This window comes from Nostoc sp., assembly GCF_036916575.1.
Taxonomy (GTDB): Bacteria; Cyanobacteriota; Cyanobacteriia; order Cyanobacteriales; family Nostocaceae; genus Nostoc.
The window spans coordinates 1-57,671 of the sequence record NZ_JBALGC010000107.1 but is presented as its reverse complement, the minus strand read 5'-3'; the positions used below and the strand labels follow the sequence as shown (position 1 = coordinate 57,671).

At 41.2% G+C, this 57,671-nt stretch carries 50 protein-coding genes and 2 pseudogenes (1 of these 52 running past the window's edge); 20 read left to right on the top strand and 32 right to left on the bottom strand.

All coding sequences use genetic code 11. The features are described from left to right. Positions 1 to 1,783, bottom strand: partial view of a cobaltochelatase subunit CobN gene (gene cobN / locus V7L29_RS24025; protein ID WP_334737022.1) — the start only. 2,408 nt of this gene lie to the left of the window's left edge; 1,783 of the gene's 4,191 nt are visible here — the first part of the coding sequence; the start codon lies at positions 1,781 to 1,783; its stop codon lies beyond the left edge, outside the window. 93 nt (positions 1,784 to 1,876) lie between these two features. On the opposite strand from cobN, the gene V7L29_RS24020 reads away from it, so the two are divergent. Beyond that, positions 1,877 to 3,916, top strand: a complete 2,040-nt coding sequence (locus V7L29_RS24020) for a GAF domain-containing sensor histidine kinase (protein WP_334737021.1) — start codon at positions 1,877 to 1,879, stop codon at positions 3,914 to 3,916. 79 nt (positions 3,917 to 3,995) lie between these two features. On the opposite strand, the gene V7L29_RS24015 is transcribed toward V7L29_RS24020, so the two are convergent. Next, the gene (locus tag V7L29_RS24015) at positions 3,996 to 4,826 is read right to left on the bottom strand and encodes an ATP-grasp domain-containing protein (protein ID WP_334690144.1); all 831 of its coding nucleotides are present in this window, start codon (positions 4,824 to 4,826) and stop codon (positions 3,996 to 3,998) included. 293 nt (positions 4,827 to 5,119) lie between these two features. Continuing rightward, positions 5,120 to 6,016: a hypothetical protein gene (locus V7L29_RS24010; RefSeq protein WP_334737020.1), complete on the bottom strand. Its 897-nt coding sequence runs from the start codon at positions 6,014 to 6,016 to the stop codon at positions 5,120 to 5,122. 136 nt (positions 6,017 to 6,152) lie between these two features. Between V7L29_RS24010 and V7L29_RS24005 the strand changes: the two genes are divergently transcribed. The 4 genes from V7L29_RS24005 (at position 6,153) to V7L29_RS23990 (ending at position 9,505) form a co-directional block, all read left to right on the top strand. Continuing rightward, the gene (locus tag V7L29_RS24005; protein ID WP_334690142.1) at positions 6,153 to 7,070 is read left to right on the top strand and encodes a metallophosphoesterase family protein; all 918 of its coding nucleotides are present in this window, start codon (positions 6,153 to 6,155) and stop codon (positions 7,068 to 7,070) included. 5 nt (positions 7,071 to 7,075) lie between these two features. Next, a complete protein-coding gene (locus V7L29_RS24000; protein ID WP_334737019.1) occupies positions 7,076 to 8,479 on the top strand; it encodes an AAA family ATPase in 1,404 nt (467 codons plus the stop codon). Continuing rightward, on the top strand, positions 8,476 to 9,120 hold the full coding sequence (locus V7L29_RS23995) for a retron system putative HNH endonuclease (RefSeq protein WP_334737018.1): 645 nt from the start codon (positions 8,476 to 8,478) through the stop codon (positions 9,118 to 9,120). Before V7L29_RS24000 ends, V7L29_RS23995 begins: the two co-directional genes overlap by 4 nt. Positions 9,121 to 9,211: 91 nt before the next feature. Beyond that, positions 9,212 to 9,505, top strand: coding sequence for an antibiotic biosynthesis monooxygenase family protein (locus V7L29_RS23990; RefSeq protein ID WP_334690139.1), 294 nt, complete (start codon positions 9,212 to 9,214; stop codon positions 9,503 to 9,505). A 48-nt stretch (positions 9,506 to 9,553) separates the two neighbouring features. Here the strand turns inward: V7L29_RS23990 and pcrA are convergent, their stop codons facing one another. Beyond that, positions 9,554 to 11,878, bottom strand: a complete 2,325-nt coding sequence (pcrA, locus tag V7L29_RS23985) for a DNA helicase PcrA (protein ID WP_334737017.1) — start codon at positions 11,876 to 11,878, stop codon at positions 9,554 to 9,556. Positions 11,879 to 12,144: 266 nt separating this feature from the next. Between pcrA and V7L29_RS23980 the strand changes: the two genes are divergently transcribed. After that, the gene (locus V7L29_RS23980) at positions 12,145 to 12,279 is read left to right on the top strand and encodes a hypothetical protein (protein WP_334690137.1); all 135 of its coding nucleotides are present in this window, start codon (positions 12,145 to 12,147) and stop codon (positions 12,277 to 12,279) included. A gap of 92 nt (positions 12,280 to 12,371) precedes the next feature. On the opposite strand, the gene V7L29_RS23975 is transcribed toward V7L29_RS23980, so the two are convergent. Beyond that, positions 12,372 to 12,698, bottom strand: a complete 327-nt coding sequence (locus V7L29_RS23975; protein ID WP_334690136.1) for an acyl carrier protein — start codon at positions 12,696 to 12,698, stop codon at positions 12,372 to 12,374. 55 nt (positions 12,699 to 12,753) lie between these two features. Beyond that, a complete protein-coding gene (locus V7L29_RS23970) occupies positions 12,754 to 12,960 on the bottom strand; it encodes a hypothetical protein (protein ID WP_334690135.1) in 207 nt (68 codons plus the stop codon). A 383-nt stretch (positions 12,961 to 13,343) separates the two neighbouring features. Here V7L29_RS23970 and V7L29_RS23965 point away from each other — a divergent pair, with 383 nt between their 5' ends. The 3 genes from V7L29_RS23965 to V7L29_RS23955 are packed head-to-tail and all read left to right on the top strand — an operon-like array spanning position 13,344 to position 15,358. After that, entirely contained in the window at positions 13,344 to 14,312 is a 969-nt protein-coding gene (locus V7L29_RS23965) for a sodium-dependent bicarbonate transport family permease (protein ID WP_334690134.1), read from the top strand. 4 nt (positions 14,313 to 14,316) lie between these two features. Next, positions 14,317 to 14,628 (top strand): P-II family nitrogen regulator, encoded by a 312-nt coding sequence (locus V7L29_RS23960; protein WP_334690133.1) that lies wholly within the window; start codon positions 14,317 to 14,319, stop codon positions 14,626 to 14,628. 28 nt (positions 14,629 to 14,656) lie between these two features. Continuing rightward, the gene (locus V7L29_RS23955) at positions 14,657 to 15,358 is read left to right on the top strand and encodes a carbonic anhydrase (RefSeq protein ID WP_334737053.1); all 702 of its coding nucleotides are present in this window, start codon (positions 14,657 to 14,659) and stop codon (positions 15,356 to 15,358) included. 97 nt (positions 15,359 to 15,455) lie between these two features. On the opposite strand, the gene V7L29_RS23950 is transcribed toward V7L29_RS23955, so the two are convergent. Beyond that, positions 15,456 to 17,180, bottom strand: a complete 1,725-nt coding sequence (locus V7L29_RS23950) for a sensor histidine kinase (protein ID WP_334737016.1) — start codon at positions 17,178 to 17,180, stop codon at positions 15,456 to 15,458. A gap of 1,093 nt (positions 17,181 to 18,273) precedes the next feature. On the opposite strand from V7L29_RS23950, the gene V7L29_RS23945 reads away from it, so the two are divergent. After that, positions 18,274 to 18,711, top strand: a complete 438-nt coding sequence (locus V7L29_RS23945; RefSeq protein WP_334690131.1) for a CAAD domain-containing protein — start codon at positions 18,274 to 18,276, stop codon at positions 18,709 to 18,711. A 254-nt stretch (positions 18,712 to 18,965) separates the two neighbouring features. Here the strand turns inward: V7L29_RS23945 and V7L29_RS23940 are convergent, their stop codons facing one another. Beyond that, positions 18,966 to 20,126, bottom strand: coding sequence for an S-layer homology domain-containing protein (locus V7L29_RS23940; protein ID WP_334737015.1), 1,161 nt, complete (start codon positions 20,124 to 20,126; stop codon positions 18,966 to 18,968). Positions 20,127 to 20,433: 307 nt separating this feature from the next. On the opposite strand from V7L29_RS23940, the gene V7L29_RS23935 reads away from it, so the two are divergent. The 3 genes from V7L29_RS23935 (at position 20,434) to V7L29_RS23925 (ending at position 24,705) form a co-directional block, all read left to right on the top strand. Next, positions 20,434 to 21,792 (top strand): sensor histidine kinase, encoded by a 1,359-nt coding sequence (locus V7L29_RS23935; RefSeq protein WP_334737014.1) that lies wholly within the window; start codon positions 20,434 to 20,436, stop codon positions 21,790 to 21,792. 188 nt (positions 21,793 to 21,980) lie between these two features. Next, a complete protein-coding gene (locus tag V7L29_RS23930) occupies positions 21,981 to 23,981 on the top strand; it encodes a protein-disulfide reductase DsbD family protein (RefSeq protein ID WP_334737013.1) in 2,001 nt (666 codons plus the stop codon). A 52-nt stretch (positions 23,982 to 24,033) separates the two neighbouring features. Further along, complete coding sequence (locus V7L29_RS23925; protein ID WP_334737012.1) at positions 24,034 to 24,705, top strand: thioredoxin family protein; 672 nt, start codon at positions 24,034 to 24,036, stop codon at positions 24,703 to 24,705. 137 nt (positions 24,706 to 24,842) lie between these two features. Here V7L29_RS23925 and V7L29_RS23920 read toward each other — a convergent pair whose 3' ends face one another. Together V7L29_RS23920 and V7L29_RS23915 are read right to left on the bottom strand one after the other, a co-directional pair. Then, the gene (locus V7L29_RS23920; protein ID WP_334737011.1) at positions 24,843 to 25,154 is read right to left on the bottom strand and encodes a hypothetical protein; all 312 of its coding nucleotides are present in this window, start codon (positions 25,152 to 25,154) and stop codon (positions 24,843 to 24,845) included. 116 nt (positions 25,155 to 25,270) lie between these two features. After that, positions 25,271 to 26,770, bottom strand: a complete 1,500-nt coding sequence (locus V7L29_RS23915) for a glycosyl hydrolase family 57 (protein ID WP_334737010.1) — start codon at positions 26,768 to 26,770, stop codon at positions 25,271 to 25,273. Positions 26,771 to 27,349: 579 nt separating this feature from the next. On the opposite strand from V7L29_RS23915, the gene V7L29_RS23910 reads away from it, so the two are divergent. Then, complete coding sequence (locus V7L29_RS23910) at positions 27,350 to 28,591, top strand: ScyD/ScyE family protein (protein WP_334737009.1); 1,242 nt, start codon at positions 27,350 to 27,352, stop codon at positions 28,589 to 28,591. Between the two features lie 141 nt (positions 28,592 to 28,732). Here V7L29_RS23910 and V7L29_RS23905 read toward each other — a convergent pair whose 3' ends face one another. The 8 genes from V7L29_RS23905 to V7L29_RS23870 form a co-directional block, all read right to left on the bottom strand. Then, the gene (locus tag V7L29_RS23905; RefSeq protein WP_334737008.1) at positions 28,733 to 29,608 is read right to left on the bottom strand and encodes an SDR family NAD(P)-dependent oxidoreductase; all 876 of its coding nucleotides are present in this window, start codon (positions 29,606 to 29,608) and stop codon (positions 28,733 to 28,735) included. A gap of 879 nt (positions 29,609 to 30,487) precedes the next feature. After that, positions 30,488 to 32,635 carry a peptidase domain-containing ABC transporter gene (locus V7L29_RS23900; RefSeq protein ID WP_334690123.1) on the bottom strand — a complete coding sequence of 716 codons (2,148 nt, stop codon included), beginning with the start codon at positions 32,633 to 32,635 and terminating at the stop codon, positions 30,488 to 30,490. 111 nt (positions 32,636 to 32,746) lie between these two features. Then, positions 32,747 to 33,034, bottom strand: coding sequence for a hypothetical protein (locus V7L29_RS23895; RefSeq protein WP_334690122.1), 288 nt, complete (start codon positions 33,032 to 33,034; stop codon positions 32,747 to 32,749). An 892-nt stretch (positions 33,035 to 33,926) separates the two neighbouring features. Then, a complete protein-coding gene (locus V7L29_RS23890; protein ID WP_334737007.1) occupies positions 33,927 to 34,235 on the bottom strand; it encodes a hypothetical protein in 309 nt (102 codons plus the stop codon). Positions 34,236 to 34,310: 75 nt separating this feature from the next. Continuing rightward, positions 34,311 to 34,628 carry a hypothetical protein gene (locus V7L29_RS23885; protein WP_334737006.1) on the bottom strand — a complete coding sequence of 106 codons (318 nt, stop codon included), beginning with the start codon at positions 34,626 to 34,628 and terminating at the stop codon, positions 34,311 to 34,313. 75 nt (positions 34,629 to 34,703) lie between these two features. After that, complete coding sequence (locus V7L29_RS23880) at positions 34,704 to 35,021, bottom strand: hypothetical protein (protein ID WP_334737005.1); 318 nt, start codon at positions 35,019 to 35,021, stop codon at positions 34,704 to 34,706. 75 nt (positions 35,022 to 35,096) lie between these two features. Further along, a complete protein-coding gene (locus V7L29_RS23875) occupies positions 35,097 to 35,411 on the bottom strand; it encodes a hypothetical protein (RefSeq protein ID WP_334737004.1) in 315 nt (104 codons plus the stop codon). Between the two features lie 75 nt (positions 35,412 to 35,486). Then, on the bottom strand, positions 35,487 to 35,798 hold the full coding sequence (locus tag V7L29_RS23870) for a hypothetical protein (RefSeq protein ID WP_334690117.1): 312 nt from the start codon (positions 35,796 to 35,798) through the stop codon (positions 35,487 to 35,489). Positions 35,799 to 36,751: 953 nt separating this feature from the next. On the opposite strand from V7L29_RS23870, the gene V7L29_RS23865 reads away from it, so the two are divergent. Next, complete coding sequence (locus V7L29_RS23865; protein ID WP_334690116.1) at positions 36,752 to 38,086, top strand: HlyD family efflux transporter periplasmic adaptor subunit; 1,335 nt, start codon at positions 36,752 to 36,754, stop codon at positions 38,084 to 38,086. A gap of 116 nt (positions 38,087 to 38,202) precedes the next feature. On the opposite strand, the gene V7L29_RS23860 is transcribed toward V7L29_RS23865, so the two are convergent. The 4 genes from V7L29_RS23860 to V7L29_RS23845 all read right to left on the bottom strand — a co-directional run bounded on the left by V7L29_RS23860 (position 38,203) and on the right by V7L29_RS23845 (position 41,604). After that, a complete protein-coding gene (locus tag V7L29_RS23860; protein WP_334737003.1) occupies positions 38,203 to 38,952 on the bottom strand; it encodes a hypothetical protein in 750 nt (249 codons plus the stop codon). Positions 38,953 to 39,263: 311 nt separating this feature from the next. Then, positions 39,264 to 39,509, bottom strand: coding sequence for a hypothetical protein (locus tag V7L29_RS23855; protein ID WP_334690114.1), 246 nt, complete (start codon positions 39,507 to 39,509; stop codon positions 39,264 to 39,266). Between the two features lie 6 nt (positions 39,510 to 39,515). Further along, entirely contained in the window at positions 39,516 to 39,644 is a 129-nt protein-coding gene (locus tag V7L29_RS23850) for a hypothetical protein (RefSeq protein WP_334690113.1), read from the bottom strand. 262 nt (positions 39,645 to 39,906) lie between these two features. Then, positions 39,907 to 41,604, bottom strand: coding sequence for an alpha/beta hydrolase (locus tag V7L29_RS23845; RefSeq protein ID WP_334737002.1), 1,698 nt, complete (start codon positions 41,602 to 41,604; stop codon positions 39,907 to 39,909). Between the two features lie 291 nt (positions 41,605 to 41,895). Here V7L29_RS23845 and V7L29_RS23840 point away from each other — a divergent pair, with 291 nt between their 5' ends. Continuing rightward, a complete protein-coding gene (locus tag V7L29_RS23840) occupies positions 41,896 to 42,090 on the top strand; it encodes a hypothetical protein (RefSeq protein ID WP_334690111.1) in 195 nt (64 codons plus the stop codon). Between the two features lie 11 nt (positions 42,091 to 42,101). Here the strand turns inward: V7L29_RS23840 and V7L29_RS23835 are convergent, their stop codons facing one another. The 4 genes and pseudogenes from V7L29_RS23835 to V7L29_RS35600 all read right to left on the bottom strand — a co-directional run. Next, positions 42,102 to 43,025 (bottom strand): ion channel, encoded by a 924-nt coding sequence (locus V7L29_RS23835; protein WP_334690110.1) that lies wholly within the window; start codon positions 43,023 to 43,025, stop codon positions 42,102 to 42,104. After that, positions 43,025 to 43,360 carry a hypothetical protein gene (locus tag V7L29_RS23830; RefSeq protein WP_334737001.1) on the bottom strand — a complete coding sequence of 112 codons (336 nt, stop codon included), beginning with the start codon at positions 43,358 to 43,360 and terminating at the stop codon, positions 43,025 to 43,027. Before V7L29_RS23830 ends, V7L29_RS23835 begins: the two co-directional genes overlap by 1 nt. Then, the gene (locus tag V7L29_RS35605) at positions 43,275 to 43,616 is read right to left on the bottom strand and encodes a helix-turn-helix domain-containing protein (protein ID WP_442944247.1); all 342 of its coding nucleotides are present in this window, start codon (positions 43,614 to 43,616) and stop codon (positions 43,275 to 43,277) included. The genes V7L29_RS23830 and V7L29_RS35605 overlap by 86 nt, the downstream gene beginning before the upstream one ends. A gap of 286 nt (positions 43,617 to 43,902) precedes the next feature. Then, positions 43,903 to 44,007: pseudogene (locus V7L29_RS35600) on the bottom strand (IS982 family transposase); the annotation flags it as partial. 421 nt (positions 44,008 to 44,428) lie between these two features. Between V7L29_RS35600 and V7L29_RS23825 the strand changes: the two are divergent. Beyond that, entirely contained in the window at positions 44,429 to 45,442 is a 1,014-nt protein-coding gene (locus tag V7L29_RS23825) for an AraC family transcriptional regulator (protein ID WP_334737000.1), read from the top strand. Positions 45,443 to 46,308: 866 nt separating this feature from the next. Next, positions 46,309 to 46,854, top strand: a pseudogene (locus V7L29_RS23820) (TonB-dependent siderophore receptor); the annotation flags it as partial. A 384-nt stretch (positions 46,855 to 47,238) separates the two neighbouring features. On the opposite strand, the gene V7L29_RS23815 reads toward V7L29_RS23820, so the two are convergent. The 6 genes from V7L29_RS23815 to sat all read right to left on the bottom strand — a co-directional run bounded on the left by V7L29_RS23815 (position 47,239) and on the right by sat (position 55,094). After that, positions 47,239 to 48,132: a DUF2382 domain-containing protein gene (locus V7L29_RS23815; RefSeq protein WP_334736999.1), complete on the bottom strand. Its 894-nt coding sequence runs from the start codon at positions 48,130 to 48,132 to the stop codon at positions 47,239 to 47,241. Positions 48,133 to 48,400: 268 nt separating this feature from the next. Further along, positions 48,401 to 49,306, bottom strand: coding sequence for a DUF2382 domain-containing protein (locus V7L29_RS23810; protein WP_334736998.1), 906 nt, complete (start codon positions 49,304 to 49,306; stop codon positions 48,401 to 48,403). A gap of 712 nt (positions 49,307 to 50,018) precedes the next feature. Continuing rightward, positions 50,019 to 50,861, bottom strand: a complete 843-nt coding sequence (locus V7L29_RS23805; RefSeq protein WP_334736997.1) for a DUF2382 domain-containing protein — start codon at positions 50,859 to 50,861, stop codon at positions 50,019 to 50,021. A gap of 367 nt (positions 50,862 to 51,228) precedes the next feature. Beyond that, the gene (locus V7L29_RS23800) at positions 51,229 to 51,534 is read right to left on the bottom strand and encodes a hypothetical protein (RefSeq protein ID WP_334736996.1); all 306 of its coding nucleotides are present in this window, start codon (positions 51,532 to 51,534) and stop codon (positions 51,229 to 51,231) included. Between the two features lie 81 nt (positions 51,535 to 51,615). Then, the gene (locus V7L29_RS23795) at positions 51,616 to 53,721 is read right to left on the bottom strand and encodes a caspase family protein (protein ID WP_334736995.1); all 2,106 of its coding nucleotides are present in this window, start codon (positions 53,719 to 53,721) and stop codon (positions 51,616 to 51,618) included. Positions 53,722 to 53,915: 194 nt separating this feature from the next. Then, complete coding sequence (gene sat / locus V7L29_RS23790) at positions 53,916 to 55,094, bottom strand: sulfate adenylyltransferase (RefSeq protein ID WP_334736994.1); 1,179 nt, start codon at positions 55,092 to 55,094, stop codon at positions 53,916 to 53,918. A 325-nt stretch (positions 55,095 to 55,419) separates the two neighbouring features. On the opposite strand from sat, the gene V7L29_RS23785 reads away from it, so the two are divergent. Then, positions 55,420 to 55,869 carry a hypothetical protein gene (locus V7L29_RS23785; protein WP_334736993.1) on the top strand — a complete coding sequence of 150 codons (450 nt, stop codon included), beginning with the start codon at positions 55,420 to 55,422 and terminating at the stop codon, positions 55,867 to 55,869. A gap of 111 nt (positions 55,870 to 55,980) precedes the next feature. Further along, positions 55,981 to 57,671 (top strand): tetratricopeptide repeat protein (locus tag V7L29_RS23780; protein WP_334736992.1); only part of this gene is annotated, 1,691 nt, incomplete at its 3' end.

The following is a 57,671-nucleotide window of genomic DNA, read 5'->3' as shown; positions in this document are numbered from 1 at the left end:
CTTGATTGCTCCCCTGCTCTCCCACTCCCCAACGCTCACTAATACCCTGCTGCACTGCTGGCGGCAAGGAAGCAAAATACTGTTGATACTCTTCCCAAGAGACACTTTGCTGTACTGGAAGCCATTCTCGACCTTCCGGATCATTGGTTACGCCAGCTGTTAGCCATTGAATCAACTCATCTCCTTGAGCAGGTGGATTTTCTACTTCATACCCAGCCAGATGTAGAGCTTGTAGGATTTCTACACAACTAGCTGGGGTGTCTAGTCCCACACCATTGGCAAGGCGTCCATTCCGGTTGGGATAGTTTGCCAGAATTAGGGCAATTCGCCGTTCTTGGGGGGGTTTGTCACGCAGACGCGCCCAATTGGCTGCTAGTTTAGCAACGAACTCAATGCGATCGCTTACTGGTTCATAAATTACCACATCTGTCTCTAGATGGGGATTACGAGTTTGCACTGCTTTAAAAGACACAGCACGAGTAATAATCCGCCCATCTACTTCTGGTAGCGCTACATTCATCCCAATATCGCGGGGAGAAAGTCCTTGAAACTGTGACTCCCACTGCTCAATTGACCCGCCACTAAGGATTACCTGCAACACAGGTACATCTAATTTTTGCCACAGGTCGATTTGGGGTGTTTCGGTTTCCAAGCGTGCTAGAGAAAAACTGGTGGTATTCAGCAGCACAGCGATTGATTCGGCTTCTTTGGGTTGGAAAAATTCACTCAACTCAGTCTGAACATCGGGTTCACGCAATGAGGAAACAAATACTGGCACTGGTTGTAAATTTTTCTGTACCAAAGCTTCGCATAAAGCATCAATTACCTTAGTGTTTCCCGCTAAATAATGAGCGCGGTAGAAAAGAATGCCGACTTTGGGGATAGAGCATTGGAAGCTTTGAGGTTCTGAGATGGATGAACGAGTATCAAAGGTGGATGAACGAGTATCAAAGGTGGATGAATCCAGTTCTGAGGCAGATGAACGAGTATCAAAGGTGGATGAACGAGTATCAAAGGTAGATGAATCCAGTTCAAAGGTGGATGAACAAGTATCAAAGGTGGATGAACGAGTATCAAAGGTGGATGAATCCAGTTCAAAGGTGGATGAACGAGTATCAAAGGTGGATGAATCCAGTTCAAAGGTGGATGAATCAAGTTCTAACACTCCCCTGCTCCCCTGCTCCTCTGCTCCCCTGCTCCCCTGCTCCCCTGCTCCCTGCTCCCTGCTCCCTGCTCCCCATTCATACAATCCCACACGCGGAATTGGCCGGGGTAGCGGGGGATTGTATGCAGTTAACAGGCAACTGTCAGAGATAAATTGGAGAGCATTAACAAAATTTTCTACGCCGCCTTCGCTAAAATACTGCCATACCTGGTTAACAATACTCAAGGGCACGGTAGACTGGGAAATTAAATCGGGATCAAAAGCGTCGTCCCCTGGCATTACAATAAGGGTTCTACCATTACGTTGCACAATTTCCTGCACTACTTCTAAGCCATAACCCCAGTAGGAGCGTCCTCCTAACAGGCGCAAAATAATTACTTGGGCAAGTTCCAAAACTTGCTCTCCATAAGTATCTACACTTAATTGTTGCTGCAACTGCAACAGGTTTGCGACTCTTAATGCAGGAAAGCTTGCAGGTAATTTCCCAAGCGCAGCTGCCAAAGTTTGAATGTCGGTATCAGCAGCCGTAATCAACACGAAAGGCGCTGGAGTTTGTTCTAAAAAAATTAAACCCTCTGACTGATTCCATCCACCCGATGTGCTACTTATACGATGCATAATTCTGTTTTACCGTTTTAAACTGTTGGTTAGTACACAATCAAAACAAACTTTTTTCCCTGCATTCAGCCCCTCTTACCAAAATGATTGAAAATGCTTAGTTCTCCTGATTTGAGCTTTTCTCGAACCTTGCCTATTCTTGTATTTAATCAGCTTGGGGAATTGTTGGAGCAGATGGCTCAAAGGGTGGGAAGTGCCGCTCTAGTACTGACAGAAGCTGTGTTGGTGCGGATTTGCATACCTGTGGAGTGGCAAAGGCAAAGGTTTACACTAGTGGTTTCTGAGCAGTTTAGTGCGCTCTTGGTAGGGAACTTTGAGGAGGAGCAGGGGAGCAAGGGAGATGAGGGAGAACAACTACCCACTCAGGACTCAGGACTCAATGCTAGGTTGACATTTAATTTAGAGGCGATCGCTTCCTTTATCTACAAATTGAGAGACTTGTTTGAGTGCGATTCTTATACTCACCAAAATCTCGAACGCTATCGCCAAATTATTAGACCTAATGATGCCACTCTCCAAAGTCAATTCACGCTGTTGTTATTAGAATATCTTTTAACTCAGCCAAACCAAGAAATAATAGCACCTCCAAGCTCAATTGGACCGGCAGTTTATATCTGTCAACCCGTGGAAGATGCCTTGAAAAAACAGATTTCCCAAGAGCGGCTGTTGAATCAGGTAACAACGCAGATCCGCAAAAGCCTTGATTTGTCGGTTATTATGGCAACAGCAATTACACAGGTACGTGAGTTTCTGGAATTAGACAGATTAGTAATTTATAAATTTGAAGGCTCCAAAGTCAAGACTCAACAATACCAGCCTGACACTATTCCCCTGAATGAAACGGCACTGGCAACAGGCATGGAACTGTCGCTTAGGGAACCCTCTGGAATCTATTTTTCTATACACGATGATAACGGTAAACACTTGCCTTTTGTGTCAGTTAATAATCAACCCCTACTAGAAGACCAGCAAGAGTATGGTAGTTATATTATCTATGAAGTCCGGGCGACAGATGCTATTACATCGGTGTTGAATTACACGGATAAAAATTGCTTTATACGAACCTCTCAATGTTGGGAAAAGTATCGCCAAGGCTTTACCTTAGCTGTGGATGATGTTGAAAAAACTTATTCCCTGGAAGAGTGTTTATTGAATTTTTTAAGGGAAAGCCAAGTTCGGGCTAAGTTGGCGGCACCGATTATGTTTGAGGAAAAACTGTGGGGGTTACTGATTGCTCATCAGTGCGATAATCCCCGCCAGTGGACTGATAGTGAAAAAAACTTGCTGACTTCGATCGCAGAACAATTAGCGATCGCTATTCACCAAGCTGAGTTAATGCAAACGCTCACCCAAGAAAAACAAACTCTCGAACAACGAGTTATTGAGCGCACCAGGGCACTGCGTGATGCCCTCCTCGCTGCCGAAGCTGCTAACCGCCTCAAAAGTGAATTTCTCGCTACTATCAGTCACGAATTGCTTACGCCTTTAACTTATGTTATTGGGATGTCTTCTACATTGTTACGCTGGCCCTTAGGTGAATTGAGTCAACGACAACGGGATTATCTGCAAACAATCCACGATAGTGGAGAACATTTATTAAACATGATTAATGACATCCTCGATTTATCGCAAATCGAGGCTGGTAGAACAGCTTTAAATATTTCGGAATTTTCTTTAGCGAGTGTTGCCGAAAATGCTATAGAATCACTGCAAAAAAAAGCAACAAGTGAACAAATTAATCTCAAACTTGATTTGCAAATCGATCCCAGGCGCGATCGCTTTACCGCTGATGCCGAACGAGTAGAACAAATTCTCTGGAATCTGTTAACTAATGCTATTAAATTCACCCCTGAAAGTGGCAGCGTTACCTTACGTCTTTGGGTGGAAGATAATACTGCTATTTTTCAAGTGGAAGACACCGGAATCGGCATTCTTGAAGAACAATTACCATTACTGTTTGAGAAATTTCAGCAACTCGATACACCCTATCGCCGCCGCTACGAAGGCACTGGACTTGGACTGGCTTTAACTAAACAACTTATAGAACTTCATCGAGGTCGAATTGAAGTAGAATCAACTGTAAGTATTGGCTCAATTTTTACTGTATGGATACCAACTCAGGCAATGAGGTAATGAGTTATAAGTCATTCGACTTTAAATTTTAGATTTTTTCTTCAATCCAAAATCAAAAATTGTTCCCTAATCTGTTTCTTCAATTTGAGGCTAGGCTAATTAGCATTTTTTCAAAAATTTTCAACACATGATCCTCTCCATTGTCTCTAATAAAAATACTAAAGTTTGGATGAGAATTAATTTCAATTAACCAATATTGATTATCTTGATCTAATACAATATCAAAACCACCATAATCAAGGTCTAATTCTTTAAAAACTGGTTTAGCAAAATTAGCAATCTCTGACAATATTTGTGGATCATTGATATATTTGGCTTTCGCACCATCCCAGTGTAGAGGACTGAGATTACCGACAAATTTTGCATCAGTTATATCTTTTTCATAAAGCAAAACTAACTCTTTATTTAAGAAAACCGCTCTATATTCAGATTTGATATGAATAAATTCTTGAGCAAGAGCGACGTAATCAGACTTATTATTTATATTAAAAATTTCTTTTAAAGCAATTTCAATTTCATTTATATTCTCACATAAAAAGACATTATGACCGCTCGCACCAGAATTTCTTTTAATAATTACTGGTGCTTCAAAATTTTCTTTGATTTCTAATACAATCTCTTGAATAGTTGGAAATTTTAAGTAAATCTTATATTTGCTGTCACAAAAAGGCGAGAGAAAACCTACTGTCCGAGGAAGTTTAATTTTTTTATTTAAAACATGATATGTGTATTCTTTGTCTTTGACGAGGTGTGCTACTGCTTGATTAAGTAACGGAGTGCTATAGTTACAAAAATAATGCTGTTTACTATTCAATTTTATTTTAATTAAGTTTTCAGATGGATGAAGAATCTCATAGCTGATATTTAAGTTTTTACAAGCTTGGAGCAGTAGCGAGATGTTTTGTAACATAAATACCTGAAGTTAAAGGCCAAAATTAAGTGTTTACATAAATTATTACAGAATACATACTTTTGTTGAATTTATATCTATCAATTCAACGCGTTTTCTGATGTCTGAAATTATGTTCTGTTAATGCTTTTAAAAAAACCATTTGATAAAATACATCTATTTGCAAGATAACGAAACACTTTTTTGCTAATTTGATAGGAGCTAAAAAATGTTTTAGACACACATTTCGCGTTTATCGAAAAAAGTGTATGGTTTTTCTAAATCCCTATTACAAAACTTAATTACGAATTATTTTAACTTGCTGTTTGCCGTTTAAAAATCACTATCTGAGTACCGACAACTGGGTTACGCGCTATTAGCCTATTTTGGGAGTCGATAATTTCTAAATGGGTAAAATCAAGTTCTTGAGAGCGTTGTAATATCTCCGCAGCTAGTTTGTCCTGCTGAGATTCCTTGAGAGTGTACCAATCGTCACTAATTTTGACTGTAAGATTACTCGTGCGGAAGTTGGCTTGAATTGACTTTATCAGACCAGAGGCAATGCGATCGCTAATTTCCGCTACCTGATTTTCAATAGCCGCAATCAAGGCTTGTTCAGGTGTCAATTCTCTGGTTAGTGTCGGCGTTGATGTTGGGGTTGGCGTTGGCGTGGGAATTGGTTCTGGTTCCAGTTCCAGCGTTGGTGGGGTAGTTTGTACTTCTGGCGGCGGCGCAATTTCCTCTGGTGGCTGTAGCGGTTGTGGTTCTGTTACGACTGACTCCGGTGGAGTAGTTATCGTTGGTGTCGGTGCAGGAACCTCCTTAATCGGTGGAACTGTTGCTACTTCAGTAGGTTTACCAGTAAAGACAATCGCAGTTGTCCAAACAATAATTACAGCAATTCCAGTAACAATTCCTGTCAAAGCTGTATCTGATAACTTTGTTGACAAATTTGATGGTAAAAACAAGCGGATTGTCCTTAACAATCCCCCCCATCGCAACTGAAGCTGCTGGAAAAAATTGGGTGTTTCGTTAGCACCAGGTGGGGGTGCTGTCTCCAGTTTCTCCACCGTTACTTCTAAAACCCCAATCGTCCCTCGGAGAAGTTGGATAATTTTAGCCTTCCAAATTGGCTGAACACTCTGATAAGGTTTTTGGGGAGGTTGAGTTACCTGCTCATCTGTCGGTTTTGACTGATTGTCTTGTGACATGGAACTTTCACCAAAAGCAGCGAATCAAAGACAAACAACGTACATTATTAGTGGTGCTGCCTTCTTTTGCCTTAATGTATCACTTCATTGCTCATTGTTTCTGCCTACCTACTTATTTATTAAATTTGGTGAATATATGAACCTGAAACGCCGTCAATTTTTATTTTTAAGTAGCCTCAGCGCCATTGGTGCAGGATTTTTAGGCTGGATGTTAGCTGACCAAAATCATCAAAGTGCTGATATTACGGATTCAACAACAGCTATAGCCGCCAATCCACTCAAAAAAGACTTGTTATTACGTTTTGTGTCTGTAGCAGATACGGGGACTGGGGCTAAAGGACAGTATGCTGTAGCTGGGGCAATGAATGCGTATCACAAACAAAATCCTTATGATTTAGTCGTTTTAGCTGGAGACAACATTTACAATAACGGCGAAATTGAGAAAATTAGTGCAGTTTTTGAGCGTCCTTATAAGGCTTTGCTCAAACAAGGTGTGAAATTTCAGGCTTGTTTAGGTAATCACGATATTCGTACTGCTAATGGTGAACCACAAGTCAAGTATGTCGGCTTTAATATGAAGGGACGTTACTATACATTTAAACGGAATCAAGTACAATTTTTCGCTTTAGATACTAACATTAATACTGATTGGAAAAACCAGCTAAGTTGGTTAGAAAAAGAATTAAGTCTTAGTAATGCTCCTTGGAAAGTGGTGTTTGGACATCATCCAATTTATTCATCGGGTCAGTATGGGAGTAATCCAGATTTTATTAAAACTTTCACTCCTCTATTTCAAAAATACGGTGTTCAACTTTACATCAATGGTCACGAACATAATTATGAACGCACCCGTGCTATTGATGGGACAACTTATTTAATTTGTGGCGCGGGTGCTGGTAATCGTCCTGTAGGACGTTCCGAGTGGACAGAGTATTCCACCAGTGATTTAAGTTTTGCCTATTATGAGGTGTATAAAGATAGAATAGAAGTTGGTGCGATCGCTACTGATAATCGCGTTTTTGATAAAGGTATTATTCAATTAAAATCAGCGTAATTATTATGAAAGTCAAGCACTTGAAAATGCAATCCTTCCGTGGAATCGGTGATTTGATGCTTGAGTTTGATGAAACAGTCCCAACAGTACTTATTGGTATCAACGGTGTGGGAAAATCGAGTATTCTTGACTGTCTTGCTATTCTTCTAACACAGTTTACTGGACAGATCCAAGACTCACTCGAGTCTTTACGTTTTTTTATTACACAAGATGTTACAAACGGACGGGAAAGAACACATAACGAAATTACTGTATTTATAGAATTACAAGAATTAACTTGGTCAATATCTCAATATCAAGGTGTAAAAAATAATGATGGTAAGTACATTGATTTTCAAGCTCATATCAAAAGAATTTCCGATTTACAAAAAGAAATAAGAAAGAATCTACAAAATTATAAAGATGTTAAGTTTGAGACTTTTCTGATAGAAAGTGAAAATCTTCGTACAGAAATAGCAACTACAATACGTAGCGGATTAAGAGAAGATATCAAAACAGCTATTGAAAACTTAAACAATCAATTAGCAACTATTCCTGATGCTAATGTTCCTTTAGCAGTTTATTACCCCGTTAACCGTGCTGTTATTGATATGCCTCTAGAAATTTCAGAGGCATATTCTTTTAAACAAGTAGATGCTTATGAGCAGGCACTCACAGAAGGAAGAATAGACTTCAAAACATTTTTTGAATGGTTTAGAAATCGAGAAGACTTAGAGAATGAAAGACGAAGGGATAACCCTGATTATCGAGACAAACAATTAGAAGCAGTAAGACAAGCTATCTCTTCATTGATACCGGAATTCTTTAACTTGCGAGTTGAACGTTCACCTCTACGAATGACTGTCAGAAAAAAAGGTGAGGAACTTATAGTCAATCAGCTATCTGATGGAGAGAAATGTTTGCTGGCAATGGTGGGAGATTTAGCAAGACGATTGGCAATAGCCAACCCAGGTTTACCAGATCCCCTCCAAGGTAGTGGTATTGTTTTAATTGATGAAATTGAACTACATCTACACCCGAAATGGCAACGAGAAATTATTCCGGCTTTGACAAGAACATTTCCCAATTGCCAATTTATTGTCACCACCCATTCGCCTCAAGTAATTAGCCAAGTCAAGCCGGAAGGAATTTACATTTTAGAAAAAACAGACGAAGGTGTTGTTGCTAAAAGACCAGAAAGTTCCTTTGGGAGAGATAGCAATCGAATACTAGAAGACTTAATGGATGTTCCAGCTCGTCCACAGGAAATTAAGGAAAGTCTTTTAGAACTTTTTCGATTAATTGATGCAGGAAACCTGGAAGGTGCTAGGCAATTACGACAACAGTTAGCCAATGAAATTGGAGCAGATGAGCCGGAGTTTGTAAAGGCAGATGTACTCATCCGGCGCAAGGAAATTATCAATCGATGAAACACATAAAAAAGGGTGCAGAACCGATTAGCTTAACTAAATGGAATAAGAAGCTTGGCGGTAAGATACTTCCTTGGATAAAATTCAAACAATCAGTGAAAAATAACGTGTTCGAGGCATTGCTCTGTGAACAAGGTTATATCTGCTGCTACTGTGGTGCTTCGATCATGAGGAATGAATGCCATATTGAACACTTGAAACCCAAAAGTATTTATACACAATTGACTTATGAATATACAAATCTCATGGTGTCATGTCAAGGTGAAGATGAAAAGCAAACTCGAGTACCAGTACATTGTGGTCATAGAAAAGATAAGTGGTATGACAATCATCTGATGGTTTCACCTCTAGACATAACCTGCACTGATTTTTTTAAATATCTTCCTTCTGGTGAAATTCAATCAACAGATGAGCCAGCTAAAAAAGCTGCTGCTGAAACAACGATTGAGAAGCTTGGACTCAATATCAGCAAGCTGCAAAATATGCGTAGGCTAGCAATTGACGCTGCATTGCTTGCTACTGATGGTTTAACTGAAGCAGAAATACAGCTACTTGCTCAAGGTTATGAAAAACTAGATGCTAACGGTCAATATACTCCGTTTTGTGCTGCTATTAGCTATTTTTTTAATAATTATTTTTGATTTAATAAACTGTGCGTAGACATAGCCTGTCATAGACATCTCATTCACCTTATACTAAATAACATTAGCTTAATTATTACCGCAAAACTTTATGATTCTTGAGGCAGTTATGCTTCATGTTAAACCTGGTCTAGAATCTGATTTTGAGACTGCTTTCAAAAAAGCTTCTAAAATTATTTTCTCTATGAACGGATATTTATCCCATGAATTGCATAGATGTATAGAAGTCCAAGGTAAATACTTATTACTTGTCAGATGGGAAAGTTTAGAATCTCATACTGTGGGATTTAGAAGTTCTGCTAAGTATCAAGAGTGGAAAAAACTTCTGCATCATTTTTATGAACCATTTCCCACTGTTGAACACTTTGAAGAAATTGAAATATGAAAAACAAGATCCCCAATTTCTCAAAGAAGTCGGGGATCTGCGGCTGCATCACTCTACTCGTTGCAACTGCGCTACTCTTGGGTCAACAATTTTTTGTCCTAAGCTGGAAAATTTAATTGCCACAGACATCTTATTACCTGTTCCGAAAACATGGGTGATTTCACCAATTCCAAAAGTTTTATGTAATACTTGATCGCCTACTTGCCAATTCTGCTTTGTGTCTTGTTTTCCACTAGGAGTAGAGGCACTTTTAGTATAAGTTTGACGACTCAGGCGTTGAGTAGTTAATAATTCTTCTGGTAATTCGTCGAGAAATTGCGATCGCACAGCAGGTTCACGAGAACCATACAAACGGCGTTCACGCGCGTGTGATAAATACAGCCTTTCTTGAGCGCGAGTAATTCCCACATAACACAAGCGACGTTCCTCTTCCAAAGATGCGGGATCGCTTAGGGAACGAAAGCCGGGAAATAGCCCTTGTTCTAATCCCACTAGAAACACCACAGGAAATTCCAAACCTTTGGAAGCGTGCAAAGTCATTAAAGAAACGGCTGTTTGCCCTTCTTTTAAGTTATCCAAATCGGAACTGAGGGCAGCACTATTTAGAAAGTCTTGAAGGGAAACCTCTTCGTTTTCTTCTTGAAATTGCAGTGCAGCGTTGTAAAGTTCTTGGACGTTTTCTACTCGATCTGTGGCTTCATCTGTGCCTTGATTCATCAAGTCTTGAACGTAACCAGAATCTTCTAATATTCCTTGCAAAACCTCAGTTACCGAAAGCGTAGCAACTTGTCCTTGCCAACGGCTAATCATTTCGGCAAAGCTATTTACAGCTTTTGTCGCCCGTCCAGCTAATGTATTAACTGATGTTTCATCGCTGAGTATTTCCCACAGAGTTGTCCCTAGTTGCTGAGAGGCGTTTACCAAAGCGTCAATAGTGGTTTTGCCAATTCCCCGCCGGGGAGTATTGATGACTCGCAATAAACTGACTGTATCAGCTGGGTTAGCGATCGCTCTTAAATAAGCAATGACATCTTTAATTTCTTTGCGATCGTAAAATCTCATTCCCCCCACAACTGTATAAGGAATTTGATATTTCACCAACAATTCTTCAAAGGGGCGAGATTGGGCGTTTGTCCGATAAAGTATGGCAAAACTGCCCCAGCTTAATTCTGGATTTTGCTGTTCTAAAGTCCGAATTTGATTGATTACAAATGCGGCTTCTGCGAGTTCTTCATCCGCTTTGTAACAAGTAATCTGCTCACCCGGCCCCCGCGTTGGTTTGAGGACTTTATCAATCCGTTGGGTGTTATTTTCAATCAGTTCATTAGCCGCTTGCAGAATGTTTTCACAAGAACGATAGTTTTCTTCCAACTTAACCATCGTCCGAGTGTCATCATCTACCAAACCATCACCAAAGTCTTCCTGAAATCCCAACAAGATGGTGAAATCTGCCATCCGAAAGCTGTAAATTGATTGATCTGCATCGCCGACAACGAAAACTGAGCGATTTTGCCATTCCCATTCGCTCTTTCTGGTTTCGCCATTAGTAACTAATAAGTGGATTAGTTGATACTGAGTGCGGTTGGTATCTTGATATTCATCTACAAGAATATGGCGAAACTTCCGATGCCAGTAACCCAATACTTGCTCATTTTGCTGAAACAATCTAGTAGGTACAAGAATTAGATCATCAAAGTCGAGAGCGTTGTTTTCTGCTAACTTATCTTGATATAAATTGTAGACTTGGGCAATTACTCGTCCGCGATAATTGGGTTGTTCTTGCTCAAATCCTTGGGGTGATAAACCTTGGTTTTTAGCGTTACTAATAGCGTAGCGGACAGAGCGGGCGTCAAACTTCTTATCGTCTAAATTTAACTGTTTGTTGACGATTTCTTTGATCAGAGTCATTACATCTGATTCATCAAAGATAGAGAAATTGCGATTCCAACGGCGTCCTTTTTCGTCTACATATTTTTCAATATCAAAGCGGAGAATGCGAGAAAATAGACTGTGAAAAGTGCCACACCATAAGTCTTTGATCGTGTTTTTGTAAACTTGCGATCGCAATTGCGTTTGTTGGTATTCTGTTAACAAATCCAACCGCTGACCGTATTCTTTCATAGCCAGTTGTTCGGCAAACAGCCGTTGAATCCGCTCTTTCATCTCCCGTGCGGCTTTGTTGGTAAAAGTAACCGCCAGGATATTTTCTGGATCAACGCGGTGTTTCAAAATTAGATTGGCAATGCGATAAGTCAGCGCTCGTGTTTTACCGGAACCTGCGCCAGCAACAACTAGCAACGGGCCGCAGTAATGTTCGACAGCTTGACGTTGGCTAGGGTTAAGGTGACTGAGAACGTCGATGGTTGTTGTCATGGATGTGAAAAAGCGATGTCTACGACGGGCTACGCCTACGCCTGGTGTTACATCAATAGAGAGTCGCTATTGCCCAGGTTACAACATCCTAACGAAACTTGGTCAATAAAGATTGTGTGGCAATATTCTTAACCAGAATGGGACTCTATCATGATTTATGTAGAAGCAAGAAAAAGCTATATTGTCAGTCAAAGGCAGATTCCAAAACGGTGTGGTTCATCCTAACGAACCAATTTAAGGGCATGAGGGGCAGTCAGTTATAATCTGTGTTTGTTGAAGAAAACCGTACACCTGGGCCAGCAACGCCAGAAGACTCAGATTGGGATAAACTGAGGCAGTTGATTAAAAACTGTGCAGTTGATACAGATATTGGCGACTTGGCACACCAGCATGACCATTAGACATAAGAGTGAAATTAATTATTCGTTGCCTGAAACCCTCGTAGATAGGTAGTAGTGCTACGTCTCTACAATCATTTTCACTCTTATGTCTTCTATACAACAGCAGGTATTTTGGCGCTACTAATGCCACGAGGTGATGTAATAGCATCGGCAGGTTCAATTACCTCAGCTAAGGCGTCTAGTTGTTCTCCAAGATAATCAGAATTTTGCAAGATTTCTGGATTAACAAAATCATGTCTGAGCAGAGCATAAACACAAACCCTACCATCTGGGGATTGCCGATACCGCAAAGACGGGTTGTAGCCCATATCTTCCAATAACTTCAGGGTTTGTGCAAGAGTCATATTTTGCACAGCAGTCAGTTCTACTGCTAAAAATACTTCTCCAGGTTTCGGAATGACTGGAAGCTCAAGCGTCATAAATCTCTCCCTCAAATTGGCATTCGTAACGTTTTCCTTTACCTACTTTCTTGGGTTAGCCAATTAACTTCACGAGTGCTTTCCCTTCCACAGTCGCTTCTTGTGCTTTTATTTGGCATTTTTGCATAGCTTCTGCTTCAGTGTCAGCCCAAACATAATCAGTCCAGATTTCCTTTTGTTTTTCCGGGTCTTCTAGCATTTTATCAGTTTGAACTGTTCTGGCTTTGTTTGCACCCGGCTGCTCCGGCTCATGTCCCGACAATACGTTAACTTTTCTACGTAGATAGGTTAGCCACGAGTTATTCCTGCGCGTTCTGTCGTAAAATCAGCGACGGGGAATCAAACATCAAAACATGGTGGGCAAGCTCTCACTTGTTCTTTTGTCAACACCGCTTACAGCTATTTTCAGTTATTGAACTACAGATTTTCGTAGGGATACGGCAATGTTCCCCAGCCCGTGGTTTATTTGCTTGAAAAACGCTGTAATACCTAACGGAGAGTATTGTCACCAATAGGACTATTCACTCCTTGAGTACCAATTGACATTGGGTAGCAATACACGATACATCATGATTCAACCGTTAAATTTTTAAAGATGAAAAATTTCTTTAATTTCAGGTTTAACCAATACAAAGAGGGGTGGATATGGATTTTAGCTTAATTGTATCCAACATTTTAAATCCGCCAGTCTTGTTTTTCTTTTTAGGCATGAGTGCTGTTTTTGTCAAGTCCGATCTAGAAATTCCCGCACCAGTGCCCAAACTCTTTTCGTTGTATCTGCTGCTTGCGATTGGTTTTAAAGGAGGGGTAGAACTAATCAAAAGCGGTGTAAATCAAGAAGTAGTTCTAACACTCGCGGCAGCGATGATGATGGCTTGTGTTGTTCCAATTTACACCTTTTTTATCCTGAAGTTGAAATTGGATACTTACGATGCGGCTGCGATCGCAGCCACCTACGGTTCTATCAGTGCTGTTACATTCATTACAGCTAGCGCTTTTTTGACTGAGCTTGGCATTACTTTTGATGGTTACATGGTGGCAGCCCTTGCTCTGATGGAATCTCCAGCGATTATAGTTGGTTTAATTTTGGTGAATATATTCACCAACGATGGAAAGCGAGAGTTTTCATGGCCGGAAGTTTTGCAAGAAGCATTTCTTAATAGTTCAGTTTTTCTATTAGTCGGTAGTCTATTAATAGGTGTCTTGACAGGAGAACACGGTTGGCATGTATTAGAACCCTTTACTCAAGGGTTGTTTTATGGCGTTCTGACTTTCTTCTTACTGGACATGGGATTGGTCGCTGCTAGAAGAATTAAAGACTTGCAAAAAACCGGAGTTTTCCTGATTTTATTTGCCATACTAATTCCAATACTCAATGCAGGCATTGGGTTAGCGATTGCCAAATTCATCAGTATGCCTCGTGGAGATTCACTGTTGTTCGCTGTATTGTGTGCCAGTGCTTCTTACATTGCTGTCCCAGCGGCGATGCGGATGACTGTACCAGAAGCAAATCCCAGCCTGTATGTTTCTACTGCCCTAGCAGTGACATTCCCGTTCAATATTATTGTGGGAATTCCGTTATATCTCTACGGAATTAACCTATTTTGGAGGTAATAATATGCACATAGTTAAAAAGATAGAAATTATCGCCAACTCCTTTGAGCTGGGCAAAATTTTAGATAGTTTAAACAAGTCGGGTGTACATAACCATGCCGTGATTAGAGATGTTGCTGGTAAAGGATTACGAGGAACCACAGAAGATTTAGACATGACCATGCTTGATAATGTTTACATCCTCGCTTTTTGTATGCCAGAACAACTCAAGGGTGTTGTCGAAAATATCAGACCACTTCTGAATAAGTTCGGAGGTACTTGCTACGTTTCGGATGTGATGGAGATTCGCTCTGTCAGATGTGTCGCGTCGATTTAGGAGAGTTATAAATTCAATGAAGCATTTCATGGAACGTCGTGACTTTTTGAAGTTAGGAATGACCGGGGCGTTTGGGATGATGCTATCTACCAGCGATTTCCTCTGGCAGGTTGAACAGGCGAAAGCTGCCGAAATACCCTCAACCTCCCCTGAATCCCTTAATCCCGATGCAGCGTTGCAAAAGCTGATGGAGGGAAATCAGCGGTTTGTTCAGCATCAACCCCAATACCCCGATCAATCTGCGCTGCGGTTGCAGGAAGTTGCTCAAGCTCAACATCCATTTGCAACTATTCTTAGTTGTGCGGATTCACGAGTACCCGCAGAAATTGTTTTTGATCAGGGCATCGGAGACATCTTTGATGTTCGGATTGCCGGAAATATTGCCACGCCTGAAGCGATCGGCAGTATTGAATATGCGGTTGTCTTGTTAGGTTCTCCGCTGCTGATGGTAATGGGTCATGAGCGTTGTGGGGCAGTAACCGCAGCTGTACAAAACGAATCGTTACTCGGTGATATTGGTACTTTTGTTAAGGCAATTAAGCCGGTCGTAAAAAAGGTCGAGAGTCAACCGGGTGACGCGGTTGAAAATGCTGTGGTTGCAAATGTGCAATATCAAATTGAACGATTGAAGCGATCGCAGCTTTTAACTAAGCAAGTGGAATCGGGCAAATTGAAAATTGTCGGGGGTCGTTACGATTTGGATACAGGAAGAGTAAATATAATTACTTAATTTGCCAGAGGATTGCCAGATAAGGGGCACAGGGGCAGGGTAGAACTTGCAGTAAGTTTTTCTGCCTCTGCCCAATCCCCAATCCTCAATGCCCCATTCAATCCTGCACAGTCATTGGCAGACGAATGGTGAAAGTAGAGCCAACTCCTGGCTGACTTTTGACAATAATTTCACCACCCATCATCTGGCAAAAGTGGCGGCTAATTGCCAACCCTAGTCCCGTACCACCGTATTTTTTCGTAGTCGAAGTATCTCCTTGTGTAAAAGGTTGAAATAACTGCTGCTGTTGACGGTGAGACATACCTATACCTGTGTCAGTAACAGTAAAAGTAATGATGCCCAAAGGAGCCTCCGGTCGGAATTCATCCTTTTCTCTGTTGACTGTCAGCGTCACCTTACCGTTTGTAGTGAATTTACTGGCGTTGCTTAGTAAGTTTAACAACACCTGGCGCATCCTAGTCTGATCGGCGTACATGGTGCCAAGTTGCTGATCAAAATCCACTTCTAAAACATTGGCATTTTTTTCTATAGCTGATTTGACTGTGAGGACGACGTTATGAATCAGCGTCGCAATCTCGAATGTCTCTGGATACAGGGTCATTTTCCCCGCTTCAATTTTTGACAAGTCGAGGATTTCGTTAATCAAGTGCAGTAGATGCTTACCAGCAGAGTTAATTGTTTCTAAGTCTGTGATAAAGTCTGCCGATAAACCAAGATCGGTAGCGTCGTCTTCTAAAAGTTGGCTCAAGCCAATCACAGCATTTAATGGTGTACGTAATTCGTGGCTGACATTTGCCAAAAATTCGCTTTTTGCCTTGCTAGCAGCTTCAGCTAATTCTTTAGCTTGTTGTAGTTCTTTTGTTCGCTCAGATACTCGCTCAATCAGACGATTTAGAGATTTGGCGAGTAGGCCAATCTCATCTTCAGTGGTAACGGGAGCTCGCAAATCGAAATTAGATTTTCTTGCAACTTGTTCAGCTACTTGAGTAACAGTGATGACTGGTTCAGTGATCGCTCGACTGGTACGCCACGCTACAATAGCTGCGATCGCTACTGAAACCAGCATACTTATGATCACAATGAATCGCTCAACTACTTTTGCCTGCTGAACGGCTTTTTGCTTTTCTTGCTCTTGATCTTCAGCAGTTTGCAGGATGTTAGTCAAGCTTTGAGAAAGCTGGTCTAGCCGCATGGCTGTTTCACCACGCATAATTGTCAATAACTGCGATCGCGCAGAAGAAATTTGCTTTTGCTGCACTTGTTGGGAGTCAATTTTCTTTAAAACGACCTCGATTTGGTCAACGTAAGCTTTTAAATTAGTTTTGTAATCCAGCAATAACGTCTGTAAAGTCGAACTCGTTGCTGCTAATCTTTTAGGTTTACTATCTATAAATCCGGCAATTTTTGACTCTAGTTCCTTGGCTTTTTCAACATTCTTCAGAAAATCAGCTTTTTTGCTTTGTAGCTGTTGTGAATTTTCTAATACAGCAACTAGGTTAGAGCTATGTAATTGCGCCCCTACTACTGCATCTTTATAATTACTCAATAGTTGTCCTTGTTCATAGGCTTGATTGAATTGCCTGACTTCTCTTCCCCGGTAGTAGTTGGCGATCACTAACCCAGTCAGTGAGCCAAAAAAGCCAATTCCGATAGCTACAAAGTACCCATAGCCAATTTTTTGATGGATGCGCCAAGAACTGGCTTTGAGTTTCCCTCGTGAGGGAAATTCTATAGTCGGGAGTTCGTCTGTCGATGGCTCTTCGGCTGACACTTTTTTGCTTTCTGAACTGTTGTCGATAGGGATTGGCTTTTGAGGAGGCATTTCTCCAACCTCCTTGCCTTCCCACAAAAATAACTAAATCACTCTAGCTTGTGCAAACACTTTAATTGGTGATTAACATTTACATTGTCTTCTTTTATAGCAAGAGTAAATCATTGCTTACTAGATAATTAGCATAACCTTATATAGGATAAGTGGTTTTGATCGCAATGTTGCTAAGTACACTTACCAGGGCGAACATAATTCACTTTTTTCAGCAGTAACGAATAATTTCCTGCACTAAAGACCGATCTAAGACCGTCTTCTTTTTACCACACTACTTTCCTCAATATCTAGTTGATAGCAATGAGTTCTTGCTATCAGGTATGTCACTACTCTACCTTACTGCTTCCTTATAAAATTAATACAATCAGGAAAAAAAGAAAAGCTCTGACATTCGTTGGGCATTGGGGAGCCACTACGTTAGGGAGCCAGCGCCTAGAACAGGGGATTTCCATGCCACTTCCTTCAACGGGGGGAACCCCCGCAACGGAGTGGCTTCCCATGAGCGACTGGCGTCGGCTCTGCCGACTTAAAGCAAGTAGCGTCATTGGGCGTTGTTATTTCCCCCTTGCTCCCTGCTCCCTCATCTCCAGGCTCATATATCATAAAAAAGAGATAAAGTCTAGTCTATGTGAATACACAAAAACTTTTATTACGTATTAATATCAATACGAATGCGTTAATTGACGAAGGCGGCTTAAGATAGCTTTAATATCAGATAAAATCGGCTTTTAGGCTTATATAAGTGAGAGGTGAACTGATTTTTGCATGATTTGCACTTAGATTTAGTACGATTATGAGCAAATGACACAAAATGGGATAATCACAACCCAAGGATTGCAGTTGATTCAAAAAAACTCAGAAAGCTGATTATAATACATCCTGCTGCCTTCTGAGTTTTATCCTCCTACTGACTTTCTACCTTGTAGTTGATGCAGTAGATATTACGGGGCAATTATGGTTATGGAACACAAAACCCTTTTGTGCCCTTCACCCAATTGTACTGATGCACTTGTGCATTACCTAATCAACAGCCTTTTGGTTGTAATTATCAGATTAGAAAAACTCAACTGTCAAATTTATAGGACTGAAAATGCCAGAACAAGAATTTACGGATACCGCATCTAAAGAGACTACAGTGGCAGAGATCAACAGCCAAACGGGAACTATCACCAAACTCCAACCTCCCGCACAGTCTCAAGATGAATGGCTAAAATACGGTGAGCAAATTTCTAGCTTTTTAGCAACATTGCCAGACTATCTAGGAAGCTTCTTTAATCAATATAAGCAACCCCTGGTAACTGTTGGTTTAATTGTGGGATCAATTGTTGGGGTTAAAGTACTCTTGGCAATATTAGATGCTTTGAATGATATCCCCTTGGTAGCACCTACTTTTGAGTTGATTGGTATTGGTTACTCTGCTTGGTTTGTTTACCGCTATTTACTCAAAGCCTCAACCAGGAAAGAGTTAACTAGTGAAATCACCACTCTTAAATCACAAGTGGTGGGTAAAGAAATTCCAGAAGCTTAATATCTGACTATCCCTTCTCCTGCAAAGACGCTACGCGAATGCTTTAATTCAAAATCACGCCCTGTTCTGATCTAAGGCTTCCTTAGATCAGACTTTTCTCAAAATTAAGAATTTTTTTTTGAATTTCTAATTTTGCATAAAGTCTAAGGGCCGCTTCCGGCGATAGCGCAGCCTATTCTCTACTTGGGCTGCGCCAACAAGTTCCCGTACCTCTGCCTTTTTGTTGAACACTTTCCCTACCAAGCTCATTGAAACTAGCCTCCTGCGGACAAGTTACCTTTTAGGTTCTGCTTTGGAGTGCGCGAAAGTCCTGGAGACACCCTGCGCGATGCCTGCGGCAGGCTACGCCTACCCACAATGTTTTGAGATGGGATTCCCTCCAACTTGCCCCGTTTTACTAAAGCTTGATGAATCATCGCCGCTACTTCAGCCCGACTAGCTACTTTGTTGGGAGCAAGAATTTGTGGATTTGGATAGTTAACTACTAGACCATTGGCTGTAGCAGCGGCTATTTTGTTGCTAGCATAGGTTGGAATATCTTTAGCATCTTTATAAACACTTAATATCTGATTTGGGGAAGTGGGTGCTTTCAAATTCAACCCACTAACAAGGGCAACTAAAACTTGCACTCGCGAAATATTTTGTTGTGGTTTGAAGGTTTTTTTTGGGTAGCCTTTGAGAAATCCGGCACTGATGGCTTGGTCAATTGCTGGAGTTGCCCAGAATTTTGCTGGTACATCTTGAAATGCGATCGCAGTCTTAGACGGTTCTTGGTCAAAGGCTTTTTGCAATATAGCAGCAAATTCGGCGCGGTTTACAGGCTGATTTGGTCTAAAAGAATAATCAGGAAATCCCTTGAGAATACCACGGGAAGAAAGAACATCTATAAAATGCCGACCCCAGAAGTTATTGGGCACATCATTAAATGCAATTGGCGGCGGAATGATTGATTTTTGTTTTGCCGGAGTTACTAAAGGCAATGCTAATGATGTAATTGATGACTCAAGTCCTGCTGAAGAGGATACAGGCGTCTGTGGTTGTGGGGATTGAGTTGGGATTACCTGAGCAGATGGTAACACTGCGCGGGAAGGAGTTGCGCTAGTAGGGAATGAAGGTGTCTTAGGTTCAACAACAGCCTCAGGTGGAGATGACGGCAAAACGTTGAATCTAGGGACTGCATTTGGTTCTACCTTGGGAGTAGGGGAGGGCAATACTTGATTTGGTTGAACACTAAAAGACGGAGTGGAGGAAGGCGACAGTAGCCCGTTTAAGTTCCAGCTAGAATCCCTGCGGGACAATGACCAAAAAAGAATCGCTCCGATAGTGGTGAAGGCAACCAAAATGGCTATAAATTCATCAAAGCCAAGGGCAGTTCTTCGGGATGACTCTGGTTCGGAAGGAGGTCTATTTGTCATCGTGATTACCCTGGTAGCAGAAAAATTTGTGTCTAAACAAATTAAGCCACAGATGACTCTTTAACACCAGCCCTTTTCAATTCGTAATACTCGCCTCCGGCGAGAAGCAAGCTACGTAATTCGTAATTCAACGCCAGTTCCTTTACAGTGGGGGAACCCCACCAACGGACTGGCTCGACTTTGCGCTATTTACGCGCTCGCTGTACTAGTCTTAGTAGATACCCAAACCGAAACCGAATTTAAAGATTGGCAGAATGTAAAATATTAACTTATTGTTTACCTGTGTTTGTAAAAATCAGGGTATCTAGTGCCAGAAGAATTCAGTTACCAAATCTCACCGCCATTTTTGTCTGTTGGTAGCGATCGCGATCTTGATGTAGAGTCAACCCTCCAAGAACTACCAATGTACAACTTCCCAGTGGAAATCAACCGCACTGGTATAGAAGTGGCTAATTTTTTAGAAAAATACCCTCTGCTACCAGGAGTAATTTTGGTAGAACAGGGAAAATTCATTGGGATGATTTCGCGGCGACGACTGCTGGAATTTTTGATTCGCCCCTATGGACAAGAGTTACTTGTTCAGCAACCATTAGCCGTTCTCTACAGCTATGCGCGGATACCGATATTGCTGCTTGCTGATACAACATCGATTTTAACTGCGATGCAACTTAGCTTAAAGCGATCGCCAGAATTATTAGCAGAACCAATTGTAGTACAAACAGAATCTGGTGCTTATAGATTGTTAGATGTACAAGAATTGAATATTATTTCTTGGCAAATTCGGGGAATCGACACTCTGGTGCGGTATGAACGCAGCCAAGCCCAAATGATTCAAAATGATAAAATGGCAAATCTGGGAGGTTTGGTAGATGGAGTAGCACACGAAATTTTAGACCCAGTGGGTTTTATTTGGGGTAACATAACTTATGTCTCAACCTACAGCCAAGATTTACTTAAGCTGATAGCGGCTTACGACCGAGAGTTACCATCAGCTTCCCAGGCAATTAATCAGATTAAAGAAGATATTGAATTTGATTTTTTAGAACAAGATTTGTCGCGATCGCTTGCTAGTATCCGCACTGGAGCTGAAAGATTAAAAAAACTTGTCACCAGCTTACAAAACTTCTGTCATATCGATGAGCTTTATCCTAAACCAGTAGATTTAAACGCCTGCATAGATAGTATTATTTTACTAATTAATAGCCGTTTACAAGGAGAAATTGAAATTGTTAAGTACTACGGTCAATTGCCCCCAGTGTATTGCTTTATGGGGCAGTTAAACCAGGTTTTAATGAATATTTTCAGCGAAGTTGCCGATACTTTACTCAATGAAGGAGTGCGACAGCAATTACATCCAGAAGATACAAAGACTGTTCAAAGACCCCGAATTGAAATTACGACAAAAGTTATTTCGCAACAAGCAAGCAACCCAGATGCACCAGATTCTCGCTGGATCTTAATTCGCATTGCTGACAATGGTTATGGAATGTCTCCAGAATTGCAACAGCAAATTATGGAATCTTTTTCTCTTCAAACAAAGACTGGTAAAAATACTAGTTTAGCATTAAGTTATCGAATTATAACTGCTAAACATGGCGGAAAATTGAGTTTTCATTCACAGATTGGTATAGGTACAAAATTTGAAATTTTATTGCCTTTAGTTTGATTAAACTCTAGCTAATACACTGTGGTGGAAGTTTGCCTACCTTAAACAAGAGGCTTTGAGCTAAACATATGCATAAATTGACACAAATAGCCATTAAAATAATTACATTCATCCTCAGTTTTATCATTCTTTTCCCTCTTACTGCTTGGGCAAACCCAGTCAAGACTGAACACGTGCAAACATAATTGGTGAGTGAAGTCAGTAGTATTCAACCAGGGAAACCGTTTTGGGTCGGGTTACATTTCCAAATAAAACCAGGATGGCATACTTATTGGAAAAACCCTGGTGACTCTGGTATTGCTCCCAGTATTGCTTGGACGTTACCGCAGGGATTTTCGGCGGGAGAATTGGTGTATCCTTACCCTGAGAGACTACCTGCTAGTGGGTTGATGAATTTTGGCTACAAAAATCAGGTGATGCTATTGAGTCAAATTACGACTCCAGGAACTGTGAATACTAAGGAGCCTATTCAACTTACTGCTAAGGCTGATTGGCTGGTATGTGAGAAAGAGTGTATCCCAGAAAATGGTACTTTTAGTCTCAGCTTACCTGTTGCAACAGGTACGCCTACAGTTAACACGCGGTGGGCAAAGGAATTTGAGAAAACACGGGCTACTCTACCTCAAGATTCTCCTTGGCAAAGTACTGCTGATATTCAGGGAGAAAACTTGATATTAAAGGTTAATGCACCGCAATTACAAGCAAGTCAGATTAAAGAAGTTGCGTTTTTCCCTAATGAAGATGGTATTATCAATAACGCTGCACCCCAGAAAGCCAGCTTTGACAAAGATGGGTTAACTCTCCTACTAGAAAGAGGAAATCGCGGTGATGTTAACCAAGTCAGTGGTATACTCGCACTGCAAGAAGCCCTAGATGGGCAAACTCCAACTCAAGCATTTGTGATCAAAACTCAACTAGGAGCAGCAACAACGACACAACCTGGTACTATAGCTTCTTTAGGATTATGGCAGGTTTTAGGATTAGCATTACTGGGTGGAATTGTCCTCAACCTTATGCCTTGCGTTTTTCCCGTGTTATCTCTCAAGGCATTAAACATTCTTCAAAAATCAAACTTCAGCAAACAGGAAGTCCGTCAGAGAGGAATTGTCTTTACCGCAGGAGTATTAATAAGTTTCCTATTCCTAGCGGTGATACTTTTAATATTACGTAGTTTCGGACAGCAAATTGGTTGGGGGTTTCAGTTACAGTCGCCTGTATTTGTCAGTTTAATGGCGTATTTACTGTTTGCTGTTGGCTTAAGTTTGTCAGGCGTATTTATCTTTGGTGCTTCCTTAATGGGAATGGGACAAAGTTTAGCAGCACGTAACGGTTATGTGGGTGAATTTTTCACAGGGGTTTTTGCCACAGTCGTCGCTACACCTTGTACCGCACCATTTATGGCAACCGCTATTGGAGTTGCGCTCACACAAACACCGATAGTAGCCTTAGCTATTTTTCTAGTCTTAGGTTTTGGTCTAGCTTTACCTTATCTACTCATCAGTTTTCTTCCAGGTTTACAAAAAATCTTACCTAAATCGGGTGCATGGATGGAAACTTTTGCCCAACTTCTTGCTTTCCCAATGTATACAGCAACCGCTTGGTTAGTGTGGGTATTATCGCAGCAAGCAGGAAGCGATGGTGTAGCCGCAGTCTTATTTGGGTTGGTACTTATAGGTTTTGCCGTTTGGTTGCATCAAAAAACTCAAATCATTTCCGGTTGGGGACGGCGCTTTGGTAGTATTACTGCATTGGTAGTACTGGGATTTGCCTTAGCCTTAGCACAATTACCAGGTAGCATAGCTCTCAACGTTGCCAACTCTAACATTCAACAAGCAACTTCAACTTCTCTAAATTGGCAACCTTATACTCCTGAAAGATTAACTCAAGTACGCCAGTCTGGTAAACCTGTATTTGTCAACTTTTCTGCTGCTTGGTGTATTACTTGTCTAGTAAACGAACGCGTTGCTCTTAACCAACCTGAGACCGTAACTGCTTTCCAAGCAAAAGACGTAGCTCTCCTTAAAGCTGACTGGACAAGCCGAGACACTGCAATAACCCAAGCACTAGCAGCTTTCGGGCGCAGTGGCGTACCCTTGTACCTACTATACCCAGCTAATTCTGCTACACCGCAGATTTTACCTCAGATTCTTTCTCCCCAAGAGGTGCAACAAAAGGTAAAAAGTTTGTAAATAGCTATTAGCTATTAACTATTAATAATTCACAATTTAACTCAAAAAAACCATGAAAAATCAACTTATTGCAGCTACCTTCTTTGCTTTTAGCCTAACGCTGACTGCTTGCCAAAATCCCTCTACAGTGAGCCAGAATACTCCTAATGTTGCGAGGAATGCGGCTGAAGCTGCTACTCCTGTGCGCGTTGGTTCACCTGCGCCAGATTTTACTGCTACTGATAGTAATGGTAAAAGTCACAGACTTAGCGACTTTAAGGGTAAAGTTGTGGTGTTGGAATGGACAAATTATCAATGTCCTTTTGTCCGAAAGCATTACAACAGCAACAATATGCAAAAATTGCAAAAAGAAACTACTGCTAAAGGTGTAGTCTGGTTATCGGTGATCTCGTCAGCCCAAGGACAACAAGGGTATGTTACCGCTCAACAAGCAAATCAATTGACAAAGAGCCGCAATGCTAGCCCTACCGCTGTACTTTTAGATGCTAGTGGTCAAATCGGTCGTCTCTATCAAGCCCGTACTACACCTCATATGTTTGTTATTGATAGTAACGGTATATTAAAGTATGCAGGTGCTATTGATGACAAGCCTAGCACGAATCCTGCTGATATCAAATCGGCGAAAAACTATGTTAGTTCTGCTGTAGATAGTGTACTAAAAGGACAGAACGTAGCTAATTCCACCACTCAGCCTTACGGTTGCTCTGTAAAATATGGTAGTTAATACTCATACTTTGGCATCGAATTTACAGCAGATTGCAACTTAGTGAGGTACAGATAATCGTAGGGAACATGGCTGTGCCCCTACTTGTGTACTTCATTTACCTGAAATACGCTGTATAAGGAATACTTTCAATAACTTCACCTTAACTTCGCTTTTTGACTAGATTCAATAAGCAAAATACTTAAATGCTTTCTTAAAATGCTTGATTGCTTTCTCAAAATGCTTAAATGCTTTCTCATTTCGGTAGATTCAGCAAGCAAAAAGGCATATTGCTTTCTCAAAATGCTTAAATGCTTTCTCATTTCGGTAGATTCAGCAAGCAAAAAGGCATATTGCTTTCTCATTTCGGTAGATTTAGCAAGCAAAAAGGCATATTGCTTTCTCATTTCGGTAGATTCAGCAAGCAAAAAAGCATATTGCTTTCTCAAAATGCTTGATTGCTTTTTCATTTGGGTATATCGCGTATTTATTTTGGTAGATTCAGCAAGCCTTAAATTATAGAGTGCGTTAAAGCAGGGCGTAACGCACCAATAAATGCGGTGCGTTACGGCTAGAACACCAATTTTTAAAATTTATTTTGCAGCAAGCTTTCGCCACGTTGGTAAATTTCCCGTGCATAGTCAGTCCAAGCACCTTGTCCCCAATAACGAAAACAACTGGTTTGCAGCAAAAGGTTATGTAGGAGAACGTTACGGTAGTGAGGTTGTCTGGTAACAGGTTCTACTGAGTCAGTTTGCAGTAATGGATCAATCTTTTGATGAAATAAACTGCTTAGTTGATACATGGGAGACAACACATTTTCATATCCTTTCACCCAACTGATATGATTTGTCCACGAGGCTCCATCCATATGAAAATTAGAGTTTATTTGCTTTAATTCTTGAATGGCATTCTCTACAGCTTCAGGTTGACAATTATCTGGTAAAACTCGCTCCCAAATCTGATGTTGTCCCACTGGCTGGCAAGTTGGATAGTCTTCAGGTTTGCATCCAGCAGCTTCGATTAATTCTAAATATTCTGTACCACACATCGCAACAACACCTGATTTTCCTCCCCCGTTATTCACCATATCCCACCAAGCTTGTTTAAAAGCGCTAGGAAATTCATTCATCATCACGCCGCCATTTTCACCATCTCCAATTTGGCTAACTATTGGTGGGACAAAAACACTGCCAATTTGTTGTTTTGATAGGGTTTTAGCTTCATAATAAGGTTGCATTTGTGCAACTAATTTAGTATCCGAACCTTGGGTTTTAATTAAGGCTGTGATGCTAATTGTTTCGCCTTGGGAATTGCGGGCAATCAGACGATGTGGTAAATGTTTGTGAGTAAGAGATTGACCGTTAATTGTTTCTACAGAATGTTCTTGAACGAGTAGCCAGCGATATCCACATTCTTTCAGGGCTTTCACAAATTCAAAGAGAGCATCAGGGTGATTTGGTAGGTGCATTTCTGGGGGCGAAAATCCTTTGACTCGCGCTAGTGCTTCCCAACCGAAAATTGCCGCAAAGTGATGTTGCCATGCAACTATCTGTAATTTAATATCTGCTATAGGTGTGGAAGGAATAACTGCATGACTCCACATTGTACCCAGCCACTCGACATAAGGTTGATAGGTTGGGTCGCAAGTAATACGTTTGAGATTATCAAGAACATCACCACGTCCCATTTGCCGCAGTCCCCACAGAAGATTACCTGAGTAATCCAACATCACACGGGGATTGCAACCTTGATTTACAAGTTCGGGGATCAAGTCTCCCATGCGGCTGTAACAATAGGCAAAAGGCCCAGCATTATGGTTATCCCCTTCATGAGGATGTTCAAACATATATTGCAGATTGCTGATGAGTGTACCGCCATTTCCCGCAGGTATAGTTGGCTGGTGCATGTGTAAGGCGATCGCAAACACAGCATTTACGTCTTCTAAGCGAATATTCGTTGTTGGTAAAAATACTGGTTGATCGTGGTTAACTACAGAGAGAACCTCTGTTTCCCAACCAGAAATATTCGGTAAGCCATCAATGATTTCGGGCAAAGGAGTGAAAGTTGTGGGGAAGGAAAGCATTTCTGGTTGCTCCGAAACAAGGTATGTCTAATTATGCGATCCCACAGCAATTTTTAAACTGCAACTTTATTTATTGATGCAAACTGCGATCGCTTTGTAGTCCTGCAATATCTGTGTAATTCAACAGTTTAGATATCCCACTTATAGAAAAAATGTGTGAAAATATACATCAATCTCTTTAATTTGTTGCTAGAGGCATACAAATGTACGCCTTTACAGCTAATTCATTATGTTGCAAAGATTTTTAAAAATGGTATGATACGACTCGAATAAGTTTCTGGGTTTGAATCTGTTGTCCTCTTTTAGAGAATTGGTATAAGTCTTAACCAATTAAAAAGTTTGAAAACTTTTTTAATTAGCTGATTTTGCAAAAAATAAACTTGTACGGAAAGTTATAACTCAGTCTGTACAAGGATTTTAAAGGTTGACCAGATGTCTTCAGTCGACATAAAAATAAGGATTTGGCACAATTTATTATGTTGTAAAATCCATAGAAACTATACACAGTAAATATTATGATTTATCAAGAGAAAATTTTCTATTCTATCTTTACGCAAATTTAATTTCTGGAGATGTTTAATGAAACTAAAACAATTTGGAATTACATTTTTGAGTGTTTGTATTGCTGCTTTTTCGGGAATGAAAGCAGCAGAAGCGACATCATTTTCAGTAATTGGCGACTATCTTAATAATCCACGGGGTCTAACTTTTGGCCCTGACGGCAGTCTCTATGTCACAGAGGCAGGAACAGGCGGAAATGGAGCTTGTGTTCCTTCACCGAGTGCCGCAGGTCAATCTTTATGTTATGGCACAACTGGTGCAGTGACAAAAATTGGAAATGGTACGCAAGAACGTATACTTACAGGACTTCCTTCTTTAGCACTACCAGATGGTACTGATACTTCTGGGCCTCAAGATATCAAATTTGATACTACTGGCAAGCCTTATATTGCAATTGGATATGGTTCAAATCCCACATCTCGCGCCACATTAGGTAACACTGATTTAGGAAAAATTATCACTGCTAATTTCAATACAAATTCCTGGACTAGTGTGGCTGATTTAGCTAATTATGAACTTGCAAACAATCCCGATGGAGGCGATCTAATTAGCAATCCCTTCTCTCTTCTTTTAGATGGAAATAATATTGTTGCAGTTGATGCGGGTGCTAATGAGTTACTCAATGTAGGGACTGATGGAAGTAATTTAAAGGCGATCGCCACAATTCCCCGGCAGACATTAACTAATCCAATTTTTCCCTCTGGTGCATCGTCATCACCATTTGAAATCCAAGCAGTACCCACAAATGTCGCCAAAGGCCCAGATGGTGCTTATTATATTAGCCAATTAACTGGTTTCCCTTTTCCCGAAGGTAAAGCAAAAATCTACCGAGTTGGTTCTGATGATAAACCAACAGTTTATACCGATGGCTTTACCCAACTTACTGACTTAGCTTTTGATCCTGAGGGTAATTTGTATGCTTTGCAGTACGCTAATCAGTCACTCTGGAAAGGTAATCTAGATGGTTCTGTGATTAAAATAGCGACTGATGGAACTCGCACAACTATTCTTAGTGGCAATGGACTAGAGTCTCCTACTGCTTTGACTATTGGTGCTGATGGTGCTATTTACGTAGCAAACCGAGGCGATCGCCCTGGACTTGGACAAGTTATCAAAATTGAGAATCCCAAGTCTGTTCCTGAATCTAGTTCTACTTTCAGCTTATTAGCGCTTCTTGGCACTATGAGCGTTACTTTGTTGCAAAAGGGTAAAGCCAAAGGACTTAAGGGACTTCCAGAAAATAAATTATTCTCTAAATAATCCGAGTTGATGGAGAAGATTTTTATATTCCTGTCCATGTGGGACAGGAACTCTCAGAAGTATTACTTAATCGCCAGTCCCTAAAAAATCAGCAGTTGATGGTAGATATACTATCCAAGGTGTTAACGCTAGGATAAATAGTTATAGCGACTTGACCTGACATTGAGTTTTTCTGAATAGTAACAAATCGCCAAAACGCTGGATCTTAGCCAAAAAACTCAGTTTTTCACGAGGCTGTTGTCTTCTTGGGGCTGGCGGAGTTGCTATTCTTAAAATTAGCTCTAGCAGCCAAGGAGCAAGGCGTTGACACAATACAGCTAAATGACTTTGCCATCCGACTAAAATTTCTGGTGCATCCCTTTGCATTCCGGCGACAAATGCTTTCGCCACTTCCTGGGTAGTCATGGGGATCACCCAGCGAAATAATTTTAAGTCGCGCACCATGTCTGTGTCTGTGAGGGAAGGTAGTAATGCAATCACTCGGATATTGTGTTCAGCTAGTTCCTGGCGCAAGGCTTGGGTAAATCCTAAGATTGCAAACTTAGTAGCTGAGTAAGTCGCCATCGTCGGTGCAGCAACTTTCCCCATCAGGCTCGACACATTAACAATTGTCCCTTGCCTTTGGCTGACCATGCGTCGAGCAATCAGACTAGTAAGGTTGTACATTCCTAACAAGTTCACAGAGAGTTCTTCTTGAACTTGGGGCAGTTTAGATTGCAGAAACGAGCTTTGGTATGCGACTCCTGCACAATTAACCAGCAGGTGAATCTGTCCGTAATTGCGCCACAGTTGGGCAACAGCGATATTCACTTCAATTGTCTGCGTCAAATCTAATGCCACGATCGCAGTTTCTGTGCCCATCGCCTCGATTTCGTTGGCTACCTCGACTAACTTTTGGCGATCGCGTGCTACCAATATCAGCCGCTTGATGCCTTGTTGCGCTAGTTCGAGGGCGATCGCTCGTCCAATCCCACGGGAAGCCCCTGTAATTAGGGCAACTTTACCTTGAATCTCCATTGGTTTTATCCTCCAAAATCTAAGTCTTACCAAACTCTTAGTTGTTGCTGACCGACACAATCAAGAGCTACTCGCTTGTCGGCACAAGGTAAGACAAATAATTAATTGCAATTAAAATCAAACCCAAACAAAGCCTTTAGCAACGAGATATTTCTTGGTTAATCTGCAATCCCTCATAATTGTCTATACGAGGCAGAAATATCTCGTTTTTAACCCGTCAAAGCCTAACATACTTGGCTGAATGCATGTAGCTCATAGATTTTACTTCTCCTAGATCCGAGCGCTCATCAGCATCGTTGTCATACACACGTTAGCAATTAAATCAAGGTATTGCAATCTTTTTTAATCAGAATTTCTTAATACTTGTTAACACAAGTATATATATGGAAAATATTTTATTAAATAAGTTTTTATAAATACCTCAGTACAAATATCTCAATTTCCTGACAATTAACCCCTGTTTTGGGAAATTGTGATATCTAAGTCATAGCTAAGAAATAAAAAAGACATATAGGTTTTAGTTCCTGGTTGCAACACTTAGGTGTATCAACTAGTTTGCAGAATGAAATCAGTATATTTACTGGTTGATTAAAAATTAAGGTTTTTGATTTCTATCTTTTAAGAATAGAAGAGAGTTAAATTATTGTCTTTAATGCAAATTAGAACGGCATGTTTATCTGCCAAAACTTTAGGACAAATGGTAATTTGTTTGGCTTTAGCTTTGAGTTCATCAAAGGAATGCTTGAGGCTTTCCTGGTGTATAGTAAACTTAAATCATTTATGAACATAAAGATCCCCGATTTTGCTAAGAAGTCAGGGATCTAAGGCTTTCAATCTTCACAAATCAAATAATATTACTTTAGTTAAAACTGGTAGTAATTAAGGAGTTAAAAAGTCTAAATGGCTTCCTGGTTGGGCACGTAAATCTTCTACTGTCCCCTGAATTTGTAACTTGCCTTGATTAAGCAAAACGATCCAATCAGCACGGGTAATTACTCTAGGACGGTGGCTAATCAGGATCGTGGTTTTACCTTTGCGGTGGAATAACAGTTGATCTAAAACTTGAGCTTCACTAACTGGATCGAGTCCAGCAGTTGATTCGTCTAAAATTAGGACTGGTGGATCGTTAACGATAGCTCTTGCTAAAGCCAGTCTTTGCCGTTGTCCACCAGAAATATTTGACCCGAATTCACCTAATACAGTTTGATATTTTTCAGGTAATTTACTAATAAAATCATCTGCCTCAGCAATTTGGCAAGCGTTGACAATTTGATCAAAGGTGACGTGAGGAGAACCTAACCGGAAGTTTTCAATAATTGAACGACTCCAAAAATGAGCATCTTGAGGAACAAGAACAACTTGTTGACGCAAACAATCGAGGGCTAGGTCTTGCAAATTATAAATCCCAAAGCGAATATTGCCAGAATTAGGTGTATATAATCCGGCTATCAGTTTAGCAACAGAACTTTTACCACAGCCGGATGTACCAATTAGGGCAATAACTTTACCGCCAGGAATCCTGAGAGAAAAATCTTCCAGTAGCTCTAGCCTGCCAGCGTAGTGAAAGTTTAGGTTAGTGCAAATAATATCTGCATTACTAGGAATTTTAGCAAAGGGTTTGCTAGTATCATCGCCTTGAGTTTCAGGTGTGGAATCGATAACTTCTGTTAAACGTTCCGTGGCAGTTTTGGCACGCATGAATTCATCTATAAATCCAAGCACAGCACCGATGAATGCCAAAAAATTCCCATTCATCCCATTAAATGCCAGCAGTTGACCGATGCTGAGTTCCTTACTAATAACTAGGGTGCTGCCAAAACCAATCAAAGTAACGCTGCCAACAGCATAAACTAACCCAGAAAAGATGCTGTTAATAATTCCAATCTGAATTGTACGAAATGTTTGGTTTGAGAGTCGACCAAATCTGTTCTGAAATTCTTCCCAAAATTGAGGAGCAGCAGTAGTAGTTTTGAGTGTCAGCGCTCCTTTAAAGCTTTCAACCAGAACGCCCTGGTTTTCCGCGTCTAAGACCAATATTCTTCTGATTTTTTGCTGAAGTGTAGGCAGGAAAACCACCGTCGATAAACTCATGAAAATAGCAACAACGACGGCAACAAAGGTGAGTTTCCAGCTATAGAACACCATGAAACCCAAAGAAATCACTCCGATAAACAAGCTGCTAGGCAGACTGATAACTGCTTGAGAAACTAGCTGATTAATTTGTTGAATATCTTGCAATCTACTAACAATCTCGCCACTGCGACGTGATTCATAGTAAGTCAGAGGCAACCGCAGGATTGACCTGGCAAATTCCAGAACTAGCCCTAATTCAAGCCGTTGGGCAAAATGGGCAATCAGGTTAGATTGAACTAGTTGTAGACTACTTGACACCAAATTCATCACCACAACTGCAATAATCACACCAGCAAGAAGCTTGGTATCACCTCGAACTAATACATCATCCGTTAAAATTTGAAGCAGGAAAGGAGACGTTAACGAAAGCAGACCGATAACTAGAGCGCAGAGAAAAGCCTCGAATATTATGTCTCCATAAGGCAATGCACGCCGCGCAAAGCGCCAAAGACCGTTGACTTTATCATCCGGTTGAGCATAAAACCGAACCGAATCTGGCTCTAGTAAAAGCATCACTTGATCTGACCAAGCCTCGATTAATTCTTTTCTAGAGACATAACGGATGTTAAAGGCTGGGTCGGCAATTATATATTTTTTACCTTTCTGACCATACAAAACAACCCAGTGGTAGCCTTTCCAGTGAATGATTGCTGGCAGTGGTGCTTGGTTCATTCGGTCTAGTATTTCTTTTGATGCCCTGACCGAACGCGCATTGAAACCAAGTGCCTCAGCTCCCCGCCTCAATCCCAACAACGTTGTTCCAAGTTGCCCAGTACCTACCGCTTCCCGGATACGATTTAGTGTAAAATTACGCCGATAATGTTTGGCAATAGAAGCAAGACAAGCAGCTCCACAATCTTCTTCACTATGTTGTGCAACAACTTGGTATTTCATTTTATACTCCAGTACCCAATAACATCGTCACAAAACCCAAAAAAATAGCAGGGTTTCGTCCCTGCGTGGTTAAAAATTTGACCAATAGTTTAATTCTACTATCACTACCAACTAAAAAAAATCAAGTTTTAGTATAGAGGATATGGAGGATAGTAAGTCTAATACTTCTTTCTGCGGAATTTTTCCTTTATTGATAATTTTCACAACTTTTGTACTTGATGTACTTGATGTTGATTCAACTGTTTGTTTCTTTACTCCTGGTTTCCCAGGTGATCCCTTGGTTTTAACAACACCATCATAAACTCCACTAGAAATCACCGTGCTTTCACCACCACACACGCTTGCTTCTTCAGTTTCAGTTATGAACATAAACATTGAGGAGATTTGAGTGCTTTGCATGATTCTAGTTAACCTCAGCTACTAATTATGACTTTTTAGCTTTATACAGAGCTGCTTTAACTCAGATAACGAGAGTTAGCACGTACCAAAATGGCTCTCTTTTGTATAAGTAGAAAGTTATAAATGACCTACATTATGTAATTGCCAATAATCCGAAACAATCGCAAGGGATTGATTGTACTTTTTATCACATAATTAAGGTTATCTCCATCGAGCTACTTATCAACAGGAAAAACATGAGTAATTTTGGTATGTAAACCTTTAGACAGATTTGCTAATTCGTTTGGAGTAAGTTCTGTAAAAAGAGTTTCCTTATCTTTTCCAAACAAGGAAATTGTGATCAATATCCCTCTTTAATCACTCTGAAATGAGAATAATCATAAATAAATGCCGAAAGTCAGATTTAGCTAGGGATTTAATGATCGCATATTCATAGAAACCCCAAAACCAAGGAAAATAGGCACAACCCTAAATAGAAAAGGGTTTTAGATTTTACTCTGTAGAGAGTGATTAAACATGGATATGGTCGATTCCTCAACTAGCAGGCTTGTTTCCCTATTTGATTACTCAAGGGTGAACAATATCCTTAAGGAAAAACGCCACTGATAATTATATTGATGATTGCCCAATAGCAACCATCAATATAATTTCGTTAAGTTTATTGAAGAAAAGTAGATGGGTAGGAATAAACGTATGTTAAGATCAGTTTTAACAAAGAATCTGCTAATGGCTTGTAGCAATAAGTCAATTAGCAATTTAGCCCCGTAGAAAAGCAACTTAACCTGCATCAAGAGGGTAAATTGTTCAATTTGCGGTGTTTCATCCGGGGAAAGACACACTTAAAGTGTCTTTATGTTTACTATTACCCTTCTACTAAACCTCATAACTTTACCTAAGTTGATGCAGCTACGCCGTTATTCGAGGTGTTGCTTGCGTCTCCACCATTTCCACCGTTCGAGCTAATTGTAGATTTAATAATCACAACTGGTGAGTTACTACCGCCGCCTATAGTGATAGGGCCACCGTTGCCGCCAGCACCGCCAGTGGCTGTTTGAGTAACGCTGTTGCTAGCTTTAGCACTCAAAAGGTTGAGAATGGCGAAGGCAAGCTTAATCTTTTTGGGATCCACCTTTTTGGGGTTACCACCAGAGAGATTAGCTTCTTCGTTGGCGGTTAATGTAGTAAACAACGTGCTTTCCATTTAGTTCTCGCTTAGGTTTAGTTTGATAGTTACAAAGAACAAGCTGCGCTAGAGCAGCGCAAGATAAAAGTATACCTAACCAGCTGATGCACCTACGGCATTATTCGAGGTGTTGGTTGCGTCCCCACCATTTCCACCGTTCGAGCTAATTGTAGATTTAATAATCACAACTGGTGAGTCTTTGCCGCCGCCTATTGTGATAGGACCACCGTTGCCGCCTTTACCGCCAGTGGCTGTTTGAGTAACGCTGTTGCTAGCTTTGGCAGTATTTTTGGTTAAGAAGAGGAAGCTCAATATGTATTTGGGATCTACCACCGGTTTCTTGGGGGTGTTACCACCAGAGAGATTAGCTTCTTCGTTGGGGGTTAATGTAGTAAACAACGTGCTTTCCATTTAGTTCTCGCTTAGGCTTAGTTTGATAGTTACAAAAAACAAGCTGCGCTAGAGCAGCGCAAGATAAGAGTATACCTAACCCGCCTGTGCACCTACGGCATTATTCGAGGTGTTGGTTGCGTCTCCACCATTTCCACCGTTGGAGCTAACTGTAACGCCAATGAGTACAACTGGTGAGTCACTGCCGCCGCCTACAGTGATAGCACCACCGTTGCCGCCTTTACCGCCAGTGGCTGTTTGCTTAACGGTGTTGCTAGCTTTGGCAGTATTTTTGGTTAAGAAGAGGAAGCTCAATATGTATTTGGGATCTACCACCGGTTTCTTGGGGGTGTTACCACCAGAGAGATTAGCTTCTTCGTTGGGGGTTAATGTAGTAAACAACGTGCTTTCCATTTAGTTCTCGCTTAGGCTTAGTTTGATAGTTACAAAAAACAAGCTGCGCTAGAGCAGCGCAACATAAGAGTATACCTAACCCGCCTGTGCACCTACGGCATTATTCGAGGTGTTGGTTGCGTCTCCACCATTTCCACCGTTGGAGCTAACTTTAACGCCAATGAGTACAACTGGTGAGTCACTGCCGCCGCCTATAGTGATAGCACCACCGTTGCCGCCAGCACCGCCAGTGGCTGTTTGCTTAACGGTGTTGCTAGCTGTGGCAGTATTCTTGGTCAGGAATAACAAGAGCGCTTTTACATTGATGGGATCTTTTTTCTTGGGGGCGTTACCACCAGAGAGATTAGCTTCTTCGTTGGGGGTTAATGTAGTAAACAACGTGCTTTCCATTTAGTTCTCGCTTAGGCTTAGTTTGATAGTTACAAAGAACAAGCTGCGCTAGAGCAGCGCAACATAAGATTATACCTAACCAGCTGATGCACCTACGGCATTATTCGAGGTGTTGCTTGCGTTTCCACCATTTCCACCGTTGGAGCTGAGTTTGACGCCAATGAGTACAACTGGTGAGTCTTTGCCGCCGCCTACAGTGATAGCACCACCGTTGCCGCCAGCACCGCCAGTGGCTGTTTGAGTAACGGTGTTGGTAGCTGTGGCAGTATTTTTGGTCAGGAATAACAAGAGCGCTGTTACATTGGTGGGATCTTTCTTGGGGGCGTTACCACCAGAGAGATTAGCTTCTTCGTTGGGGGTTAATGTCGTGAACAATGTGCTTTCCATAATCGTTAGTTCTCGCTTAATTGTTGGGATTATCACGTCACTTCAAAATATATAAATATAATAAATATAAACATAAATAGTATATTTAGTTACTTCTTCCGTGCCGCTAAAAGTATTATACGACTCTTGCTCTACAGGTCAAGCAACTAATTTTTTAAGAAATATGTATTACATCTCTTGAGTACAGATACTACATAGTTATTCTTTATACAAATTTAATTAGAAGTAAGTTCTGATTTATCAAAAAATTGCAAGCGTCAATATATATGTTGATATAAATATGGCAATCTAAAAGCTGAATTTTGTCAAATAAATTATAGGTTAAACTTATTACGTATTAATACTGGTAATGTAACGATAATGCTAGTAATTAAAGATATAAAAAATCAAATACACTATATTTTTATACAAATTCTACTTAAATGAATTTCTAAAACTCAAAATTCGTACTCTACATTTGGGAATAAGTAATTTTATGTAGCAATCTAATGTTTCAAATAATTTTATACAGCAACAATCTGAATAAATATAATTTCTTTTAATATAAAAACGCTGAAATTGCTTAATTATTGATTAATGGGGAAAAAGCTTTCATTCATTATACAAAATGTTTATAAAAAAATAAAGAATAGATAAAATTTTAGATAAGAATTATAAAGATTTAGTATTCCGACTAAAATGCGCTAATTGTTATTTATACTTAACTGTATAGAAACCTCGTATTTACATACTAAAATACATGCATTAAGGCACTTATCAGTAATAAAAGCAAAAGCTGTCGCTTTTGCCCTGGAGGGCAAAAACGCTAAAATTATGGGATTTTTGCAAAGAATCTCATTGAAACAGAAGAGAGCTTTCATTTTTTGGATATCCCTAAATTTTGGTCGTTCCGCTAACGCAAGGTAGATTTTTTTGCTAGATTATTTACACAACCAAAATGTTTTTTAGCGTTCATGCTCATTGACCCTCAACCAGACTTTCTCCGCCTAGTCGAAAACGACGAGTATCTTCCGCCAGTCAGCATATGGACAAGGTTGGGAGGGATATTTTTGATTGGAAGTATTGGCGCTGGCTTCGGTCTTGCTAGTGTCATTCAATACAACATAATAGTGAAGGCTGATGCTACCGTCCGTCCAACCGGAGAAATACGGTTAGTGCAAGCAGCAGCTGAGGGAACAGTTATAAACATCAAGGTGAAAGAAAATCAGATTGTGAAAAAGGGAGATATGATCGCACTGCTCGACAACTCTCAATTGCAAAGTAAAAAAAGCCAAATAATCGGAAATATACAGCAGAATAAGTTACAACAAGCGCAAATCGATGCACAACTCAAAGCGCTAAAAGTTCAAATGAGTGCTGAGTCCAATGCAATGCAACAGGCGATCGCATCTGCAAAAGCAGACTTCAGTCGCAATCAAAGAGACTACAAAGATAAAAAAATCACTACTCAGACAGAAGTACAAGAATTAGAAGCTAGTGTTGAATTAGCTAGACAGCAACTCAAGGGATATGAGCAGCTGGGAAATACAGGAGCAATTGCTGATCTCGAAATTAAAGAAAAAGAACAAGCTTTTAAAGCTGCTACTGCTAGACTCGAAAACGCTAAAGCTGCACTCAATCCCAGTGATGCTAATGTGGCGATCGCACAAGAACGCATTGCCCAAGAATTGACAAAGGGCGAATCTACCCTCGCTCAATTAAACAAAGAGAAAGAGGAAATCATCAGGCGTCAAGTTGAAATCCAAAATCAAATTAGCAACGCTCAACAAGAACTCAAACAAGTCTTTACAGAACTGCAAAAAACTGTAATTCGTACCTCAGAGGCAGGTACTATTCTTAAACTAGATTTAAGAAATGCTGGGCAAGTTGTCCGTCCTGGAGATGTGATCGCTCAAATTGCTCCCAACAATGCCCCTCTCGTCATCAAAGCCCGTGTTGCTGCTGCTGATATTAGCAAAGTGAAGGTGTGTAAAGTCGTACAAGTAACAAAATGTCCAGAGGGGGAAGTACAAATGCGGCTTTCTGCCTATCCATACCCAGATTATGGCATCCTCAAAGGTGCTGTTAGAGGTATTAGTGCCGACGCCATTACCTCTCAAAGTAATAGCAACATTCCAACTCCGCCTTACTATGAAGTAACAATTGAAGCAGAGAGACTTTATTTAAAAAGGAGAGATAAATCCTATCCGATTCAAGCAGGGATGGAAGTTACAGCTGAAATCATTTCTAAAAAAGAAACCCTACTAACATTTATTCTGAGAAAAGCAAGGCTGCTAACAGATTTGTAGGCTACTTCCTGTATTCCACACCATTGAGAACTACTTTAATAATTCCAAATTCAAAATTCATGCATTGTACTCCTAGGTCGAAGCAAGCTACGCGCAGCGTCTCGTAGAGAAGAGAGTTACATAAGTAGAACACTAAGGGGTAATTGAGCGTAGTCGGAGCCTCCGAAACTCTTGGTTAATAATTGTTTAATCTTATATTCTTCAGCAAAATTAACAAGCATATCTATCAAGGCTGTAAATAATTCAAAAATTTTATTAACTAATTCACAGGCTTGCTTGTGAATATCTTCTGCTAAATGCATACTTGCAATAAATTCTTTTTTTTGATAAGAATGAACACTATGGTCATTTTCAGCGAGTAAATGAGGATTTCCAAAATACGGATACTCTCGATTAGTAAAAACTTTTAATTCTTGAGTGACTCGTGCAGTTATTGAGAAAAAAATATTCGAGATGGATTTTATCGACTTAATAGCTACTAGCTTGTAAATGGGATTAACTTGAAAAGTTCGCCAATATAGTTCATAAATTGTTTGTCTAAAAATCAGTGTCTGATCACTCAAATTAAATTTTAAAGAGTCAGTGAAATTTAAAAATTGGTTAAAATCTAAGTAGTCTAAATTTTTTAAAAACCATATCCAATGATTCTCTTCTTCAGGTATTTGTTTGTTAACAATATCTTGAATTGGGTTAACTATTGGTTCTTCTAACCAAACAAACTTGTTTAAATCTCCATATACTATTACAAAAAGTGCAAAAGATAATCTTTGTATAGGATTAATGCTTTTATTCCGTAAAAACTCAAAGAAGGATAATTGAGCAAATTTGGCTAATTCTTTTTCAATTAATGCAAACACTTTTTTCATGTTGAACTTTCACCTACAATTATTACTTGTTTACTATTGAAGTTCGTCAACCTAGTACCTGCTTACTCTACGTTGGGCGTACAAGTGTTATGCAGAGCTAGCCAGATATTTACAAAACTTCATAAAAAAATCCTGCCTGATAATTGGACAGCGTAGTGTCTATTGAGTTATCAGTTCGGCTCATAAGTTTTTCGCAGAAGACACCCTTTGTTTACAAAAGTTCACGAACTGCGTTACAGTCAACGTTTTCCCCTTGTGTGGTCAGAGTTTTGTTTTGGTCGCTTGGGCATGATGGTAAACCAAACTTTTCATTACCTCGTTTGATAATTGAATTTACCTAAGAAGTGACGTTCGGCATTACTACCAGGGCATTCTAGTACAGCAACGGCAAAACCATAGGATGCTAGATGTTCAACCAGGTAAACAAAGGTAGAGCAATCTGAAGCAACACCGTGAGAAATGTACAACCAGGGAAAAGGGCGCTTCTCCTTGGCTTTGTGAACCTGCTTCAGATAAATAGATATCCACGGGTAGACGGCGTGAGCGAGAAATGTCATTTAGTTCTAGGCTTTTTTCTGCCAGCGGAATTTTCCTAGCGATCGCAAATCTGGCTGTTTTAAGAAGTCAATTGTTGAATTGACTGCTTGAGCGATCGCTTCTTTTTGAAGAGAGGCAACAACTTCATCCCTCACCAGTCGCACTCCAATACAAGCAAGAGAATTCTGGCGATTGACGCCTTTATGTTCTTAATGGCTAGAGCCGCTTATTACGAGCCAAATTAATTTTTACATTGCCTAACATAGTTTGATTTATTTTTGCTCACTTACTTAATTGTTATTTAGACTTAGGCTATGGCTCACCTTAAACCTTAATCTTGTTGGCTTCGCGAAAGCAAGGCTGCTAACAGATTTGTAGGCTCCTTTCTGTATTCCATGCTATTGAGAACCACTCTAACTAAGGTGGGGTAGGGGTAGGTTGAGGTTTTGATGGTTTGGCTGACTGGGGAATTGAGCCATTCCAAATTTGATTGAATTGATCTGCTGACAACGACTGTAAAATACTGAGATTAAGCGGCTGTTTACTGATAAATGTGGCGTAGGATGGCTGCAAATAGGAGCGGTATTCAGAGCGATTGAGGAGATGGGTTTCCATAAAAGCTAGACTCAGGGCGTTGAGATAGGAATAAACAGCAGCCCGATCAGGGCCCAGCAAGGCAGATGGCACAGGTAAGACATCATTTTGAGAAGTAGGTTCGCCGATCGCCGAAAAGTGAGTAGCGTTTTCAATTAAAGCTAGATACTTATTGGAGTCAGAAAGCCAGGTAAAAGGGCGAATTTGCTCAAATACGGGTGGGGCGAAAATATCTTGACTACCTGCTACCAGCATTACCGGAATTTTAATTTGACTGACTCCGCTTTTACCCAAAATTGAGCTGTCAATGGGATTAATCGCCATGATCACCTTGATGCGATCGTCTTTGAGTTCGTAATTTATTGGTGGTAACTTAGTTGCTTGACACTGCAAAAAGAGCGACAAATTAAAGGATGAATTATTGGGATTACAGTCTTGACGTAGTTGCCTAAAGTTAATATTTGCTCCTGCTAGAGTCAAAACAGTATAACCACCAAGGGACTGACCGATCGCCCCAATTTGCTGAAAATTGAGTTTCCCTTGGAGGGTAGGATCGGATTTTTCTAGACGCTGGAGTTCATTGAGGAGATACTTGATATCCAAAGGTCGGTTGATAAATTCTGCTGGTTCTGGTGCCCCTGCCAAACCTGCAAAGTATAGCTGAAAGCGTTGGGCATTACTACCAGGGTGTTCCAATACAGCAACAGCAAAACCATAGGATGCTAGATGTTCAGCTAGGTAAACAAAGGTAGAGCGGTCTGAGGCGAGACCATGAGAAATTACAATCAGGGGAAAGGGAGGCGAAGACAGTTCTTTAGTACTTGGTGAAGCTGCTTGCGGCAGATAGATATCTACGGGTAGACGGCGATTGCGAGAAATGTCATTTAGCTCTAGGCTTTTTTTCTGCCAGCGGAATTTTCCTGGCGATCGCAAATCTGGCTGTTTTGAGAAGTCAATTGTTGAATTGGCTGCTTGAGCGATCGCTTCTTTTTGAAGAGAGGCAAAAACTTCATCCTTTTTTTTGATCAATTGTGACAAGTCATCGACTATCCTTAACCCCTCTGTAAAATTCACCCGGATAGTATTGCTAGGAAATTTCCGCAGCAAATTCACAACCGTTAAACCCTGTTGATCAGCAGCAGCCAAAATCAAAGAGGCACGTATGGCATAGAAGCCATTTTTTCGAGACTCAGTGAGGAGTAATTTTCCCAGTTGTTGCACCACCTCCTCTCCGATCGGTGAGTAGGTAACTTGAGATACTAGTGTAGGAGTGACATTGAAGCGTTGCTGGAGCAGATCCCGCAGTTGAGCGAGTTGTTGAGGATTAGCACGATTAGCATAAAATGAAAAGTCTTTATCGATTTTGCCTTCTTTAGCAAAGGTTTCTAGCGAGTTCACGGATAAGTAGAATTCGCCGAAGGGAGGGTAATAAAAGCTAATGCGTTGAGCTCCCAATCCAGGAGTAGCAGTCAAAAACGTAGATAGCAAACCTAAACCCAAGTATCTCAAAAATTTTTTCATTAGAAAAACCCACTGTCTAACCCTGCCAAACAAGTTTGGGCAGGGAGGAAAGCGGAGCGGGATCTATAACCGCTTTCCTGTTTACTTAATTTAGATATATCAAACAGGCTACAAGCACAATAAAGCAAGTATTTACATCCATAGTTTCGCACATAGGCAATAATCGGCACTGAATTAAATTTCGGGATGCTAGACTGATTGTCCTGAATTATCAAAACACATGGGTAGCAAATTTTTCAGCCAAACAGCAACAGTAGGGCGATAATAGATATAGAGATCAAAATATTTTATATGTCCTCCTCCTCCTGCCCCTGTTGTGTTGTCGTCCTCAATCAAAAACAAGAGCAAAATATCTCCCACCAAAAGCAGTGCCAGGATGTGCCAGTTAACCACAGCAAGAGCATGGTTAAAAGTTGCACTGTAGTTGAAAATGGTCGGGTTGTGGTTAAACCCTTACAACCACCACTCAATCAGACTTCCGAGTAACTTTCAGGCATTCAAAGCATTTCATCTAAAGGTAAAACATCGTGGAAGCGATTGTAATCAATGTAGCGATTTCCATCGGGTGTGTGGTGGAAGATATCGACAAATTGATTGTTCCACAATATTTCATTAGCACTATAGCTATGACGGGCATTGACGACCTGTGCAACCGTTTCATCAATGCCACTCAAAGAGATGATCAGCATAGTATTTGTCTGGGTTAACGATTCTGCTGTCATCCCATATAGAGGACTAAACTCATCAATGACATGCATTACTGACCAGCTTAACGTGAAGCTAGGTGTTTGGTTCCTTAGCAGTTTGAGATCGTAGAACCGACGCATAAACTGCCCTTCTTGGGTTACTTCGTCGCGCATCAAGTAGACTCGCATCTGCGCCTCCAGAATCATATTCCGACGCTGATTAGCGGTACGAAATATGAGAGTTGGCATCGCCTCATGAGATGTAATAACTGCTACACGGCTAAAGAGCACACGAGCTGTGGGTCGGGAGAACCGAGCAAACGCTAGTCCCGTCATCACAGAAATTCCTACCAAACCGATCATTGCTTCAATCGTGACAATAATGTTAGCGTAAGTTGTTTTAGGATACATTGCTCCATAGCCGATGGATGCTAGAGTTTGCACGCTAAAGAAAAAAACATCTAAAAAAGAGCCAGGTCGGGCGTTGGCAATACAATCTCCTCCTATCAAGTAAGCTAGGGCAAATAGAGCATTAATAGTTACATAGAAAGCACAAATTAGGAACAGAAAGCCAATCCAGGGAATCCTTAGCAGCAGATGGTAGGGATCGCGCCAGTAGGAATGCCATGCACCCATACCCATAATCTCAAACTTTCCATCTCGAACTTGAATCTGAACAGGTGGGATCAGATGCTGTCGTTTCTTGGATAAAAGTCTCTTCAGTCGAAATTTCATTACAATACCATTTCATTCTCTTTCAATGGTCGAGTGTATAAAGAACTAATTTCTTTGATACTTTTAACAAACGCTTCATCTCTTGGGGCTTTTGGTGATAACCACAAATGATGCCGCCAAGGTTTTAGTTTATTGCTGTTTAAAATTCGCCGTACAGTAGAAGCGAAAATACCACAACTATGGAAGCTGTTATGACTTGACGCGCTAATTCTGTACAATCCCACGCTCGTTAAAGAACGCTCCATCATATCAGCACGCTCGCAGGCGATCTTGACTAAGTACAATGCAACTTGAGGGGAAAGAAACCGGGGGTCTTCCCGGTCGTTTGCCATCATACAATCCTTCGATACCTTGCTCTCTAAACCTTCTTGCCCACTTTCTCAGGTGACGTTCTCCCATTCCTAGATAAAGACTTGTTTTACTGAATCTTTCCCCTGATGCCAACATTAATATTGCACGGGCGCGTTTTGCTAAACCTACAGGGGTTGTTGACTTACGCAACTGACTGTTCAATATCTCTTGTTGCCCTCCAGTTATTTCAATCCGGATACTTGAGATATGGAGAAAGCATATTCTGCTTTCTCCTGCCACCCTATAAAAAATATCTTCCTCTATTTCCGACCCCTTTTTGCGGTGACGTGTACTTAGATAGATTCGCCAACTTAGCGATCAAGAGCGTCATAGCACTAGCGCCCAAATGCTAGTACAGTCGCCAGCAGCAATCCCAGGAAGAGCAACTTAAGTTGTACCAATAACATCTGTTAAAGCCAATCCCACTCCTAAAGGTGTGGAGGTAATTTTAGAGATTCCATTTGGGACTCAACTGCAAGTCACAAATCGCAGTACGGGCAATAATTTTAACGTGAGTTCGACGGAACTAAAAAATGGCAGGAGGTAATGCAGGTAAGTCTTTTGGGTAAATATCAATAGATGGTTTTTTCGGCAAATAAGTATAAGCTGTCAAACCTGTGATCAAATTAATGAAGTTTAAATTCAAAGTGAAACACCATCAGCACAGCAGGATGAGCCGATTGAGTTGGTGGTGACAGAGGAGCATTCCCCAATCGATTCAAGTCGCACAAATTTAGTGATAACTGGCAGATTCGCAACAACTTTTCTGTAGCTGCTAGTAATACTAGACAAGTACAAGTGGATGGTGTTGAACTAGTGGACGATCGCTTCTTAGATATCGATTTTTATGATCTTGACCTTCGGCGATCGCTCTGAATGTGAAGCAAGCGATCGCTACTAGTTGAATTTTAAACTGCCTGCTAAAAGTACAATACTCACCGTAACTTTCTCACCAAGAAATCGGTGTCGAATAATATGGTTATTGCAAATATTTATTAAAAAATCTATGATTCGACTGAATTGATTTTCCTTTGCCTAGTAAAATTGCCACCATGCCACTAGACATAGCACGGACAATCGCTCAGACAGAATATGATGCGCTCTGGGATGAAGCCGATGAGTGCGGTGAGGTCTCTTGGCAGTACAATGATATTGAGCTACGACAGACCATTCCGAAGCATCTGGGGCAGGGGGAGACTCGGATAATCGATCTGCATCCGGGACTAAGCATTAGCATTACAATGTGTCAATATTGGCGACCCCTGCATCTGGACTATCATTGCATAGGCGAGGGGGTGCTGTTATCCAATTTCTATTTAGCGGGCGATCGCCGCATCATCAACCCCGGTATTGAGCTGGAAGAAGATCGAGCAGAAACCAGGGGTGAAACTTGCCTTTGCTACATCAAAGAGGCGCGATCAATTGAGTATTTCCCAGCCGAACAACCCCTAAAGGATGTATCAATTCAGATCAATTTAGAGCGGTTGCGATCGTTTGGGATGACCTGGGACAATGCCCCGTCTCTAGTGCAATTGTTAATTGAGGGGAAGTCAGCACAAAGCTTTCATCAAACTCTGTATAAAAGCACACCAGCCATACAACAGGCACTCCAGCAGATTCTTAACTGTCCGTATCAAGGATCGTTCAAGCGGATGTATTTGGAAAGTAAGGCACTAGAACTACTAGTGTTGCAGTTTCATCAACTGTTTGGGAAGGAAAAATTATCCTCTTCAACCCTGAGCTTTCGCCCAAGGGATGTTGAAAAACTGCATCTAGCAAAAGCGATTCTTCAGCGAACGCTTGAACATCCTCCCTCGTTGCTTGAGTTGGCAAGACTTGTAGGGCTGAATGATTTCAAGCTCAAGCATGGTTTTCGACACCTGTTTGGCACCACAGTGTTTGGCTATTTGCAGACTTGTCGGATGCAGCAAGCCCAGCAATTGTTAGGCGATCGCAATTTGAGTATTGCAGAGGTTGCCCATTGTGTGGGGTATGCCAGTCCAAGTCAGTTTTGCCATGCGTTCAAGCGGCATGTGGGCATGACACCGAGCAATTACCGTCATTAGTTTTAGGCGGTGTTGCAGACATGATTCAACTTGGTCGCGGCGTTAGCGAAGCGGTAGCGAGTCTTCTCCCAAGGGGAGACGCTAAGAGCGATAGCGTAGCGTTAGCGGAGGGAGGAACGCCGCTCCTTTCCCTGGGAACTGGGAAAACATTCCAAAATTTGCTGTGGGTAAGCTAATACCCATTTAACTTGCATATCGTTGATTTTGCAGAAAAAGCGTCAATCCTTCTCCCCTGCCCCTCTACTCCCTGCTGTCTAAATGTACTTTCTTAGGTGCTTAACAGCTTAATAGCCCCGAACATTATTTTTCAGTTGATTACCTAATCCCCAGCGCTGCACTGAAGCTCACTCGAAGTGTCTTTAGTCCCTTTTACTAAAGTTTTTAAGTATTTTTTCCTAAGTGAATTTTGAATTGTTTTGTCAGGGTTTTCTGATAATTTATTTTTTCACTGATGTCCCAACTGCTATATAAAATCAGTTTTAAACAAAAAAATCCGTTTGCAACAAAAACAAATCTGTTTGCAACAACACTATTTTTTTCAAATGCTGTATTCTCAACTATATTGAAAAGTTTTCCTCATTAGCTACAAGCTAAATCAATTTGTCATTCAGATTAACTGCATTATTTCTCTAGTCTTGCCAAGTGTGTGGAGTAGCCAATGAAACCAAAGCATTTATCGCAATTGATATTAGTAACTTGTTCTATATGTTTGTGGGGTACAATCAGTGTCACTGGGACTGAAGTACCCAAAAAAGAGAAACATAGCCAATCGATTGTATCGGTAAGTAGTCAATCAAGAACAATTAGAAAAATTCCCCTCCTGGGTGAAATAGAGCAATCAAGTAGGGACGCAAGCTTGTTAGTACCGTCTGTCGGCAACCCTTGCCTTCTACAACCTGACTCGTACGGGAGTGTTGACACCTGACAACAGACCAGGTGTACCCCCAGATACATTTTCGATTCAGACTGGGGAGCAGCGCAGCTGAGGCATTGAACTGAGTGTAGCTGGGGAGATTCTGCCGGGATGGAACATTCTGGCAGGCTATGCCTACACCGATGCCAAACTTACCGAGGACAATGTTCTTCCGGTGGGGAATCGTCTATTTAATACTCCTGAAAATAGCGTTAACCTGTGGACGACCTATAAATTTCAGCGCGGTTTGTTGCAGGGCTTTGGCGTAGGCTTGGGATTATTCTACGTGGGAGAACGGCAACCAGATTTAGAGAATACTTTTACAGTCCCCGGCTATCTGCGGACAGATGCCTCGATTTTTTACAGATGGGGTCAGTTCCGCACCGCCCTCAATGTGAGAAACCTATTTGATATTGATTATTTTGAAAAGGGCGATAGTGGGAGCGTTTACTATGGTGCGCCGTTCTCGGTAGAGGGCACAATTCGGTGGGAGTTTTGACCCCCAATTCCCCCCAGAGAAGCAGAAATAACCGACCCGCAGGTTAATCATCTACAACAGCACCCAGAAATCAAACTCGCCCAACCACTCAGTAAATTTTGCAACTAAAAGCGGATTTGAAGTTTTGACTACTATAGAGCAACAAGCCAACTCAGTAACGATTCAATGATCCAAGACGTCAAAAATCTTACTCCAAGTGACCTCGCGATTGCCGCATAATTTCCGATCCTTTTTTAGGGTGACGTGTACTTAGTATTGTAAATTAAGTTGCTTTGGAGACATTTCACTTACCCGCAAAGGAATGGAAACTTCAACTTTCTTTTCTTAAATTAGCAAAAAAATAGGGTGGGCAATGCCCACCCTACTAATTTATCTTCTATAAAGTTATTTTTCCGGCTTTAGTGATTGACCTTTAGAACAGCGGTCAAACCACTCTTGGTATTTTTTCTGGCGTGATTCATCTTCAACTGCAATTGTCACTCGCACCTGCTTACATCCGTGATTTTGTTCTAGTGCGATCGCATTTAACAATAAACTAGCAATTTTAGGTGAGCTAAATTCGCCGTTTACCGTTAAACCGCTATCAAAACGTGTAACTTCAAGTCTTTCTACTTCGGTCAAATCAACGCCAGAAATTTCCCCTTGTCCTAAATCAATTTCTGCGAGTTGTTTGTGTTCTGGGCTAATTTGTTCAACTATCAGCTTTTCACGCCGGACAGGAACTTGTAGCATCCGGGTTTCAATTACTTTGCGAACAATCACCTCACCAACTTTACGCTTACTGCTTTCAACAAACAGTCGTTCTTCTATTAGACGAATAATCTGTTCTTCGGTAACCTGTTCTAAATTTACTGGCTCAACTGGACTATTTGTAGTTTGATTCTTGGCTAGTTGCTCAGTTGAGCTTTCTGATAGTGTGCCCTCGCCTGGTGTTTCTGTTTCTAAATATTCAGGCATATACTCGATTTCTGATTTGTTTAAGTCTATGAAAACAGATTTAGTTGGCTTGTGAATTTGTTTTATTCTCTGGCTCTGCAATCGGAATAAAGAAGGATGTTTATTGGCTAACTGCTGACCATATTCTACAGTTTCTTGATTCGCCTGGTTAGATATAACTAAGTTTAGCCGACGATTAGCATCAACAATTAAATCATGAACCATTCCTACTAGCTGACCTTGCCTATCGATGACAACAAAATTCTTCACCTTCTCTTTCAAATCTGCCAGTGAGGTGCTAGTGCGAGTCTTCGTACTTGCCTGTCCAATGTTTTTTGTCATCGGTTGGCTATTCATATGCATGCAAAATTTCTGAACTGCTTTCTAGTTAGCTATATTAAAAGTATTGTTCATTTTGAGCTTTTAAAAGCACAGGCAAAGCCAATTAAACAGCCCCACCTGTACTCTGTCAAATTAGTTATTAGTTCTTAGCTAATAACTATAGGACTCCGATTTGATTTTTGAAAACATACTGAAACTGAAAACCCCTTTTTCTCAGTGTTTCATTTGAAATATTGTTCAGGAATCAGACAGGAGTCCTATATGTTGGTTAGCGTTCTTCAATCGGAAGATTACCAGAATTCACATCTAACTCTTCACGACGCACGGTTTCTTGAGTTTCAACTGTCTCTTGATCTACCACTTTTTTAACTCTGACTTCTTCACGCAAAAATGCTTCTTTGCGAACATCAGCAGTTTCTTCATGGAGTTCTATGCGAGTAACTTCGCCTTCACGGAAATCTGCTTCGCGACCAGAAGCGACAGTACCTGCATCTGCTGGAGTTACACGCTCAATCACAACTCGTTCTTTTTCTAATGGCACTGCAACCCGTGCAGTATCAGTCTCAACACGCTTACCAATCGATACTTCTCCAGTTTTTTGGCGTCGTTTACTGGCAATCAGCCGTTCTTCATACAATTTCAGAGTTTGATTATCTTGCTCATTTAACCCGTATAAAGAAGGCTCATTTTCGTAAGTATAATTATCACGGGCGTAAGTAGGCGTAACCGGCTGCTGATAAGTTGTATCCACTGGTGCTGTCGCTTCCAATGGTAATGATGCATCTAATGATGTATTTAAAGGTAGGGGGTAGTCTGTGGGTTGGCGATATACTCCACGTACCCGTTCTTCATAGTCGTAATCAAGGGTTTGGCGTTCATCGAACTCAGGTAAATTTTCTGCTTGCTCTCTAGTCAAGCCAATTGTGTAGACGCGATCAACATTATAATCAATACGGGCACGACCAATTGGTAGTAATACTTTTTTACCAAAAATCCAGAAGCCTAAGTCAACAACTAAATAGCGAAAATGACCTTCCTCATCAACTAAAACATCGCTGACAGTGCCAACTTTCTCATCAGTTCCTTGTGTATAAACCCCAAGCCCTTTAATATCTTGACCTTCAAACGTATCGCGGTAGCTAGGCTCAAAATCTTCTAGTTTGTAGAGAACCATTATATTTATTTAACCTCAAAAATTTTCTTGTCATCTCCCAATAACTAAACTAGACATTTATTGACTTTTTTACCTCCATCTGGCGAATGAATTATTGACAAACTTAAATAATCAAAAGTTATAGATATTTTTTATCTATGGCATATAAAAGAATATGGCTAACTAAAGACGCGAAATTGGGAAAATCTCACTTTTGTAAAAATTGTAAAAATATGTCTCGTCTTGGTACATGAAATTCGCCAGATATATTAAAATGCTCACAAAAAGACGACTGCGGTTGCCCCATTCCTTCACGGTAGGGGAGGAATTGTCGCTTTGTCGTCTTGGTCATTAGTTAATGGTAATCTCTTACAAAGTTCTGATGCCTACGGCGGGCTACGTCAACGGAGGAAACCTCCGCTCAGACTTTGCGCTTAGTCATTAGTATTACTAAACACGAAAAATTAAGTATAACAACTAATGACTAATAACTAATGACTAATGACTCGAAATCCCCCGGCTTGAAGCCGGGGGATGAGTTAACGCAAAATCTTGCATCTCTACACGGTTTATGAAGATGTAAATTTTTTAAAGTCTGAGATTCCCGACTTCTATAAGAAGTCGGGAATCTTGTTGTTGAAGAAAAAAAACACAGGCACAGAAAGATAAAAATTAACTTTGCCTGCATAGTTATTTCAGATAAATGTATCAAACAAATTTATTGACCAGCTACTTAAACAGCTTCGTCTGTAGTGGGATCATTTTCTTGCAGATATAAATTACCAACAGTATCAACATCTAACTCTTCTCGACGAATGCTATCTTGTACTTCCACAGTGTCCCGTTCTACTACTTTCTTAACTCGCACTTCTTCACGCACAAACGCTTCTTTATGTATCTCAGGCGTTTCTTCGTACACTTCTATGCGTGCTACTTCCCCTTCTTGGAACTGAAGTTCATTGGGAGCTACAACCTTTCCTGCTTCTGTTGGCACAACTCGCTCAATCAAAACTCGTTCTTTTTGAATAGGTACTGTAATGCGTGCAGTTTCTGTTTCAATGTGCTTACCAACCGTTACTTCACCGGTTTTGATGCGCTGTTTGTTAGCTATTAATCGTTCTTCATAGAGTTTAAAAGTTTGATGATCTTGCTCATTCAACCCGTATAAAGCTGGTTCTTGCTGGTAATTGTATGTATCGCGATCATAAGTCATACTGCTGATTGAAGAACGAAATACACTACGTACCTTTTCTTCATAATCATTATCAACGATCGCGTCTTCTTTGTGGTCAGGTAAATTTTCCACTTGCTGCTTGCTTAACCCATCAACATAGACGCGTTTTGCAGAATAATCAATCCGGGAAAGACCAATAGGTAGTAATATTTTCTTACTAATAAAATCTAAGCTTGTATCAATAATTAAATACCGGAAACGACCATCGTCATCAACTAAAACATCAGCCACTGAGCCAACTCTCTGTCCTCCCTCAGTATAAAGCTCTAGCGCTTTAATGTCGTCTCCAGCAAAAGTTTCTCGATAACTGGGGTCAAAATGTTCAAGTTTATGAAGAGGCATACGCTGTTTGCAGGTTGTTGATAAGGTTTATTTACTAATATAAAAAATATTGTTCTCAGTCTCCTCCCGCTAACGACTGAATTTAATTGAGATATTTTATAGTTTATAATTCATACTTTTAGTAACGCGTTTTTCGCCTCTGGAGACATCGACCTCTGCATGGGTGGAGAAATCCCTCCAAGTAATACCAATTTGAAAAAAGAGTGCGACAACTAGACTACCATAACTTAGACACACAAGGCAATTCCCAATCGAAAATCCGTTTTGGAAAGTTGAGCTACTGCGTTGGTGTTAGCGCAGCGTAAAGCCTACGGCATAGCTTCTTTACGAAACGCTGCGCGTAGCTTGCTTAAGAGCAGGGGTACGCTTAGAGCGACGTAGGAGCGTCGGCAATCCGGTCTTCTCCCAAAGGGAGACGCCAAAGGCGATAGCGCAGCGTTAGCGAGTCATCGAGCGTCTGGGGGTTTCCCCCATGAGGAACTGCCGTTAGCGTAGCGGTAGCGAGTAATCGAGCGTCAAGGGTCTTCCGGCTTGTCCTTTTGCGCGTCTTTCCTTCTGCCATTCGTGAGAGGCTAGTGCCTGCCGTAGGATGCCCAAAAGGCTGTAGGGAGAAGCAAGTGGCGTCTGAAGCCGCAGAAGCGTCTACAGACTTTCTGCAAAATCCAAAATCCAAAATGGTATAAGCCGAGTTGCAAGAAGAGGAAGCCCAATAAGTGATTATGGGAATCCCACGTCTTCAAGCCGTGGGAGAATATCAAACTACTTGAAAACTAAAGCTAAGACTTGCCCAATTATTTACATTCAAAATATATGAATCGGCTGCTGTGCCGTTCATCTCCGTTTTGAGGGCGCTGGCGTTATGCAGGTCTTGTAACAAGGCTTGTGCAACGTCTAAGGAATTCAACAATGGACCAATCGGCCCTTGTTCAGCTGTGGAATACTTAGCAGTGTTCAAGGCGGCAATAGTTCCGCTAAAGGGAGATGTAGCAACAATTAGTTGTTGTTCGTAAAAGAAAGCTGGCTCTGAAATCACCCATTCAAAAGCAGCATTAGTTTGGGGTAAGGTGAGGGTTTCACCTGGGGGGATAACGACTTCTTTGAGGAGGGACTTGGTATCGGCAGTGTTTGGTTCTTGGGTGGTTTCCTCAGAGTGGAAAGCAACTGCTGTCTGATTATTTTTTAATCCTAGCAAGATTAAATATGCTGGGCGATCGCTTTGATTTTCCACTCGATATTGCATTCGACTACCGATAGGTACAATCGCAGTCGGGAGTGATTTTTTAATTGAAGTTTCAGTTTTGAGAGTTCGTACTGTTTCGCGCTGCATGACGACGCGAGGCGATATGTCACTAATTATTTCTAAGGTTGCCTTCAAAGCTAAGCGGGAAGAACCTTGATTTTCTGTAAGTCGCCATAACTTGGCTGCAAGCAGAGTTGATAATTTTGGCGCTAACCTTTGGACTGTTAACTTGACTGCTTCTCCTACTTCCCCCGTGGTATTGGGAATTAGCTCGCCACCAAGAGAAAATAGACCATAACGACTAGCAATTTCCTCTAGCTTGGCAAATATATAATCAGCTGGTTTTTCTCCTGCTACTACGGTAGACACACGAGGAAATGCGGCAAAGGCACTTGTAGCGTCTACCCGCTCAATTCTTTCCAATCCAGTATCCAGAGCTATTGTTAAATTAATATTTCGGGGTAAAACTCGGACTGCTTCTTGGACGAGTTGCCCGACTTGTAGAGGATTTGTACTATCAATTTTGGAAATTTGCGCTTTTGCTGTTAACCCAGTCCGCGATCGCAATACTAATTGCTCTGTTGTTGCTAAGGTTAATCGAGAATTCACTCCGTAGTATAGCAGCACTTGTGGAGGTAATCCTGCCAACCACAGATGGACTGTTTTGCCGTCTTCTTCAATAGCTGTAACTGCGCCTTCTGCACCAATGATACCGTCTGGCATTAGAGACGTTATATGTTGATTTTTCTTATTAGTTAATAATGCTGGTTGCTGTTTGCTACCCAATTTGTTTAAAGAATTTTCCACATGAGAGAGGGTGACTTGAATTGTGGTGGCTGGGGTGAATTCCCACAAATACTGCGTCAAGGCATAGGTAAATAACCCAGCACTAAAACCAGAAAAGAGTCCTTCCCTCGCCGACTGCATTGGATTTGAGGTAGCTGCTAAAACAATCGGAGTGCTGGGTAACTTCTGAGTTTTAAGTTGTTTGAGCAAGTCGAGTTCCTCTGTTGCTAGCTTTGCTACTGACTCCTGAAGGGCACGAATTTTTAATCCTAAGACTGTGCTCAAAGCGTAATAGCTAGTATCCAATACTGCTGTTACTCGGTCTGTGGTGAGCGATCGCAATAATAGCAATATAGTTTCTTCTAATATATAGTTGACTATTTTCTCATCTTGTGATTTTTTACTGACATTGGCTGCCACCAGAGCATTTTGCATTGTATCTGGCGATGTTTCCAATTTGACACGGCTGCCATAGCCGCTAAAGTGGAAGACAACCAGATCACCGGGTTTAGCTTGCTTGCCCAGGTGATCCAAAAAAGCCGCCTCAATGAATTCCCTGCTGGCTTCTTCCTCAGTTAAGGTTAAAATATCTGACCCTTGGAAACCAAAGCGATGAATCAAAAGTTCTCTTTGTAGTTCCACATCCGTCAGACAACCACTGAGGGCTGAAATTTTAGGGTATTGGTTGATACCTATTAACAATGCCAACTTGCGCGGACTGGGTTGTGCCAAAGCCTGATAATAGCGATTTCCCAAAGACAACCACTCAGCTTCAGTTACCCCCAATACCGCGAGTATTGAGCCAATTCTGTGTAAAAACCTGCGCCGTTTCATAATTAGCTATCAGCCCTCAGCCCATTAGCTAGCAGCTTACAGGCCTGAACTCTGTATTGTAAAGTTACAGTTTATGCTGTTTGCTTGTTGATCAAAGAGTGAGGACAAGGGGACAGAGGGAGATGAGGGAGTAAGGCAGTAAGGGAGAAGAATTAATAACTAATGACTAATGCCCAATGCCCAATGCCAATGCCCTAAGCCGGTACTTGTATTCGCATTGCCCGCGCCAACTCTGCTGCGACCTCAGGACGAGAAAATTCTGGTGGAGGTAACTCACCGCGCCGCAGCATTTCCCGAACTTTTGTCCCCGACAGATGAATACGTTCCTCTGGCTTACTGGGACTGGTTTTAGTCGTTGCCATCTGCTTAGTGCGCGTGCAGTAAAAAGCGTGTTCAAATTTCATCGGCACAATGCCCAATTCACTTGGCTCAAACTCGTCAAAGATATACTGAGCATCGTAAGTGCCGTAATAGTCGCCAACGCCGGCATGATCCCGTCCGACGATAAAGTGAGTACAGCCGTAGTTTTTGCGGACTAAAGCATGGAAAATTGCCTCACGAGGCCCAGCATAACGCATTGCGGCTGGATTAATTGCCAAAATCACCCGGTCATCAGGGTAGTAGTGTTCCAGCAAAATTTCATAGCAGCGCATCCGTACATCGGCGGCAATGTCATCATCTTTTGTAGCCCCTACCAATGGGTGCAAAAATAGCGCATCTACTGTTTCCAAGGCGCACTTTTGAATATATTCATGAGCGCGATGAATGGGGTTGCGAGTTTGGAAACCAACAATGGTTTTCCAACCATTTTCTCGAAACATTTGCCGTGAGACAGCCGGATCTATTTGGTAGGTGGGAAACTGGGGATGAGGTTGGCGTTGCAGTAGCCAAATATCGCCAGCAAGATGTACATTACCTTGGTTATAGAGTACCTGTACACCTGGATGATTGGCATCATCAGTGCGGTAGACCTTTATTGCTTCGCGGGTTTTGTCGTAGTGGTATTTTTGCGTGAGTTGCAAAACCCCGATAAACCGACCGGCGGGGTTATCCAGACGGATCAAGTCGTCTTCTTTCAGGCGAGAAGCTATTTCTTCGCTGACTGATAGTGTAATCGGGATTGACCAGACAAGACCGTTAGCTAATCGCATTTCTGTAACAGTGCGATCATAGTCTTCCTGGTTCATAAAACCCGTTAGTGGACTAAAAGCACCGATCGCAATCATTTCTACATCAGAAACGGCGCGATCGTCAAGTTGCACTCGCGGCAAAAAGTCAGCTTTTGAGAGAAACTCTGCTCTTTGTTCTGGTGTGGCGATCCGGTTAACCAACTGTCCACCGTGGGGGGCTATAGCATCTGAATTTTGACTCAACGTGATCCCCTCTTTGTATTAACTGTTATTGTTTCAGATTATGTACTAACTTATCAAATGCTGGTACGTAGAGATAAATAGTTTGAGCAATGGTCTGTAGTTATTCCCCTTGTCTTTATCGTTTGTGTTAAAAAGTTTGGGGAATTTAGATACTTAAAACTGTAATCAAACTCTTAGAACGAAATATATAGCGGTTCTCGTTTACGTGAGGTACACCCGTAAGGGCACGGCACTGCCGTGCCCCTACACATGGCGATATAATGTTGTACCGTTTCTGAATGGGAGCCGCTATAAAATATAGCTATTGTCTGAGGATTTACCAGATATGGTTGGTCTTATTACTTTAACAGCGGCGCAAGCGATCGCAAATGTTGCCTTTAGCAAGTTCTTTGAGTCGAGTGTAGGTAAGTTAGGCGAGAAGTTTACTGAGACGGGACTGAAGAAGATTGACGAATTGTATCAGACAATTCGGAGAAAACTCAGTGGTAATCGTGGCGCTAATCATGCTTTAGCTGATGTGGAACAAGGTAATCAAGAAGCGTTACAGCGAGTAGCGATTTATCTTTTGGATGTAATGAACGCTGACGGTAACTTTGCCACAGATGTCCAAAAAATTGCTGATGAAATCAATATTCATCGTCTGGAAGATAACAGCAGCCAGAATCAGTACAACTATGGTGGACAGAATTATCAAACTAAAACAGGTGAGAACAATACTAATCAATTTGGCAATAGTACAACTAATAACTATTATAACAATTCACCACCGTCTTGACTGGAGTCGTCCGTAGAGCAACGGATAAATTCAAATGCTAACAGTCCGATTATTAACTCACTGCGTCCAGAAACTAGCTATTGGCAAGGACGGAATCATGAACTTGACCAAATGCAGCAATGGTTACATTCAGATAATCTGCGTTTAATTGGTGTAACGGCTACGGGTGGTTATGGAAAGTCGGCGTTAGTTGCTAAATTATCTCAAACAGTAGCAGCGAGTTTTCCCCAACAGATTTGGGCAACTTTTAGTGATGCCTATCCTTTTGCTATGTGGGGACGCTGGCTATTGGATAAGTTGGAGAAACCAGCGCCGGAAAAACCAGAAGATTTATTAATTGCGGTTTGTGATTGTTTGCAAACAGAACGATATTTGCTGGTGTTGGATAACCTGGAAACTTTGCTGCAAGATGATGGACAATGGCAGGATCAGGCTTATTCTGATTTTTTAAGGCGTTGGTTCGGTTCTCGCAGTGAAAGTAAGATTTTAATGACAAGCCGCGAACAACCGACGCTACCAAGCAATACCCTAAACCAAAGTAAATGGTTACGACTGGATGGACTTTCCACAGATGCAGGGGTGGCGTTGTTGCAAGCTTTGGAAATTCCAGGTTCAGATACAAATTTAGCAGAATTTGTCAAGGGTGTAGATGGACATCCTTTGTTGCTGAAGCTGGTGGCGGGGTTGCTGAAAGCTGAGGAGGGAGAAGAGGCGAATATTAGTGTTTTAAAACAGGATATTTTCGAGATATTAGGTTTGCACCGAGATGACCCAGAGGCGAGTATTGCTAAAATTTTAGATGCCAGTATTCAGCGTCTAGAACCCAGGTTACAAACTCTGTTGCGGGATTTAAGTGTATATCGCTTACCCTTTGACTGTTCAGCAGCACTGGCGATGTCTTTACAGGATTTGGAAAACCTCTCTCCAAACCTCTCTCCTAAGAGGAGAGAGGCTTTGAATTCTCCTCCAACGCAAGTAGGGAAGGAGACTGGGGGGTTAGGTTTCGCCTCTTCTTTTCCAGATGAGCTGAAGAGTCAGGTAGAAGTAGAACTGCGACAACTAGCAAAACGTTCTCTGTTACAAGAGAAGAAACAGCAAGGGGTGTGGAAGTTTTATTTTCAACCGTTAATTCAAAGCTATTTGCAAAACTCTTCTTCACCAAAAGCGCATCGTTGCACCATCGCCTATTACGAACAACACCGGAAACCGGAACTTTTATCCACAGATAAACTGGATGAGGTGGCGGAATATTTAGAAATTTTTCATCATCACTGTGAACTTGGGGAATATGTTCAGGCTTTTTCTAGCGTTTATTATCCTGCAAACAATCATGATAACTGCGACGAATTTTTAAGAAAAAATTACTACTATCCAGCCCGTCTGACATTATATGAGCGTTTATATCAAGAGTGGAAACAGCCAGAAAATTCAGATGAATTAAAATTCTACAGTGATTTACTCAAGCTGTACGGCGATGTTTTGCAGTTCCTTGACCGACGTGAGGAAGCATTACAACGCTACGATACCGCATTGTCATTTTACCGCGACACTGGTTCTCGCTTGGGGGAAGCTAATACATTAAAAGCGATTGGCGATGTTTTGCAGTTCCTTGACCGACGTGAGGAAGCTTTACAACGCTACGATACCGCATTGTCATTTTACCGCGACACTGGTTCTCGCTTGGGGGAAGCTAATACATTAAGAGCTATTGGCGATGTTTTGCAGTTCCTTGACCGACGTGAGGAAGCTTTACAACGCTACGATACCGCATTGTCATTTTACCGCGACACTGGTTCTCGCTT

Bases quoted from the DNA above. Each gene is read 5' to 3' on its own strand.
- V7L29_RS23825 (WP_334737000.1), top strand. From the start codon at position 44,429: ATGCCACTAGACATAGCACGGACAATCGCTCAGACAGAATATGATGCG.
- V7L29_RS23795 (WP_334736995.1), bottom strand. From the start codon at position 53,721: ATGAAACGGCGCAGGTTTTTACACAGAATTGGCTCAATACTCGCGGTA.
- V7L29_RS23910 (WP_334737009.1), top strand. From the start codon at position 27,350: ATGAAACTAAAACAATTTGGAATTACATTTTTGAGTGTTTGTATTGCT.
- V7L29_RS23900 (WP_334690123.1), bottom strand. From the start codon at position 32,635: ATGAAATACCAAGTTGTTGCACAACATAGTGAAGAAGATTGTGGAGCT.
- V7L29_RS23835 (WP_334690110.1), bottom strand. From the start codon at position 43,025: ATGAAATTTCGACTGAAGAGACTTTTATCCAAGAAACGACAGCATCTG.
- V7L29_RS24015 (WP_334690144.1), bottom strand. From the start codon at position 4,826: ATGTTACAAAACATCTCGCTACTGCTCCAAGCTTGTAAAAACTTAAAT.
- V7L29_RS23950 (WP_334737016.1), bottom strand. From the start codon at position 17,180: ATGCCTCCTCAAAAGCCAATCCCTATCGACAACAGTTCAGAAAGCAAA.
- V7L29_RS23810 (WP_334736998.1), bottom strand. From the start codon at position 49,306: ATGGTTCTCTACAAACTAGAAGATTTTGAGCCTAGCTACCGCGATACG.
- V7L29_RS23880 (WP_334737005.1), bottom strand. From the start codon at position 35,021: ATGGAAAGCACGTTGTTTACTACATTAACCCCCAACGAAGAAGCTAAT.
- V7L29_RS23955 (WP_334737053.1), top strand. From the start codon at position 14,657: ATGGAACGTCGTGACTTTTTGAAGTTAGGAATGACCGGGGCGTTTGGG.
- V7L29_RS23855 (WP_334690114.1), bottom strand. From the start codon at position 39,509: ATGACATTTCTCGCTCACGCCGTCTACCCGTGGATATCTATTTATCTG.
- V7L29_RS23860 (WP_334737003.1), bottom strand. From the start codon at position 38,952: ATGAAAAAAGTGTTTGCATTAATTGAAAAAGAATTAGCCAAATTTGCT.
- V7L29_RS23920 (WP_334737011.1), bottom strand. From the start codon at position 25,154: ATGAAAAAGCAATCAAGCATTTTGAGAAAGCAATATGCTTTTTTGCTT.
- pcrA (WP_334737017.1), bottom strand. From the start codon at position 11,878: ATGACAACAACCATCGACGTTCTCAGTCACCTTAACCCTAGCCAACGT.
- V7L29_RS23805 (WP_334736997.1), bottom strand. From the start codon at position 50,861: ATGCCTCTTCATAAACTTGAACATTTTGACCCCAGTTATCGAGAAACT.
- V7L29_RS24000 (WP_334737019.1), top strand. From the start codon at position 7,076: ATGAAAGTCAAGCACTTGAAAATGCAATCCTTCCGTGGAATCGGTGAT.
- V7L29_RS23785 (WP_334736993.1), top strand. From the start codon at position 55,420: ATGGTTGGTCTTATTACTTTAACAGCGGCGCAAGCGATCGCAAATGTT.
- V7L29_RS23890 (WP_334737007.1), bottom strand. From the start codon at position 34,235: ATGGAAAGCACGTTGTTTACTACATTAACCGCCAACGAAGAAGCTAAT.
- V7L29_RS23875 (WP_334737004.1), bottom strand. From the start codon at position 35,411: ATGGAAAGCACGTTGTTTACTACATTAACCCCCAACGAAGAAGCTAAT.
- V7L29_RS23815 (WP_334736999.1), bottom strand. From the start codon at position 48,132: ATGACAAAAAACATTGGACAGGCAAGTACGAAGACTCGCACTAGCACC.
- V7L29_RS23870 (WP_334690117.1), bottom strand. From the start codon at position 35,798: ATGGAAAGCACATTGTTCACGACATTAACCCCCAACGAAGAAGCTAAT.
- V7L29_RS23905 (WP_334737008.1), bottom strand. From the start codon at position 29,608: ATGGAGATTCAAGGTAAAGTTGCCCTAATTACAGGGGCTTCCCGTGGG.
- V7L29_RS23975 (WP_334690136.1), bottom strand. From the start codon at position 12,698: ATGACGCTTGAGCTTCCAGTCATTCCGAAACCTGGAGAAGTATTTTTA.
- V7L29_RS23965 (WP_334690134.1), top strand. From the start codon at position 13,344: ATGGATTTTAGCTTAATTGTATCCAACATTTTAAATCCGCCAGTCTTG.
- V7L29_RS23990 (WP_334690139.1), top strand. From the start codon at position 9,212: ATGATTCTTGAGGCAGTTATGCTTCATGTTAAACCTGGTCTAGAATCT.
- V7L29_RS23840 (WP_334690111.1), top strand. From the start codon at position 41,896: ATGTCCTCCTCCTCCTGCCCCTGTTGTGTTGTCGTCCTCAATCAAAAA.
- V7L29_RS23845 (WP_334737002.1), bottom strand. From the start codon at position 41,604: ATGAAAAAATTTTTGAGATACTTGGGTTTAGGTTTGCTATCTACGTTT.
- V7L29_RS23945 (WP_334690131.1), top strand. From the start codon at position 18,274: ATGCCAGAACAAGAATTTACGGATACCGCATCTAAAGAGACTACAGTG.
- V7L29_RS23925 (WP_334737012.1), top strand. From the start codon at position 24,034: ATGAAAAATCAACTTATTGCAGCTACCTTCTTTGCTTTTAGCCTAACG.
- V7L29_RS23830 (WP_334737001.1), bottom strand. From the start codon at position 43,360: ATGATGGCAAACGACCGGGAAGACCCCCGGTTTCTTTCCCCTCAAGTT.
- V7L29_RS24010 (WP_334737020.1), bottom strand. From the start codon at position 6,016: ATGTCACAAGACAATCAGTCAAAACCGACAGATGAGCAGGTAACTCAA.
- V7L29_RS24020 (WP_334737021.1), top strand. From the start codon at position 1,877: ATGCTTAGTTCTCCTGATTTGAGCTTTTCTCGAACCTTGCCTATTCTT.
- V7L29_RS23940 (WP_334737015.1), bottom strand. From the start codon at position 20,126: ATGACAAATAGACCTCCTTCCGAACCAGAGTCATCCCGAAGAACTGCC.
- V7L29_RS23865 (WP_334690116.1), top strand. From the start codon at position 36,752: ATGCTCATTGACCCTCAACCAGACTTTCTCCGCCTAGTCGAAAACGAC.
- V7L29_RS24005 (WP_334690142.1), top strand. From the start codon at position 6,153: ATGAACCTGAAACGCCGTCAATTTTTATTTTTAAGTAGCCTCAGCGCC.
- V7L29_RS23915 (WP_334737010.1), bottom strand. From the start codon at position 26,770: ATGCTTTCCTTCCCCACAACTTTCACTCCTTTGCCCGAAATCATTGAT.
- V7L29_RS23895 (WP_334690122.1), bottom strand. From the start codon at position 33,034: ATGCAAAGCACTCAAATCTCCTCAATGTTTATGTTCATAACTGAAACT.
- V7L29_RS23995 (WP_334737018.1), top strand. From the start codon at position 8,476: ATGAAACACATAAAAAAGGGTGCAGAACCGATTAGCTTAACTAAATGG.
- V7L29_RS23960 (WP_334690133.1), top strand. From the start codon at position 14,317: ATGCACATAGTTAAAAAGATAGAAATTATCGCCAACTCCTTTGAGCTG.
- V7L29_RS23885 (WP_334737006.1), bottom strand. From the start codon at position 34,628: ATGGAAAGCACGTTGTTTACTACATTAACCCCCAACGAAGAAGCTAAT.